Here is a 45,528-nt window from a genome sequence, read left to right on the forward strand (position 1 = left end):
GTTCAACGGAAAAACTTTGGGGTTCCCACTTTTCACAACTGATAAAAAAATTCCACCCACATCTGCGGAATGTGGGTAGTAACTGCTCACCGCAACGCAGTTGCGGTGAGCAGTTACGCTACATATTTTACCATTGACCCAACTAAATCTTCTGTTAATTTATTATTTTTAGCAACGTTACTAATATCACTATGGATTACTTGTTTAGTAATACTTTCCGCATATCTACGGGAAGAATGTTTCTTTGTTTCTACAAAATTCAAGGTTTCACTAAAAGGTTTTTGGCAGTTTTCACACTTAAATCTGCGCCGATTTACTCTGAGAATTACTTCTTGGTTACTGATAGGTAAATCTCTAACCATAATTCCTTGATTTTGATGAATACGATGGCTGGCTTGACCATATCGTGGGCAAAATGCGGTTTTATTCTCCGAGATCACGGCTAAAATTAATGTTTCGCCTGTCTGTTTTTTATTTTCTACTATGACCCCCGGTAAATTTAGTATATTTGTCATTAACCTCTTCATAGCTTATTCCTTTCCCACCTTTTTTTGAGCATTTGATTAACATTTGAGCAGCGGTAAGTACGGAAGAGTCACGATAATTTACGCATCCTTACCGAGATTTTGAAAAGAAACCGGGTTTCTGACTTCTCACAGACTCCAAGAAACCGGGTTTCTGCGATAATTTACGCATCCTTACCGAGATTTTGAAAAGAAACCCGGTTTCTAACTCCCACGCGCCCCACGCTATCCTCCAACTTCAACTAAACCCAGCTAACCACAGCGGAAGCATCAACAGCAACCCGACAGAAGTGATGGCGATGCTGCTAGCTAACAAATCGCGATCGAGCTCGTATACTTCTGCTAAAATCAGCACGGAAAGAGCTGTGGGCGTTCCCGACATCAACACCAACACGAACCTCGGCTCGCCACTCAATCCGAAATAACTAGCACCCAATCCGATTAGCACCGGCACAATTACCACTTTTAACAGTGACGGGATTAACGCCAGTTCAAAACTTTCCCATTTCTTAATAGACCTAAGCCGGATGCCAACCAGCAGCAAAGCACTGGCAATTACCACCCAAACAGCAGTCTGCAATCCCGATTCCACTGTTTCGGGCAGGGGGATGTTTCTAGTATAAAAACCAATTAAAAAAGCCCACAGGGCGGGAACTGTCAGCACGTCCCGGATCTGAGTCCACCAGTGATTTTTTTGCTCGGAGTTCCCAAAATAGCTAGCAATAAATACACCGAAACAATAAGTTCCAATAACGTTGTTAGTGACGCTGTACAAGACAGCCCAGTTGTTGTTATCGGTGCTGATGATAGACGGGGTGATTGCTAATCCAACAAAGCCCGTATTCCCTAACATCGCAGCTAGGAGAAAACTCCCTTGGCTCGATCGCTTCAGGGAATTAAAATTTACTAAAAATAAATTAACTAGAGAATTTTTGCCCTGAAAATAAGGCTTTTGGATGTGGGCTGCACTCAGCCTACGCAATAATACCCAAGTCAGCCAAGCACAACTCGTACTCAGAAATAACACGAATATGGCGATCGCCGGCGTGAATCCCACAGCACCAGAAAAATCGCTCTGACGGGCTAAAACTAGAATTTGCAGCGGTATCCCAATCCAGAAAAGAAAGTGGCTCAGCAGCTTGGGAAAATCAACTGGGATGTACCGAAACAGCAGCAGTCCTAAGCCCGTCCAGATAACTAGAGGCGTATAAGCGTGAAATAAGGTTTCAATCATAAAAATTTAACTAGACAATTGGAAATGCCTGTATCTATTAATAGTAATGCTAAAATCCGTTAAGAAATGCGAATTGTCGTTAGCGGAGCCGTCGAAGAGGATCGCACTTGCACGCTTTTTCGTCCTCGCGTGTTCGCAGCACTGCAGGCCCGAAAATTTCCGCCCAAATTCCCGCACCTTGCAGGACACAATCCTCAGAGTCGCAGCCCCAAATGCTTGCAGCTTTTTACCTTCACATTCACAAAACCTCTGTTAATTTGACCAATGTGCGATCGAGCTATCTTGCCTTTTCCGAACAGACGTGCAACGTTTTCCTGCCGTTTCACTCTAACGGAAATACGGCGACACTAAAGCTGCTGATGACTTGCACTCATTAATTCAATTTCAAAGCATTAACAGGCACCTCATCCCAAGAACTAACAGTCCGCAAGGTAGCAACCCAGCCCTGCTCTTTTTGCTCCGTCGTCAAATTCTTCTCAAAAGATTCGTGGCAATCCTTCGCTTGAGTCTCATCGCAACAAGCAATGCAAGAATAAAGAATACCTGACGGATCGATTTGCTCGTTTACCCAAATAATCACCATCTACTCTCCCAATTAACTTAATTCTTATCTAAATTTTCCTATATTTTTGTCAATTAATTAGGTCGGTATTAATTAACCACAGTGTGGCATTTTAGCTTAACAGGCAAGATGCCTGTGCCACACACAGGCAAGATGCCTGTGCCACACACAGGCAAGATGCCTGTTCCACACACCGGCAAGATGCCTGTTCCACAACAGATGAATTTTGGGTTTGGCACGCGAGCCCGCCTGAATTACTTCGATGCCAAAGTTGCCAAAGACTCGCCCGCAACCCGGCAAATCCGCCAGTCGGGCATCACATCAGCACCGATACCCTTGTAAAATCCGATCGCCAATTCATTCCAATCCAAAACGCTCCATTCCAAACGCCCGCAGCCCCTTTCAACCGTCAACTGCGCTAAATAAACTATCAAAGACTTGCCAATTCCCCGCCCTCGAAACTCAGGCACCACAAACAAATCTTCCAAATAAATTCCCGGCTGAGTCAAAAAAGTAGAATAATTGTAAAAAAACAGCGCCCAGCCGACAACTTGACCTTCGCACTCGGCTAAAATCGCTTCAGCAAAAGGTCGATCGCCAAACAAATGATTCTCCAAATCAACGGCATTGCCAGTAACGGCATGAGATAATTTTTCGTACTCAGCTAAAGCTTTAATCAAATCAAACAGCACCGGCACGTCGGCGCGGGTAGCTGGACGCAAAATTACCTCAGAAGACATAAATAAGTAAGTAGTACGCGACAATCAACAATTAAAAATACCACATCAAGACATTTTTAATTTGTAATTTTTAATTAATTTTTTCCACCTTGAACCAGCATATTTACGGTGGCCTCGGAGTGCCACCCCACAATAATTTTAAGATTTTTCAAAATGCCAACTCAATTTTTTTGGCTTATTTCAACCAGCCCTTCAATCGTTCCGTCACTTGAGGGCGGCGCAGCTTTCGCATTGCCTTATTTTGGATTTGACGGACTCGTTCGCGGGACAAATTGAACAAACTGCTGACCTCTTCTAAAGTGTAAGGTTCGCCGGTCAGCAAACCGTAACGCATAGCAACAATCTCTTTTTCCCGCTCAGTCAAAATACTGTCCAACACCTCCAAAATATCTTGGCGCATCATCATCTCATTCATCTGAGCTTCGGGAGATTGCGTCGCGTTATCTTCGAGAACATCCAAAAGTTCCGAACTTTCTTCTGAGCCGATGCGGTGGTTGAGAGACAAAGATTGCCGACGTACTTGCTGGAGGTAGCGAAGCTGTTCGCAAGTAACTTGCATTTCTCTCGCAAGTTCAGTTTCAGTTGGATTGCGTTGAAGAGAACGCTTCAAATCTCGATAAACTTTTTTGAGTTTATTTAACTGTTCGACAATGTGAACAGGCAAGCGAATCGTCCGCCCTTGATTGGCAATTGTCCGGGTAATTCCTTGGCGAATCCACCAATAGGCATAAGTAGAAAACTTGTAACCCTTCTCCGGATCGAACTTTTCGGCTGCTCGATTTAAACCCAAAGCTCCTTCCTGAATTAAATCGAGAAAAGGCACGCCCCGATTAAGATAGCGTTTGGCAATCGAAACCACCAAGCGCAAATTCGAGCTGATCATTTTCCGTTTCGCCGACTGACACTGGTGGCGAAGCTGTTGCAGTTGAGTTTCGCTTATCCCCAAAGCCGCTGCGAGTTCAGCTTTTGTCGGCACTCTGTCTAATTCCTGCTGCAAACGCTGTTCTAGTTCATCCAGGGCTACCAATTCTTGAACGCGGCGCGCCAACTCTACTTCTTCGGCTGCTGTCAGTAGAGGATACCGAGCCATTTCCTTGAACAAAGCTCCCACTGGATCGTCGGCAGACCAGTTGTTGTATGCTGACGATCGAGTTACCGTCGGACGATCGATCTCGGTGTCTTCATCTTGTGCGATCGCGAATGAGGCGTCGGGTGCCACCGCAAAACTGCCTAGGTCAGATTCTGCCATATCGTGCTTGGTGTCGGTGGAATGATTTGAAAAGTATCCCTTAACTTTAACCAATTTAACCCGAAATTTCCGAAATCCATCTAGAAGCCTGTGACAGACATTAGATGGCCCCAATTTTATACCTTTCTATTGAGTTCGAGCCAGTAAAGGAGCTGCCTGCAATAATTGCTGAGTATAAGGGTGCTGCGGATTAGTAAAAATATCCCTAGTCTTACCGATTTCAACAATTTTTCCAGCATTCATTACCGCAATCCGATCGCAAAAAAATCTCGCCACCCACAAATCGTGCGTAATAAACAGATAAGTCAAATTAAATTCCTGCTTCAACTCCAACATCAGCTCTAAAACTTGAGTCTGCACGCTGGCATCAAGCATACTCACAGGTTCGTCGCAAATTATCAGTTGCGGCCGAGTAATCAAAGCACGGGCGATCGAAACTCGCTGCTGTTGTCCTCCTGACAATTCCCCCGGATAGCGACGAAAGAAATCCTCCCCTGGACTTAAACCCACCCGCTCTAACATTTGGATTACTTGTTTTTTAGCTTCGCTGCCATTAGCTAATTTGTGAATAAACAAAGGGTCAGCAATACTTTGCCCGACAGTCATCATCGGATTCAAGCAAGCGTGGGGGTCTTGAAATATCATTTGCATTTCGCGGCGGTGCTTCCTCACAGCATCGCGGTTCAGGGCAGTTATATCTATTCCTTGAAATTCCACTTTGCCACCAGTCGCGGTAATTAGCTGCAAAATCGTGCGTGACAAGGTACTTTTCCCGCAGCCTGACTCCCCCACCAGCCCTAGGATTTCTCCCCGTTGTAGCTCTAAACTAACGCCGTCTACTGCTTTAATTACCTGGCGATTCCTGGAAAACAACTGATCTAATAAATTGCTTTCTAAACTGTAGTGTTGCTGCAAATTCGTTACGGTCAAAAGAGGCGAATTTGTTAAGTTTGCAGTAATGACTTCAGTCCTGATTTCCTCGAATGCTAACCCTTTGTCAGAATCGGCTTGAATGTGCAAAGCTGCTTTGAGGAGCGATCGAGTATATTCGTGCTGCGGCTTTTCAAAAACGTTTTGCACCGGCCCTGTTTCTACGACTTTACCGCCGTACATCACCGCAATGCGATCGCAATACTCAGCCACCATCGCTAAATCGTGAGAAATCAACAAAATAGCCGTTCCCCGTTCCTCACAAAGTCTGGTTAATTCCTGCAAAATCTGAGCAGCTACAGTTACGTCCAAACTTGTAGTCGGTTCGTCGGCCACAATTAATTTGGGATCGAGCAAAAGAGCCAAAGCAATTGCTACTCTTTGCCGCATTCCGCCGCTAAATTCGTGGGGAAATTGCGACCAGCGAGACGCGGGAATTTTCACAGCTTCCAGAGTTTCGATCGCCCGTTTCTTAGCTTGCTTGCGATCCAAATTCGGTCTGTGAGCTTGCAAAGTCTCGATGCAATGTTCTCCTACAGTCATCAAAGGATCGAGACGAGTCATCGGATCTTGAAAAATCAATGCTACAGCTTCGCCCCGAAACCGTCTCAGCCGCGAAGCATTCATATCAAACACCGACTCTCCAGCAAAACTAACTCGCCCCTCAATCAGCGTTGAATCGGGCAGCAATCGCATCGCCGCCCTTCCCAAAGTTGACTTACCGCACCCAGACTCCCCAACTAATCCGAGCTTTTCCCCCGGTTTCAGCGTCAGGGAAACCCCGTCAACGGCCCAACCGGATTGGCCTCGCCGCTGGGGATAAGCTACTCGCAGATTGTCAACGGAAAATAGAGAAGAGTCATTAGTCATTAGTCATTAGTCCTTAGTCTGTTGTCTGTTGTCTGTTGTCTGTTGTCTGTTGACTGTTAACTGTTGTCTGTTGACTGTTAACTGTTGTCTGTTGTTATTTATTATTTATCAATATACGGGCGGTTAGTTGTTAGTTATTAGTATTTTTCATGACTGATTAGTTATTGGCAAGAGACCGATATGCTGTTTGTAAATACCAATATAAGTTGCTGCTACAAACAAAGATTTTATTACTACATCATTAACCGACCAACCGCTTACTAACAACAGTCAACCGTCAACCGTTAACAGTCAACCGTCAACAGTTTGTAAATACCAATAGAAATTGCTACAAACAAAGATTTTATTACTACATCATTAACCGACCAACCGCTTACTAACAACAGTCAACAGTCAACCGTTAACAGTCAACCGTCAACAGTCAACAGTCAACAGTCAACTGACTAAATTTCCCTTCGCTTCAACTCAGCTCTCCGCAGTATATAAGTAGCGGCACAATCTGCGTGAGGATGGTCTGCTAAAACTTCCGCCAGTTCCAACACATATCCGGCGATATCCGGCCCCAGCTTCTCAGTCAGCACTTGACGTTCCCGAGAGGCGAGTTCTTGCACCCGGGCCTTAGCTTGCCAATTCGGAGAAAACATCTTGTCAATCTCGGTGTGGAATCCCAGACTTTCGAGAATGTCCCACTCGCCGTTATCGCACCAAATGCCCCCGCACAACATACAGCGCTCTATGTAAAAGGGCACTCTGCTGAAAGGAACTTTCGCCCGCGACAGATAGTGACCGTCTTCGGGACACAGCGCTGCTTTGCTGTCGTAGACAGACGGGGTGAATTCTATGCCGAGAGTCCCTGTCGGATCAGGCTTCTCGGATTTGTTGTACCACTGGGTCTGCTCTTTTTGCCAAGCTTCGTATTCTCTGCCTGGAATCCAGATACCGTAACAGTTGGGACACCACTGCACCGACATACGGCCAGCTAAGGTACCGCCTTCTAAATTGGGATGTTTACATTTTGGACATTCCACCGCTTTATTTCTCCTTGCCTTATTAATTCCCTGTTAATTCAATTATTAATTCTGTATCTGGGCGGGCCCTGAAGAACCAGAATTTTTTTGCAGCAGCGCGCCACAGTAGCCAATTAGCGTGTTAAGCCGCGCGATCGCCGCAGTTTGCCTCGCCTTTGCTGTCGCTGGCTGGCGCGACGCTTGCAAAAACGTGACATCTGTCCCCAATAACCGCAGTTGCTTGTGAATTTCCGTCAAATAGGACTGCTCTGGGGGTGTTTCTGAGGCGTCTAACTCATCGCTTTCGGCTCTCATAATTTGGTTTCCGAAAAATTGTTGCACTTTTCTGTATTCGATCGCCAGCGCGGCCCGATCCAGATTATCCAGTGCAGCAGTTATTTGTAGTTGTTCTAGTGCTTGCTGTAATTCTTGGTAGCACTGGCGGCGGTCTTCGGACAATATCATGATTTTGTAAACAAATTTGTATTTATAATCAAAGTAGATACTTACTTAAGTTTGCTCATATGGAGGGAAGCCGTGCGTTTTTGGAGCAATTCCCTATTTTGTGAGAACTTTTTTTGATTTGCTGCCCTGACTCTACCCTTCTGGCTGCCGCTTTTAGTTTAGCGTTGCCGGTAAATGCCGATCCCCCGCAACCTCAACTGCTACCGCCAAAATATGCTTATTTTACCCGATTTTCCCCGATCAACAGACTGCGGCGGCGGCAGTGGTGTCACTATATTTTCCTACCTCCGAGGGGGGACGACTCGGAATTACATAGGTATAGTTTGAGAAAAATCGACTATTTTTTTGAATTGCAAATTGTGGCATTCAATTAGTTTAGTATAGCTAAACACATAATTTCGGCAATTCAACCGGAAACCGGCTTTTAACCATTTGTATTTCTAAGTTTTAAAGGTGTACCCCATGAACGCGAACACTCTGACTCCCTCTCCTTCGATCGATCCTGCTGTAGTTCCCGACTGGCTGCAAGAATGCCTGAATAGTGGATCGCAGCCTGATGGGGGCCCTAACCCGAATTGCTCGACGGACGACAGCTTAATGTGTCGAGCCTTTGAATTTGCCCGCGACTTGCACCAAGGACAATACCGCAAATCTGGAGAACCTTACATTTGCCATCCGGTAGCTGTCGCTGGAATACTCCGGTATATGGGCGGCAACAACGTCATGATTGCCGCCGGCTTCCTCCACGACATTGTTGAAGATACAGATATTACTCTCGAAGAAATAGAACAGCGGTTCGGCGCCGAAGTGCGACAGTTGGTTGAAGGTGTCACCAAACTTTCTAAGTTTAATTTTTCCAGCAAAACAGAGCGCCTTGCGGAAAATTTCCGCCGAATGTTCCTAGCAATGGCTAAAGATATTCGCGTCATTGTCGTCAAACTCGCAGATCGGCTGCACAACATGAGGACTTTGGAGCATTTGTCCGAAGAAAAGCAGCGCAGTATTGCCCTAGAAACCCGAGATATTTTTGCTCCCCTAGCAAACCGTTTGGGTATCGGCCGCTTTAAGTGGGAATTGGAAGATTTAGCGTTTAAATACCTGGAACCTGAAGCTTACCGCGAAATTCAGGAATTGGTAGCCGAGAAGCGGGCCGATCGAGAAACTCAACTGGCAGAAGTCACCGATAGTTTGCGAGAAAGGCTTGACAATTTAGGCATTAAATGCTATGAAGTTAGCGGTCGTCCCAAACATTTGTACGGGATTTACGGGAAGATGCAGCGCCGCCAAAAAGGGTTTAAGCAAGTGTACGATATTGCGGCGGTGCGGATCATAGTAGAAACCAATGATGACTGTTATCGGGCTTTGGCGATCGTCCACGATTCTTTCCGCCCGATTCCCGGCCGCTTTAAAGATTATATCGGTTTACCAAAAGCCAACCGCTACCAATCTTTGCACACCGGAGTAATCGGAACCAGCGGCCGCCCCATCGAAGTGCAAATTCGCACCGTAGCAATGCACCACATTGCAGAATACGGCATTGCCGCGCACTGGAAATACAAAGAAACTGGGGGTTCTAACACAACAGTCACCGGCGACGACGAGAAATTTACTTGGCTGCGACAACTCCTAGAATGGCAAAGCGACCTCAAAGACGATCGCGAATATTTACAAAGCATTAAGGACAACTTATTCGACGAAGATATTTACGTTTTTACTCCTAACGGAGACGTGATTGCTCTCAATAGCGGCTCAACTCCCGTAGATTTTGCTTACCGCATTCACACAGAAATTGGCAATCACTGCACCGGTGCCAGAGTCAACGGGCGAATGGTAACACTAGACAAAGTTTTAAAGAACGGCGATATTGTAGAAATCTTGACCCAAAAAAATGGTCATCCGAGTTCCGACTGGCTAAATTTTGTCAAGACAAACGGAGCAAAAAACCGAATTCGCCAGTGGTTGAAGCGATCGCATCGAGATGAAAATCTCGCTCGCGGCCGGGAATTGCTGGAAAAAGAATTAGGTAAAAACGGCTTAGAATCTTTGCTGAAATCTGAACCCATGCAGTCTGTGGCTCAGCGCTGCAACTACCACAGCGTCGAAGATTTAATCGCCGGTTTAGGCTACGGCGAAGTTACCCTAAATCTCGTAGTAAATCGGCTGCGAGATTTAGTAAAAGTGCAGCAAAAAATTGAAGCTGCTCCTGCCGGAGGACATGAATTGCCCCAGCTAATACCTGCATCGACGACACCGAAACCAGTACCGAGTTCGTCTCCGAGCAAATCGCCGATCGCAGGTGTAGAGGGATTGCTCTACCATTTATCCGGATGTTGCTGTCCGATTCCTGGGGAATCAATTATTGGAGTTGTGACTCGCACTCGCGGAATTTCGATTCACCGGCAAGGATGTTCAAATGTTGAGAACGTACCGGGCGATCGGTTGGTTCCTGTGAGTTGGAATTCCAGCAACCGCAATGAATCTCGACCCAACACTTATCCGGTTAACATTCAAATTGAAGCCCTCGATCGAGTGGGAGTTCTCAATGATGTTTTATCACATTTGAAGGACAACCAAGTGAACGTCCGCAGCGCTCAAGTCAAAACATATCCCGGATTACCTGCATTAATTGACTTGTGCATGGATATCCAGGATAAACAACAGTTCGAGCGCACTTGTATGCAAATTAAAAAGATGAGCGATATTTTGAATTTGCGGAGGCTGAGCGAAGGGACTTAAGAAGATAGCCTAACTGTATTGTAGGGTGCGCCCCGCGCACCTTATCCTCTGTTCCTAATTCTTTAATCTAAAATCTAAAATGGTCTAAGTCGCAATGAGATTTCCACTGTTTTCACAGGTAGCATTGCGCGAAAACATCCCCAAATAAATTTAAAAAAAGGTGCTACAGGCACTATTGTTGAGAAGTACCCGATGCCGGAAAATCAATAAGACAGTTATAGCTTAGAGGGTTTCAATGTCGAAGCAATTAAAGTTGAAGTTGCCCAGTCCCAAATTGAGTCCATAAAAGCTTCTGTTTTGCAGCTTGGCAAATTAAGTTGACGTGGGAATATACTAAAATTCAAACCCTTTATTTCGCCGGAGCGACTGGCTTTGACACGCCCAACTTTTGCTGCAAAAACTCCCGCGCCACTTGTCCGGCTTCCTGCTGTTGTTTATCAACTTGGTAGTTTAGTTTCCGCATATCTTCTTCGGAGATTTTGCCACCCAATTCTGCGAGAACTTGACGCAATTCTGGGTATTTTTCCAAAATTTGCGATCGCACAACCGGAACTGCTTCGTAGGGCGGGAAATAGTTCTTGTCATCCTTGAGAACTACTAAACCTAAACTTTGAATCAAACCGTCCGTCGTATTACCAGCAATCACATCTACTTCTTTTTGTTGCAGCGCTTGATAAAGCAATCCTAACAGCAATTCCTTCGGTTGTTCTCGAAACTTGATCCCGTAAGTTTTAGCCAATCCGGGAAATCCATCTTCTCTCTCGTTAAATTCTGGGCCGAAACCAGCCCGGAGGTTAGGTGCAGCTTTCCCAAGTTGCGAGAGAGTTTGTAAATTGAGTTTTTTGGCATCGTCTCCCCGCACAATAATCGCAAAACTGTTATTAAAGCCCAGTGGTTCCGTCCATTCTGCTTTAAACTGTTTGGGATATTCTTGTTTGAGGTAATTGAGGACTTTTTTGGGATCAGAAATCGGTTTTTGTTTTAGCAGGTTGGTGTAAGCAGTACCCGTGTATTCGACGTACAAATCGATTTTACCTGCTGTTAGGGATTGATGGCAAAGCGAACCTCCCAGATTCAGTTCTCGTTCTACTTTGAGATCTGTTTTAGCTTCGATATGGCGTGCTAAAATTTCTGCAAGGATGACTTGTTCGGTAAAGTCTTTCGAGCAGATGACAACTTGCTTTTGGGGCTTAGAGGTACATCCTGCTACTACAAGCAAGCAAAGCAGCCAGCAGGAATAGAAAAAAAAATCGTTCTTAGAGATTTTCATGACTTAACTCAAATTAAAAATCTACAATTAATACCTTATAAGTTATAGCATAAAGCCCAGATCGCAGACTTGTTCAAGAAGTCTGCGCTTTAACACCGATCGCACTTTACCCAAGTTCCGTTTTCCTGTTGTAACATTTATTGATAGACATGGAGGAATAAATATGGTAATCAGAGTCAGCGATATTATCCACGAGCAGCGACAATTTTTTGCGACTGGGAAAACTAAGGATGTGGATTTTCGGATCGAACAACTCAAGAATCTCAAAAGTGCGATCGCCTCCAATCAATCACGGATTGTGGATGCTGTCAAGGCGGATTTGAACAGGCCGGAGTACGAGGCTTATTTTGAAATTGCTGCGATCGCAGAAGTTAATTATGCCATCAAAAATGTAAAATCGTGGGCAAAGCCAAAAAAAGTGCCTACTTCGATCGATCAATTCCCAGCATCGGCTCGCATTTACCCAGAACCTTTGGGCGTAGTTTTAATCATCGGGCCTTGGAATTACCCATTTCAACTAATGATATCACCCTTGGTGGGGGCGATCGCCGCCGGCAACTGCGCCATCCTCAAACCTTCAGAAATCGCCTCGCACACGTCGGCAGTTGTCGCCGACATGATTACCAAAACCTTCGATCCCGCCTACGTAGCCGCCGTCGAAGGAGGAGTCGAAACCAGTCAACAATTATTAGCGGAAAAATTCGACCACATCTTCTTTACAGGCGGCACAAAAATCGGTAGAATAGTGATGGAAGCCGCAGCCAAACACCTGACACCTGTGACATTAGAATTGGGCGGCAAAACTCCTTGCATTGTAGACTCAGATATTCAAGTGGAATACACAGCTAAACGCATTGCTTGGGGCAAATTCATCAATGCCGGTCAAACTTGTATCGCTCCAGATTACCTGTTAGTTGATAAAAAAGTTAAACCCGATTTGATGCAGGCAATTAAAACAGCAATTCACGGATTTTACGGCGACGATCCGCAGAAAAGTCCCGACTATTCCCGAATTATCAATCAGCATCATTTAGGACGTTTGGCAGAGTTTATCAAAGACGGAGAAATTGTCGTCGGCGGTCAAACAAACCCCGAAGATAAATATATTGCACCGACGGTTATCGACAAAGTTTCCTGGGATTCGCCTGTGATGAAGGATGAGATTTTTGGGCCGATTTTGCCAGTTCTGGAGTATGATGATTTCGGGGAGGCGATCGCCCAAATCAACGCCCGTCCCAAACCTTTAGCTTTGTATTTGTTCTCGAAGGATAAAGAGAAACAAGAGCGAGTTTTGCGGGAAACTTCTTCCGGCGGAGTTTGCATAAACGACACCGTTATGCAAGTCGGAGTAACAAGTTTACCTTTTGGCGGAGTTGGCGACAGCGGCATCGGAACCTATCACGGCAAAGCAAGTTTTGACACCTTTTCGCATCAAAAAAGCGTGCTGCAAAAGTCATTTTTACTTGACTTAAAATGGCGCTACGCTCCCTATCTAGGTAAGTTGGATTTGATTAAGAAAGTTATCGGTTGAGCGCTCGGACTTTTAGGGGTGGGTTCACCAAGGTTTATAAGATAAGCGAGATAGTCAAATAAACCCGCCCCCTTTCTGATCTTATCGGTTAAGCGATTCCACGGTTAACGATTATTTTCATAAATTTTAAATGATTGCTCATCTGTTTTTTGAATGATTTCGATCACACTCTCTACGTCACTCCTAAATGACAGTTGTCATCCAAAATAATCCACATTAGAAATGTGTATAATATCTTTTAGCATCTTCTCGCTAACAAGCAATTTATGGAACCTTTAGCAAAAGAACGCTGTGCCGCCTGCCGCCCAAACTCTCCCCGCGTCACAGCTTACGAAATTGTCCAGCTAAAACCTCAAATTCCCGACTGGAATTTCATCGAAAAAAATGGCGTTCCCCAAATAGAACGCACCTACGAATTCCCGGATTTCAAAAGTGCGATCGCCTTTACAAACAGCGTCGGCGAAGCAGCAGAAACCGAAGGCCATCACCCCGCACTGTTAACCGAGTGGGGAAAAGTTACCGTTACTTGGTGGACTCACGCGATTTCTGGACTGCACCGGAATGATTTTATTATGGCGGCGAAAACCGATGCGATCGCCAATCAATTCCCAAAATAAAATCCGACTATCGGCTGAGAAGTAGGTGGGTAAAAATAAACATTAAATAGATAGGTCGGGCGGGTTTTGCCTTCATCTTCTCGCTTGTATATGAGTGATTCTTAGCTAGACCCGCCCCTATAAGATACTATTTTTTTTTTGCAATGACCTACTTAATACTCTAAGAAAGCACCGCCCTGGGCACTGGTGAATGCGCCTGATTGGCATTATTCAACAACTCCAGATTCAGCCGGTAGCCGACATTCCGTACAGTTTGAATCAGGCTCGGCTGTCGCGGGTCGATTTCTATTTTTTTCCGCAGAGAGAGTACGTGAGTGTCGATCGTCCGGGGGTTATCAATAGCATCAGGCCAAGCCCTCCGCAGCAAATCCGATCGCGACAGCGGCACTCCTCCAGCTTGAGCCAGCACGTACAGCAGGCTAAATTCCTGGGGAGTCAGCTCAATATGTTCCTCGTACAACCTCACTCGGCGCTGCACCAAATCAATTTTCAGCAGCCCGCACTCCAGCGTCGCCGGCGGTATCATCGTGCGGTTACGGCGCATCAGAGCTTCCACCCTGGCCATAAATTCTTGCATCCCAAAGGGTTTAGTCAGGTAATCGTCTGCCCCCGCCTTCAAACCTTCAACAATATCCGATTCCGAATTCCGCGCCGACAGCATCAAAATCAGCGACTGCTGCTGCTGTTGCAGCCAGTTGCAAAATTCCAAACCGTCCCCATCCGGCAATTGGGCATCCAGAATGACTAGGGTTGGCTGGCGGCTAAAAAATATTTCCCTAGCGTGACTGATATCCGCTGACTGGTGCACCCAGTGACCGACTTGCTGTAGATGCCAGCCCAAGAGCGATCGCAGGTGCGGATTCCCTTCAACAATTGAAATACTTGCAGATTCCACAGAGGCGAGCTTCCCATATCACTAATTGCTACAAGGTTAACAGAGCTTTTGTCAAGCTTTTGTAACCATCGCTACTCAAGCATGAGCTGCATTTAAAGCAGCGGACATACCTAGGGTAGGAATTTTAAAGATTGGGTTAATTTGGGAGGGTCAGCCTGCAGAAAGGTTAAATCATTCTGGCGATGAGCTTACAATGAAAATAAGACAGTGTAAAGCCGATCGATCCCATGCCCCAACCGCCTGCCAAAAGCGATCCCCCCGACCCAGCCCCCACTACTCCCAGGAGGTTGACAAATCGCGCAAGTGAAACTAGAATTCCTCCAACCGTTCGCTCGGTAGCCGGAACACTCAGCCACTTTGACCGCCAAATTCAGCAACATCCCGACTTAATTAAACGCACAGCGAATTATCTAGGTGCGCGCAAGAAGTCGAGCAACTGCATTGCAACGAGTGAAATTTTTTATGGAGGGTAGCCTGTTGAGCAGGGTAAAAACTTTTATTTAGAAATAGCCTCAAGCTGAGCTACTCAGCATCAATCGAGGCCATTCCTAAATCCCGCCGTCATTATACAAACCACAAAGGATTTCAAGCTCACACCATGCTACAAGACACCCAAACAATCCGGCACTACCAAAAACTCACCGACGCCCTCGTCGAAATGTGGAATAGAGGTTATCGCTTCGATGACCTGCGGCTTTACTTAGATGGCTATTTAGCAGCCCTGCGGCATTCCAACAGTTTGGAACCCTATCTAATTCACAGACTAGAGGAAGAAGCAGCGCGTTACATTCATGACCCCTCCAATTTTGCAATGCCACAGACCCAAACTGAAGCAGACTACTATTAAATAGCAAATTCGGTTTGATAAACCCTTGATGATTTGGGATGTGGGAATTGGGAATTGGGAATTGGGAATTGGGAATTTTAACGGGTTCCCTACTTTGGCTGGGAACCAATGTCCAGAGGCTCGGCCTCGCTTTGGGAGCCTAAAAATTCGATGCCGAGCCGGCCGCAGTGCGTTCCCAGGCTCTGCCTGGTATAGCAATCCTAAAAGAGTCGTAAATTTTTTACCCCACCCCAACCCTCCCCGAATCTGCGGGGAGGAAGTAAGAAATTCACAAATAATTTAGTATTGCTATAACGAATAATTAAGTAAATCAACCTAATTCCACGGAAAACGCTATTGCTGTTATATCCCCGACATCTTAAAGATGTCGGGGATATGTTTTTTCTGTCTAATTTAAGAAGCCAAAGCCACTTCTACAACTTCTTGCAATTCGCCCTTTTGATACATCTCGATCATAATATCCGAGCCACCAATAAACTCGCCGTTGATATAAACTTGGGGAATTGTCGGCCAGTTGGAATACTCTTTAACGCCTTGACGAATTTCCTGGTCTGCCAAAACATCAACAGTTTCGTAAGGCACTCCCAAAGTATTGAGAATTTGCACCACAGTATTAGAAAAACCACACTGGGGCATTAACTTATTGCCCTTCATAAACACCATGATTTTGTTTTGCTTAACCAACTCGTCAATTCTTTCATGTGCTGCTGTAGTCATGGTAGCTCCTAATATTGTTTGAAAATTTTTAAACGTTGACTGACGCAGAAACCGGGTTTTTTAGGAAAATCTTTCGTTACAGCCATAGATTCCGGTTAAAAAACCCGGTTTCTTTGGTTGTTGTGCGTAAGTGCAGCAGTTGTATTTCAAGCAACTATTGACAGAAGCACAAACTTGTGATGCCAAATTGCCGCTCAACAATTAAGCAACTTGACTTTTCGCTTCCCATTCTGCGGGAGTTAAGGTTTCCAAGCCCAAAGCGTGGATAGCTTCACTAGCCATTGCCTGTTTGAGAGCGCCGTAGACCAGTTGGTGCTGCTGTACTCGGCTTTTTCCTTCAAAGGCTGCAGAGACTACTCTCGCCTGGTAGTGGTCGCCGCCACCGGTCAAATCGTCAACTTGTATTTTAGCGTCGGGCAACCCGGCCTTAATCATTTCTGCTACTTGAGACGGTGTAACCATTGGTTTCTGTGATAAACGGCTGTAATTTAGATTTTAGTGGAACTATTTTTTGGATGAACTCGGTTGACTGCTGGCAGGCCGGGGAAAGGGCGAATCCACAAAACCCAATTCCAGTAACTGCTGGTAAGCTTTCTTGCCCAAGTCGCGAGTTGGCTGCTGCGATCGAATAATCTGAATCAGCAGGGGTACAGCCAGTTCGGGTTTATTTTGTGCCCGGTGTACCAACGCCAGCCGGTAGGTAGCTTCGTCGCGCATTTGGGCTGTTTCTACAGCTTTGGTGCGGTGGCTTTCGGCCAAGCGGATGTCAATTCCGGCAAAACTGCTCCCCAGTTGTTGGTAGAAGTTCGACAGTTGATTGAAAATTTGGCGAGATTCTTGCAGCTTTTGAGTAGCGAGTGCGTAATTCTGATTGGAAATAGCACTGCTGGCTTCTGTCATCAAACGCTGGCCTCCTTGGACGCTCAGCAGGCTGCTGTCTTGCGTCATAGGGCGGAGATTGTTGGGGTCTGTGGGGTCGTCCGTCTGTTCGACTTGCCGTTGGTTCTCTGGCCCAGAGGGTTGTTGTGCTTGGACTTGGATCGGTTGCAACAGGGTAAAAGCTGCGATCGCCCCGATCGTAATCCGGGCAGTGGAGCGAAGCCAGCAAACAGTTCCAGAGTATACCATGAAATTACTTTGCGCCTGTGCGCTTTAATAAAATATTTAGCTTGAGCCGATCTTACCATTGGCGATCGCAACCGGCTAAGTGTAAACCAAATTTGTTGAAATGTCAAAGGGTGCGATCGGGCAAAAGGCTCTTGAGGAAAAATTCAAGTACAGACTTGACAAAATGTTCTCAGTATGAGAACATAAAAGTGTCGTTTAAAAAACGGTACTGGAATGAGGCTAATTTCCAAGAAAAATCTGGAGAGTGCGATCGAATCCTACTCCGACGATGCCAAGGCTGCGATCGCAGTCTGGCGCAAGGCCATCAAAGACAACGATTGGGAATCACTAGAAGAGATTCGACAGGGATATTCCAAATCGGTCGATCAAGTCTGTGGATATACCATATTTAATATTAAAGGCAATCAGTATAGATTAATCGTAAAAATCAACTATACCGCCAAAATTATATATTTTAAAAAATTTTTAAGCCATACTGAATATGACAAAATTAACTGGAATGATGAAAATGAAGTTAAACCTAAAATAGGTTAAATCCCACTAAAATTATCGGGGAAACATTACAGCTTCCCTGATGTGTTCAATTAATCAAAAACATTTACTCCAAACGTCAAAATTATGATACCGAGAAACAAACACCCACCTTGTACTTGAGAACCATGTCTAAGTAAGCAAGCAAAGGAATGAGAAATGAACATCACAATTGAAAAAACAGCTTACGGTCAACTGCTGGCTAAATCTCAGCCTAAGCCAATCCTGAACGAAGAAGATAATGATCTAGCCCTCGCCGAAGTCGATTTTCTGATGTCTAAGGAAGAATTAACAGTAGAAGAAGAAACTTTACTGAGTCTCTGGGGGCTGTTGATCGAAGAATACGAATCAAAATATTACCCAGATCCAGAAGTGACTCCCCGGGATGTTCTATTGCATTTCATCGAAGTTCGCGAACTCAAACAAGCCGATTTAGTGGGCGTGATTGGTTCCAAAGGAGTAGTCTCTGAGGTGGTTAATGGGAAACGGGCGATTAGCAAGGCGCAAGCTAAGGCGCTGGGAGAATTTTTTAATGTTAATCCTAGCGTGTTTATTTGAGGGGACTTGCTGAATCATGGTTAATAAGCCTTTTACGGGCGGGCAAGATGCCCACCCCACAAGAAAATTCAGTTTTTGTGGAACAGGCATCCTGCCTGTTCTTGAGAATATAGTAAGACTGAATTAAAATTAAACAAAGGCATTTCTGATGACACAACCGATCGAACTTTCCGCAAATACCTTACAAAATTATCAAGGTATCGGAGTTCCCGATGAAAGTCTGGCAGTGATTTTGCAGCGCGGCGGCGATGAATTGCTGCTGTCAAAAGCGAACGATCGCTTTACAGTCCGCCCCTCATCAACAGCATCAGCCTCAAACGATTGGGCTGCAACAACTGGGGCAAAACTCAACCGTCGCGTCGGCCCAACCAATCTCGAAGAATATCTCGTTGCGCCCTCTAGCCTAGAAGCAGCAATGCAAGCAGCCCGCGCCAGCGATGCCGTAGCTTTTGCCAGCCACGTCTATTGCCCCGCGAACAATCCGAGTACATTCTTTTATTTAACCGACCAAATTACGATCCAATTTGGCGAACAAGTAGACGAACAATCGCGAAAGGCGATCGCCAATGCAGCAGCTTTAAAAATAGTCCGGCCAGTAGAAGGAATTCCCAACACCTTCGTCTGCGAAGTCACAAAACAAGCAACAGAAAACCCGGTCAAAATTGCCAACCGCCTGACAAGATATCCAGAAGTTCTGGTAGCCGAACCCAACATTTTAGTAGAGACGCAGCAGCATTACACGCCCCGCGATCCGCTTTATCCCAAACAGTGGTATCTCAACAACAAAGGTGGCAACGAACTTGTCGGCGGTGCTCAAATTTATGCAGAACCAGCTTGGAACATGACTCGCGGAGTTCGATCGATCGTAATTGCGATCGCCGACGATTCAGTTGACATCACCCACCCAGATTTTCAAGGCCAAGGCAAAATCGTCTCACCCATCGATTTCAAAGACGGCGACACTTCCCCGATGCCAGTCGCCGACTCAGACAACCACGGCACAAGTTGTGCAGGCGTCGCCGTTGCTGAAGAAAACGGCAAAGGCATTGTCGGCGTCGCCCCCGGATGCGCCCTGATGCCCATTCGTACCACGGGTTTTCTCGATGACAATTCTGTCGAAAAAATATTTAATTGGGCGATCGAAAAAGGGGCCGCCGTCATTTCTTGCAGTTGGGGGCCTGCGGCAGTTTACTATCCCCTTTCCCTGCGCCAGAGTGCCGTTATCACCAAAGCAGCAACCCAAGGGCGGGGCGGCAGAGGCTGCGTTATTCTGTTCGCGGCGGGCAATGCCAACCGCCCAGTTAACGGCACAATTAACGAGAAAGGCTGGCCCAACAACGTTGTGGGCGGTCAAACTAGATGGCTGGCAGGATTTGCCGTTCACCCAGACGTAATTGCCGTCAGCGCTTCCACTTCCCTCAACAAAAAAGCAGCTTACAGCAATTGGGGCACCAGCATCTCGGTTTGCGCCCCCAGCAACAACGCGCCGCCGGGAACTTGGTTGCCAGAAACAGGATATATCGGCACGCCGCCGGAGGTGACGCAGTATTTGCCCGGTTTGGGGGTGTTTACTGCCGATCGAGTCGGGACTCGGGGCTACGACATGGGGGACTATACTGATACTTTTGGCGGTACTTCCAGCGCCACTCCAGTAGTCGCTGGGGTTGCAGGGTTGATACTTTCGGCTAACCCCCGTTTAACGGCGCGGGAAGTGCGGGGAATTCTCGAACAAACTGCTGAGAAAATTGTCGATCCCGATCCCGATCCCCAGTTGGGCAATCGCATGGGGAATTACGATCCCAACAACGGCCGCAGCGATTGGTTTGGTTACGGGAAAGTGAATGCTTTTAAAGCTGTGCAAGCTGCGGTGAGAAAGGGTGGCGGCAATCCGAATATCGGGGGTGCGGTGTTCAGTGATATTTCTGGACATTGGGCACAGAAGTTTATTGAAGCTTTGGCTGCGGCGAATATAATTAGCGGTTTTCCTGACGGTTCTTTTCGGCCTGATGACAGTTTAAACCGTGCTCAATATGCGGCGCTGTTGGTGAGTGCGTTTAGTCCGATTCCGAGGGTGCCGGCTACAAATTTTATTGATGTTTCTGCTACTTTTTGGGCGAGAAGTGCGATCGAACGGGCAAATCGGGGGGGGTTTTTGGCGGGGTTTCCTGGGTTGAAGTTCGGCCCGAATCAAAATTTGACTAAGGCTGAGGCGATCGTATCTTTGGTTAACGGTTTGGAACTCAAGGGCGGCAATCCTGATTCTTTGAAAGTTTACATCGATCGTTCTCAAATTCCTAATTATGCTTTAAGTGCGATCGCCACAGCAACTGCTTTGAAGATTGTGGTTAATTATCCTTCCCGCGATTGGCTGTCGCCGCAGCGGGATATTACCCGCGCTGAGATTTCGGCTTTGATTTACCAGACTTTGGTGGCAACTAATCGGGCAAAGGCGATCGATTCTCCCTACATTGTCTAGCTAAGAACAGAAAACTGGTTCGATCGTTCGGACTTCAGTCCTCATAAAATCCGAGGACTGAAGCCGCTATAATTCGCGGCGAGTCAAACCACTTTTTGCGTAAGTTCTGACGAAAAGATCGCTTTTTTGATGATAGCTTTACATATCGAGTTACTTTCCGGGAAATCCAGGGTTTGAGACTGCGAATCAAAAACAGTCGGGACTATTGCAATAACATGAGTTACATCTGCGGAATATGACCCAAAACTGCGCGTAGTGAATCAGAGATATTCGGTAAGCCGATTGTCAAGGTGAATTAATTTTTGTAAAGGTTTGCGCTAATCGCGAACATTACTGTGGAACAGACCTATATAATAACCAAATTACCCGTCAAGCTAAGACTTTTGATCGAAATCATTAATTAATAGAGTCTTTTCACTCATTTTCAAAATAGCCAAAAGTTTTGCGTTCGGATCTTCAAGGTGCCTCTTTTGACTGAACCTACCTTGTAAAAAGGAAAAACTCAAATGCCAAAAAGATCGTTGGAACTCTTCGGCGATGGTCGCGTATACGAAATCAAAGACGACCTAGCTATTAAAGTCACGGAGACTAATGGGCAAGTAAAAGCATTAATTGATGCTTTAAGCTTCAGTGTGGCTAAAACATATCATATTCATCCTCCAGACGAACAACCTCCTGATGTGGTAGAAGGCAGAGGTTCAAAGCATATCAATCAAGAAGGTTTCAAGCTTCTCACTACCTTTGAAGGATGTGAACTCACTGCTTATGATGATGGCGGTGGAGTTTGGACAATTGGTTACGGACACACGGGCGATGATGTTTATCCAGAACTGACTATTAGCCAAACGCAAGCAGAAGAATTGCTGAGGGAAGATTTAGAAAAGTTTGAATCCTATGTTGAGGATGCCGTTGAAGTTGAGATCGATGACAACCAGTTTTCTGCACTGGTTTGCTTCTGTTTCAACGTGGGCCCAGGAACAGAAGGTTTTGGAGGTTCAACTCTTCTGAAGCTATTGAACAACGGGGATTATCAAGGAGCAGCCAATCAGTTTCCTGTGTGGAATAAAGTCAATGGTGAACCCTGGCCAGGGCTGACACGCAGGCGCTTGGCCGAGCAAGCTCTGTTTTTAGGAATGCCTGAAGTTCGGGTTTTCACACTTACGGAGCCAATAATGCAAGGTGAGGATGTGCGTCAAGTGCAAGAAGCGCTGATCGTAGCAGGAATAAATGTTTCAGCAGATGGCGTTTTTGGTAAAGACACCGATCGTGCTGTGCGAGAGTTTCAACAGCAAAAAGGGGTAACGGCGGATGGTGTTGTCGGTGTCCAAACACGCAAAGAATTGGGACTATAAAATCGATTGTGTAACCAATTAGACTGACAGAATCAAGTAATTTTCACAAGCTCTGTGGAGGTAAGGTGCGGTGTGCATCGCCTACGGATAGAGTTTATGAATCCAGGACTGACCAAATTCAAATTGATTGGATAAAACCATGACTAACTCAAGCGACATCCTATTTAATCAACCTGTAATTATCGAAGCCTGTGAAGAATTTGTCCAACGGGATATGTTGGAAGTTAGAGGCAGTTTCCCGGGATTGCTCCAAGATGCCCCCATGTCTTCGACTGCGGTGGTCAATGGCTTATCTCAACAGTTGATTTATCAACTACAACTGATGATGCCAGATGCCTTTGTCAGTTTTGATCACCTTAATGTAGACTTGCTGGATGCAGCTTTTCCCTACGTACAAACCCCGGCAAAAGAGGCACTTCAGAGAGCCATTCAAGATCGAGGTCAAACGATGCAGGTGAACTCTGCTTACCGCACGATCGCCCAGCAAATGTTATTGTATAACGATCGCTTCAACAACTCTAATCCTGTAGCGCCACCAGGCACCAGCAATCACCAAACAGGGCTAGCGATCGACATTGAAGATGCCAGAGGCTGGGAATCTTATTTGATGCAATATGGCTGGCAGCCATTAGCGGGCGATCCGCCTCACTTCGACTACATAGGCGACGGGACGATCGATCTTCGCAGTAACTCAATACTCGCATTTCAGCAGCTTTGGAATCAGAACAACCCGGATGCAAAGATTAGCGAGGATGGCGGCTTTGGCCCCCAAACCGAGGATGCACTTAATCGATCGCCTGCTCAAGGGTTTGCTAAAGCCCCGTGGGATGACAAGCCCAGAACGTTGCGCTTGGCGATGCCCAGAATGGAAGGCTCAGATGTAATCAAGCTTCAGGAAGGCTTGAAAAAGGCTGGCGTTGTAGTTGGGGTTGATGGTGAATTTGGGCCGGCAACAGATACAGCCGTTAAGGAATTTCAGCAGAAAAAAGGTTTGAAGCCCGACGGAATAGTGGCTCTCAAAACCCGCGAACAAATGGCTTGAGGTGTTAGCGCGAGCGAGTTCACCAAACCTGGAACAGAACTTCCTCCGCCTTCGGTGGAAGTTCCGTTTATAGCTCAGCTTGTGGGTTTGGGCAGGTTTTGCTTCCAATTGTCACAAATTGCAGTAGCGCTATAATTGGCAATCTTTTTGATAATCAACGTAGCGAGGAGAGTAGCAATAGCAGGAGCAAGTCCCAGTCCTGAGATTAGAACAGGAGCTAACATCCCAGCAGCTTTAGTGTAATTCTGGCCGATCGCTTCATCCAGGATTTTCTGAGTCTGTGGATCGTTTCCGAGGGGTTGGCACATCAGCTCGTAAACTAAGGGGTTTACGCGATCGAACAACCGCTGGCCAGCTTCTAGGAGCTTGAGATCGATCGATGCTCTAGCGGCAACATTCACATCAATAGAATCCAGGGAAGTTGGGTCTATCCCTGTTGTTCCACGTCCAGCCGCATCATCCTCTATGGCTTGAGCGCGATCGCCAATTTGTGCTGCTAGCTGATCCTCATCAAGTTCCCACAAACTTTCTACAATAACTTCAATTTCTGCCATGATTACTTATCTCCCGACAATTGTTAACTAGAATATTACTGATTATCCTTTGCCTGCGAAGCTGATGAGTGAAAACCCGTCAATATAGCTTAACCAAGGCAGAGCTACACATCGGAAATCTTAACCATTCTTTAGACAAGTGCGATCGTCCCATCAAACTGCTGCTAAGTATGTAACATTTTAATCGCCAGAAAGTTACTATCGAACCGGCAATAAAGCAAACACAGTTAAATTTGTTGAAGAACTCAAGCAAATCAATCCCACCGGTTCTGATAGCTTTACATTCTGTGACAGTGTAAACTTACTTAACGCACATCAAAGATTTTATTGCCAGTTTGGTATACTAAGACTGAACCGTATAGAAATACAAAGACCTTTATCAGTTTAAGTAAAAGAAATCTCGTTAAGCAAACATAAGGTAAAAGCTCCAGAAAACCAGAGCACTTTCCGAACCAATGACTAACAACAACACAGTCAAAACAATTCTGATTCTGGCAGCCAATCCTACCAATACCGCTCCCCTGCGATTGGATCAAGAGATCCGGGAAATTGATGAAGGATTGCGACGAGCAAATAAGCGAGATCAGTATAAATTAGAACAAAAATGGGCCGTGCGTTCCCGTGACTTTTACCGAGCTATTTTAGATTATCAACCCAACATAGTCCACTTTTGCGGACATGGTGCTGGAGCAGATGGAATTGTCCTAGAAGACGATACCGGAAAAATGGCGCTGGTCCAGACAAACGCCCTAGCTAGTATGTTTAAATTGTTTGCCCAGAAAGGTGTAAATTGTGTAATTCTCAATGCTTGTTATTCCGAAGTACAAGCCGAGGCGATTAGCCAATACGTTAATTATGTCATTGGCATGAATAAAGCCGTGGGGGATAAAGCATCCATTGCCTTTGCCGTGGGGTTTTATGATGCGATTGCTGCTGGATATACGCTCGAAGAATCCTACGAGTTAGGTTGCTCGCAGATGATGAGTTTCCGAGAGCATGAAACTCCTGTTTTATTGAAAAAGAATTTAATTGATGCTACGATTGCTCAGGGTGTAATTGCTGTTGAAGATGAGATTCCTCCGAATCCTTACCAAGGATTGTCTGCCTTTGGGGAAGAAGATGCCGACTTCTTTTTCGGACAGGAGAAATTTGTCAGTAATTTAGTAGAAGTAACGCACAAACAACCTTTGGTAGCAGTGGTTGGGCCAAGTGGCAGCGGTAAATCTTCTGTGGTGTATGCGGGATTAATTCCCCAATTGCGAAAAGAGGGAAACTGGTTAATTGAATCTTTCCGTCCGGGCAAAGAACCGTTTGTGCAGTTAGCTTTTGCCTTGGTGCGGCAATTAGAACCCGAAGCAGGTGAAACTAAACAACTGCGGGAAACAATGGGGCTAGCCGGTGATTTGCGAAACGGTAGAATCACTTTGCAGCAACTCGTCTCTCGCATTTTAGAGCGCAACCCAGGTAAACGGTTGTTGTTAGTTGCAGACCAATTTGAGGAACTGTACACTTTTTCTCAGCTCAAAAAAGAACAGGAACATTTTGCTGATGGTTTACTAACGGCTATTGCACAAAAAAATATTACATTAGTTTTGGCTTTACGGGCTGATTTTTACGGTTATGCCCTTTCTTATCGTCCGTTGCGGGATGCGTTCCAAGAGTATACACCACAGTTACTCAGTTCTATGAAATGGGAGGAATTACAGGCAGCAATTGAATTACCAGCCAAAAAGCTGGAAGTAGAATTTGAGGCACAATTAACCCAACGCATTCTTGATGATGTGGAGGAAGAACCGGGAAATTTGCCATTATTAGAATTTGCCGTAACTCGGTTATGGGAAAAGCAAATAAACCGAGAGTTAACTCACCAAGCTTATGAGGAAATTGGCGGGGTAAAAAAAGCAATTGCCAATCATGCCGAACAGGTTTATCAAAAACTGAGTGAAACCGAGAAAAAACAGGCACAGCGAATATTTGTGCAATTAGTGCGTCCGGGGGAAGGAACGGAGGATACCAGGCGCGTTGCTAGCCGTGCGGAAGTGGGGGAAGACAACTGGAATTTGGTCAGTTATTTAGCTGGATATCAAGCGCGTTTGGTAGTGACGGGACGGCAAGAAAAGGAAGATACCGTAGAATTGGTGCATGAAACCCTAATTCGGCAATGGAGAACTCTCCGCGAGTGGATAAATGCTAACCGTCAGTTTCGGACTTGGCAAGAACGGCTGAAGGTGGCGTTACGCGAGTGGAAAAATAACAACCATGACTCTGGGGCAATGTTGCGGGGTGTGCCGTTGAGTGTGGCGGAAGATTGGTTGCGTCAACGTGCCGATGAAATGACGCAGGAGGAGCGAGATTATATTCAGGTTAGTGTTAAAGAACGGGATAGAGAAAGACAAAAGGAGCAACGCAGGCGGCGACTGACAATTATCGGGCTAAGTGGCTTTTCGGCGATCGCTTTGGGTTTAGCAGGACTAGCTGGTGTTGGTTGGTGGCGTGCTACTATCAATCAAATTAATTCTCTGGCCCAATATTCCGACGGGCTTTTAAATTTAGATGGGACGAAAGCTCTCAAAACCAGTTTAAAAGCGGTTGTGCAAATGCGACGTACACCTTGGGTAGATGCTAATACCCAGACCTACGTAGAATTGTCATTATTAAATACAGTTTCTAATGTGGCAGCACCAAACACTCTAGGCGGACACGCGAACTCGGTTAATCGTGTCAGTTTCAGCCCCAATGGCAAGCTGCTGGCCACTGCCAGTAGTGACCACACCGTGAAACTGTGGGATACCACCACTGGTAAGCAAATTAACACCCTCAGCGGGCATACAGACCGAGTGAATGCTGTCAGTTTCAGCCCCAATGGCAAGCTGCTGGCAACTGCCAGTGATGACAAGACAGTGAAACTGTGGGATACCTCCACCGGCAAGCAAATTAACACCCTCAGCGGGCATACAGCCTCGGTTTATCTTGTCAGTTTCAGCCCCAATGGCAAGCTGCTGGTCATTGGCAATAGTGAGAACACCGTGAAACTGTGGGATACCTCCACCGGCAAGCAAATTAACACCCTCAGCGGGCATAAAGACGGGGTTTCGGCTGTCAGTTTCAGCCCCAATGGCAAGCTGCTGGCCGCTGCCAGTGGTGACAACACCGTGAAACTGTGGGATACCTCCACCGGCAAAAAAATTAAAACTCTCAGCGGGCATACAGACTCGGTTTGGGCTGTCAGTTTCAGCCCCAATGGCAAGCTGCTGGCTACTGGCAGTTGGGATAATAGTGTGAGACTGTGGGATACCTCCACCGGCAAAGAAATTAAAACTCTCAGCGGTCATACAGACTCGGTTTGGGCTGTCAGTTTCAGCCCCGATGGCAAGCTGCTGGCTACTGGCAGTATTGACAAGACAGTGAAACTGTGGGATACCTCCACCGGCAAAGAAATTAAAACCCTCAGCGGGCATACAGACTCGGTTAGGGGCGTCAGTTTCAGCCCCGATGGCAAGCTGCTGGCGACTGGCAGTGATGACAAGACAGTGAAACTGTGGGATACCACCACCGGCAAGGAAATTAAAACCCTCAGCGGGCATACAGACTCGGTTAATGATTTCAGTTTCAGCCCCAATGGCAAGCTGCTGGCTACTGGCAGTAGTGACAAGACAGTGAAACTGTGGGATACCTCCACCGGTCAACAAATTAACACCCTCACCGGCCATATAGACTCGCTTAGGGCTGTCAGTTTCAGCCCCAATGGCAAGCTGCTGGCGACTGCCAGTGGTGGCAAGACAGTGAAACTGTGGGATACCTCCACCGGTCAACAAATTAAAACCCTCAGCGGGCATACAGAGTTGGTTTCGGCTCTCAGTTTCAGCCCCAATGGCAAGCTGCTGGCTACTGGCAGTAGTGACCACACCGTGAAACTGTGGGATACCTCCACTGGCAAGCAAATTAAAACCCTCAGCGGGCATACAGACTCGGTTTGGGCTGTCAGTTGCAGCCCCGATGGTAAGCTGCTGGCGACTGCCAGTCGTGACAAGACAGTGAAACTGTGGGATACCTCCACCGGCAAGCAAATTAAAACCCTCAGCGGTCATACAGAAAGCGTTAGGGCTGTCAGTTTCAGCCCCGATGGCAAGCTGCTGGCCGCTGCCAGTGATGACAAGACAGTGAAACTGTGGGATACCTCCACCGGCAAGCAAATTAAAACCCTCAGCGGGCATACAGAGTTGGTTTGGGCTGTCAGTTTCAGCCCCGATGGCAAGCTGCTGGCGACTGGCAGTTGGGATAACACAGTGAAACTGTGGGATACCTCCACCGGCAAGGAAATCAAAACCCTCAGCGGGCATACAGCCTGGGTTTGGGCGGTCAGTTTCAGCCCCGATGGCAAGCTGCTGGCTACTGGCAGTCATGACAAGACAGTGAAACTGTGGGATACCTCCACTGGTAAAGAAATTAAAACCCTCAGCGGGCATACAGCCTGGGTTAATGCTGTCAGTTTCAGCCCCGATGGCAAGCTGCTGGCGACTGGCAGTAGTGACAAGACTGTGAGACTGTGGCGGTGGGATTTTGGTTATTTACTCAAGGAAGGATGCAATTTCATAGACAATTACCTTATACCTAATCCTAATGATGCAGATGCCCTGGAAATTGACAAAGATTTATGCAAAAAGCTTTGATAATTTTAGATTGAAAACTGCATAAAAAACTCAACCTCACTCCCATATAAAAATAAAACTTTTCCCAAACCCCTTACCCACCAACAACCATGACAAACCAAACCCCCAACTTCTACGCCCTCCTCATCGGCATCAATTTCTACTTCCCCCATCGCTTACCAGAAGGTAACTACTACAAAAACTTGCGAGGATGCGTTCAAGATATCAACCACGTCGAAACCTATTTAAAAGACACCTTCAACCTCACACCCGACCAAATTATTAAACTCACCGCGACTGCTTCCGACAATCCCAACCAACCCCAAGAACCCCCGGAACTCTTACCAACTTATGAAAATATCGTCGCCAAATTCAAAGAACTAACCGCCAAAGCTCAACCTCAAGACCGAGTATATATTCACTACTCCGGTCACGGCGGACGGGCGAAAACAATTTTTGAAGATGTCAAGGGTTCTATAGGTTTAGATGAAGCTTTGGTTCCCTGCGATATCGGTCAACCAAACTCACGCTATTTGCGAGATTTGGAATTTGCCAAACTCCTGGAAGAAATGGTGGCAAAAGAGTTAGTTGTAACCCTGGTACTCGATAGCTGTCATTCCGGTGGCGCAACCAGAGATATAGAAACAGATGACTGGAGTATACGCAGTGGCGGTTTTATTGACACCACTTCCCGACATACAGATAGTTTAGTTGCACCACTTCAGGAACTAGCACAAAATTGGCAAGCTTCAACAGAAAATAGTCGCAATATTACCGTCGTCAATGGTTTGTTACCAGAACCGAAAGGTTATACCTTAATAGCAGCTTGCCGAGATAATGAATTGGCTATTGAAAAGATTTTTGAAGGGACGGAACGCAACGGCGCTTTAACTTATTTTTTATTAAAAGCTTTGCGAGAATACCGGGGGACAGAACTTGCTGTAGAAGATTTGTTCAATCAAATATCTAATCAAGTTAACAATGACTTTAACCGACAAACACCGATGTTGATTGGCGATACAAATCGCACTTTTTGGGGCGGTCAATCGGTCGTTGCTAATCGTAATCCTCCGGTGAAGAAAGTAGATATTACCAAAAACCGAGTCCAATTGCAAATGGGTGAAGCTAGCGGCATTAAAAAAGGGGCAGAATTCGATATTTTTCGATTCAGAACGAGGGATTTTAATGTGAGCGAACAGCGAATTGCTACGGTTAAAGTTGTAGAGTTGGGAGCATCCGACTGTTGGGCAGAAGTAACGGCGCTACACAACGAATTTACAACCAGAGAACTCAAACCTAAATTAAGAGAAGGAATAATTGAAATAGGTTCACCTGCTGTCTATGTAGGGCCACCGTTGGAACAAATTCGCAAAGTTCGGATTCTTCTGCCTTCACCAATACCGCAAATTCCTGGTGTAGATGTGTCATCACTTCCTGGTGTACTCGAAACTACAAAAGAGGAAGTTGAAAATCATAGCTGGATAGAATTCTGTCCAGAAACCGAAAAAGATGAGAATGTGAATTATTTTGTTTCCGTGAATCCTCAAGGAGAATATTTAATTTTAGACGCGAATAAAGAACCTATCAAAAATGTTCTTGTTCCGATCAAAGTTGATGCACCTGAAGCAGCTAAAAAGCTAATTAATCGCTTAATCCATATTACCCTATATCAAAATCGTTTGGAGTGGGATAATGAAGATGCTTTTTCTCGCTTAAATGGCAAACTTAAGGTTGAATTGGTTAAATCAGTCAAACGGCAAATTGTGGTTTTGAATGCTGATGGTAACGTTCCTGTATTAGAAAATGGTGCAGAAGATATCACTTTAGTAATTCACAATGAATCTACTCGAAGTTTAAATATCACTGCCTTGATATTTGATATGGATTTTCGGATTTTACAAATCTATCCCAAAGGTGCGAATTATGAAGTTGTAGAACCCAAAGAAGAGACAACAGAAGCACTCAAACTATCATTGCCAGAAAATTATGAGGAAGGGGTAAATGTAATAAAAGTATTTGCAACTTTGGATGCAACGAATTATCACTTGTGGGAATTGCCAGCGTTAGACCAAGATTTACAGGGGCGCATGGCGGAGGTTGTAACTAAAGCGAGTAATGAATGGACGACGGAAAAGGTGGAATATGTGCTGAGGTGAAAAAAATGTAGTGCGCGCATCTTGCTGGCTGTTTTTGCCTAGTCCTTTTTGATTGACTTTTGGTTGATGTAATCAGAACACATCTGTTTATCCTCTGCTGTCACTTTCGGGTTGTTTTTGAGATAATCACTTATTGACTCGCAGCCTAATGCCATCAGTTTATCAAAATCCCCAGACCTTGAAGTCCACAGTTTGATGGTGTTGTCATAGCTAGCAGAAGCCAAAGTCTTGCCATCTGGACTAAAGGCGACGCTATAGACCCAATTGCGATGCCCAGTGAGGATGGCGATGAGTTTTCGGGTTTGTACGTCCCACAGTTTGATGGTACCGTCAGCGCTAGCAGAAGCCAAACTCTTGCCATCTGGACTAAAGGCGACGCTATAAACCCAATCGCTATGCCCGGTGAGGATCGCGATGAGTTTTTGGGTTGGCGGGTTCCACAGTTTGATGGTGTTGTCATCGCTAGCAGAAGCCAAAATCTTGCCATCTGGACTAAAGGCGACGCTATTGACATCTTTGCTATGCCCGGTGAGGGTAGCGATGAGTTTTTGGGTTTGCAGGTTCCACAGTTTGATGCTCTTGTCGGCGCTAGCAGAAGCCAGACTCTTGCCATCTGGACTAAAGGCGACGCTATAGACCGAATTGCTATGCCCGGTGAGGAGGGCGATGGCTTTTTGGGTTTGCAGGTTCCACAGTTTGATGCTCTTGTCGGCGCTAGCAGAAGCCAAAGTCTTGCCATCTGGACTAAAGGCGACGCTATTGACCGAATTGCTATGCCCGGTGAGGGTAGCGATGAGTTTTTGGGTTTGCACGTCCCACAGTTTGATGGCACCGTCAGCGCTAGCAGAAGCCAAAGTCTTGCCATCTGGACTAAAGGCGACGCTATTGACCTTTTTGCTATGCCCGATGAGGAGGGTGATCGCTGTTTGGGTTTGCAGGTTCCACAGTTGGATCGTCTTGTCATCGCTAGCAGAAGCCAAAGTCTTGCCATCTGGACTAAAGGCGACGCTATTGACCTTTTTGCTATGCCCGGTGAGGGTGGATCTGGTTTGCAGGTTCCACAGTTTGATGGTGTTGTCATAGCTTGCAGAAGCCAAAGTCTTGCCATCTGGACTAAAGGCGACGCTACTGACCGAATTGCTATGCCCGGTGAGGGTAGCGATCGCTGTTTGGGTTTGCACGTCCCACAGTTTAATGGTTTTGTCGGCGCTAGCAGAAGCCAAAGTCTTGCCATCTGGACTAAAGGCGACGCTATTGACCCAATTCCGATGCCCGGTGAGGGTGGCGATCGCTGTTTGGGTTTGCAGGTTCCACAGTTTGATGGTGTTGTCATCGCTAGCAGAAGCCAACGTCTTGCCATCTGGACTAAAGGCGACGCTATAGACCGAACTGCTATGCCCTCTGAGGGTAGCGATCGCTTTTTGGGTTTGCGGGTTCCACAATTCGATGGTGTTGTCATCGCCAGCAGAAGCCAAAGTCTTGCCATCTGGACTAAAGGCGACGCTTCTGAGCGACTCGCTATGCCCGGAGAGGGTAGCGATCAGTTTTTGGGTTTGCAGGTTCCACAGTTTGATGCTCTTGTCATGGCTAGCAGAAGCCAAAGTCTTGCCATCTGGACTAAAGGCGACGCTTCTGACCGAATAGCTATGCCCTTTGAGGGTAGCGATTGCTTTTTGGGTTTGCAGGTTCCACAGTTTGATGCTCTTGTCGGCGCTAGCAGAAGCCAAAGTCTTGCCATCTGGACTAAAGGCGACGCTTCTGACCCAATCGCTATGCCCGGAGAGGGTAGCGATCAGTTTTTGGGTTTGCAGGTTCCACAATTTGATGGTGTTGTCATGGCTAGCAGAAGCCAATGTCTTGCCATCGGGACTAAAGGCTACGCGATAGACCGAACTGCTATGCCCTTCCAAACTATTGCGCTCTTTTACTTCGGAAACTGCTTGTTGCAGCGCACCCATCACTTGTCCTTTGATGTCTTTTGTCGTGTTGGCTGAAGCATCTAGTTTTTTTAATGTTGTTCCGGCTTTCAATGCTTCCAGCAGTGCTTGAAATGTCTGTCCAGAAATAAATGATTGATTGGAAAAAGCACTTTCCTGAATGGTATTTGATAAATTATTAGCTTGAGTGACTTGCTTCCCGGCAAAAAAAGTTGCCCCAGTTGCAATTAACATAGCCACCCCGGCAAAAACAGAGGTTCCAATTGTAATCCATCGTGCCTTTTGCTGTGCCTTGGTTAGCGTCTGATTCGCTTTAGTCAAAATTTGATTAGCCTGTTTTTCAGCTTCAAATTCCCGTTCAAATTCCCGTTGTTGTACTTCCCGACTGGCATTTAAAAACTGATAATCTAAATCGCTCAAACTTTTGCCTGCCGCCCAAGTTTGAGCATCTTGCAATGCCTGACCCCGCAAGAATCGCGATTCATCTTGGCAATCAGAATCTTCCCAAGCTTTAAAACTTTCTCTGTAAGGGCGGAGATTCGCTAATTGTTTTTCTACCCAATCCAGGTTAAAAACAAATTGATAAATAGGGTTATGAACTTTAAGTTCAGCAGATTTTTTAACTACCAAACCTGTTAAGCGTAGTTCCATTTGTTCGGGAGTATCATCAGCGGCTATCTGATTTTGTTGTAAAATTTGCTGATATATCCCCAGCAACCGACTGGTACGTTGCTTGCTGCGTAAAATGCGGTCTCGAATCGTCTTTAAATGCTCTGGCTCATCCTGTCCTTCCCAATTCTCAATCACCTTCTTTTCGACTAACTTTGCTACCAAATCAGGGGGAGTTTCGATTGATTGGGAATTTAGATAATTCTTGAGAAATTTACAAACTTTTTGCGTTAAAAATGGCTGTCCGCCAGTCCAAGATAATATCGCTTCTAACAAGGCTTGAGAATTTTCTGCTTGAGTTTCTAGCCCTACTGCTAAAGGTTGTGCTTCTGCTAATTGAAAACCCGTTAACTCAATGGCACGACCAATATTAAACGGAGTGCGAAGCTGATTGCTTATTAAATCGGAAGGCGTTGCTACCCCAATCAAAGCAAAGGTTAAACGGTTATATTCGGGCTTGTCTGCACGCTGGTTAAAACAATCACGAATCACTGCAAAAAAATCATCAATATTAAAGGGCAAAGCCAATAGGCTGTCAATTTCATCAACAAAAATAACGATATATTTATCAATAAATTTAAGTAATACCTCTCCGATAAACTTGCTGAAACGTTGGACAGGAGACATCAGTTCGTGACTCGTCCACCATTCATAGGAATCGAAATTATTGTAGAGTTCAAAACTATTTACCAGCGAGTCAATGATTCCAAAATACCACTCTTTAGGAGTAATATTTGCAGTACCAATTGCTGTAATATCAACGGCAGCACAGGCAAATCCCTCCTGCTGCAATCTAGCCATTGTTTGCACGCGCAAGCTAGATTTACCCATCTGTCGCGAGTTGAGAACATAACAAAATTCTCCGGCTTTTAATCCGTCATAAAAATCTTGGTCAGCTTGTCTCCTAACATAGGTGGGTGCATCTACAGGTAGGCTACCACCTACTTGATATTCGTAATCTAAATCAGGTTTGTCATTCATTAATGAACTCCCAATCGATCTTTAAAATAAAGGCGGCAGAGATTGCACAGAGGAATCACATCATTACCTCGCAACTTCACTAAACCCCTACTGCGAAGTTTAAACGCTAGATTGGCTTCTAATCGTACCGGAACAGAACTAGCAATTACTTGTTTCATTGCTGCTTCCAAATTTGGATCGGCAGTGAGATTAATTAAATGATGGCGTAAATGATCGCCGTAAATTCCTTCTTCAGTAGGCGCAGTCTGTAAAAATTCCTCTAAGGTCAAATAACCGCGAGCAATTTCATAAAGGGCTTTTCTTAACAGGTAAGGATGCCCATCTACCATTCCAATCAATTGTTCTATTTTGCGAGCCGGCCAATTCAGTTGATGTTTTTGTACTAACTCAACAATTTCTTGATGGTTAAATTCTGGTAGATCAATTGGTAAACCTACATTAAAAGGCGATTGGTTGATATTCAAGGGAATATAAACTTCTTGGGAATGGGAAATTACTAAACGCAGTTTTTTCCAAGCTGGTTCGTTTTTTCCTTTTTCGTGCCACGCCCGCAGTAAACCAAAGAATTCCTGCGCTACTTGGGGATATTGAAAAACTCGATCGACTTCATCTAATCCTAACGTTAATGGTGTATTAATTGTTGCTAACAGGTAGCGCTGAAAATAGTTGCCGCATTTTTGTTTGCTACCCATGCCTTGTTTCCAGTAGTCCGCTACTCGGTCTTCTAAATTTAACTCATTGGTAATCTCACCACAAAACCATTGCAACAACTGATCGAGATTACTAAGAAAATTACCATCAGCAGATTGAAAGTTTAAATAGGCAGTTTGATGTCCCTGTTCTCTTGAATGGTGTAAAATGCGCTGTAATAAAGAAGTTTTACCCATTTTACGGGGTGATTTAATTCGGATCAAAGCTCCAGGTTTGGCAATAGTTTGGTAGCAGTCCGATTCAATGGGAGGACGATCGATATATAGCTGACAATCTAAGCTAACAGAACCTTCTGGGTTATCTAAATTGAGAAGAGAAACAGGTGGGGAGGGGAGCGAACCCGCATTTGCCACCGCAGGCGACGACTCCTCAAGTATATCGCTAACGGGAGCATCAGAAAAATCTGACTTCTTTTTCAGTACCGGAGTCAATTCTTCGCGAATACCTGCCATGCTGATACTGACACAGCCAAGCTTATAGGCAAATTCTATAGATTTCCCCGCGCCTAATGCGTCGTAAAAACCCACGGCGAATTCCCGTGCAGCATTATCTCCAACGGCTTTGTTCATACCAATAACATATGGTATATGACGTGCGATCGCATTTGCTTGCACTTCTGAATAACAGGCATTCAGCACGACGCATTCAACCTGATCCATAAATACTTCAAATAAGGCTGCTAAGGCTTGTACGCTTACCAACTTGATCAGCCCGGTTTCATCTTCTAAAGCTAAACCATCCTCTCCTGCACCATGCCCCGAAAAGTGAACGATCTGCGGATTATAATCTAATACTGCCCGCCGCATATCCGTGTGCGTTACTGCCCATTCTTGCTCCAGTTGGAACTTGTCACGCTTTTTAGAGCGTTGCAACGCATCTGAAATTTCGTGAACCTCTTTATCTAAGCGCAGGGGCGTGGAGTTTTTGGGGTTCGCTGCTAAAAACAAGAGCGTTTTTTTCTTTCTTGGGGAACTACTCATAAATCCGAATTTGACTAAAGGTGATTCGCTATTACTCCGTTTCCGCCCCAAGAATATCTAGTGAAGAGGACAAGGCTTTGATGCCGGCTTTTATATATCTTCGCTCGCGATCGCCCATAGAAGATATTATTGTTTTTTCATGCCGATCTACTTACTAGATTAAGTTTACCAGCTCTACGGGGATATACTGTATCATGTCACGTAAATTAACCACAATTATTGTAGCGGCGGGTTTACGCGCGATCGGCAATATCAGCCATAACTCCCGTAAACCCGATTCTAGAGGGAACTTTTAAGCTCTAAAATCTCCCAAAGCTTTCAAGGCAAATTGTGGCAAAGCTAACATCCTGCGCCACCGCCAAGGTTCTTGATAAAGTCGGTACAGCCATTCTAAATGATTGTCGCAAAACCAAGCCGGCGCGCGGTCTTTTGTTCCCGCCCAAATATCAAAACTGCCACCAACTCCCACCCAAATTGACTGAGGACAAAGGTGTCGGTGTTCGGCAATCCAAAATTCTTGGCGCGGCACTCCCAAGCCGACAAAAATCAGTTTGGGCTGCATTTGTTTGAGGCTTTCACGGAAGTCTTTCTCTTCCTCTGCGGAAAGATAACCGTGTTGAGAAGTAATCGACAATCCGTTAACTTTTTGCTGCCAAGTTTTGGCCGCCGCAGCCGCCACTCCTGGGGAACCTCCAAAGAAAAATAGTGGTTCCGAATCAGGTAATTTTCCGGCTTGCTGCAGCAGCGATTCTGCTAATTCAATCCCCGGATAGCGCTGTGCCGGTTTGCCACGCAGCCGCAAGTACAACACTACTCCCGAACCGTCGGGAATCACCAGTTCCGCTTGGCGGATTACATCTGCTAAGGCCTGATTTTGCTCGGCTTGCATCGCCATTTCAGCATTCAGCGTCACCACATGACTTCCTAACCCTTGATGCAGGCGCTGCATCAGCCAACCTGCATAATCATCTAATATGTGAACTGGTAGTCCCAGAACTGAAAATTGCGGGCGCGATCCATCCATATTTTTTCTTTGAGATTCCTACACACCTAGTTATTTAAATTAGCTTAGATTGGCGATCGACGCTAGACCAGTCTTGGACACAAAAAACCCGGTTTGTGCCACCAAGAGTCTGTTAAGTCATCGTTGGGTTGCCCAGAAACCGGTTTTTTTGTAAGCGAGGGGTCGCGCAAGTTCATTAGAGTTTGCCCGCCAAGTGCGATCGAGCATTAGTGTTCGATTTTTTTGACAGAGCCGTCTGCGTACCATTCCATCGGTACTAGCTCAATTTTACCATTAATTTTCACTGTAGAGTAGACAACTTTTACGAAAGGAACGCTGTTGTTATTGTGGTTTTGGGTAGACATGGCAATTACCTTCTTGTGTTTGGATAACTTGAGAAATGATCTAATCTCTGATATATTTAAAAGTCTATTCACCGCAAATCTACTCGCATCAGGAAAAAGAAGGAAAACGAAATGGCGATCGCAAAAACCCAGCGGCAAACCAGGTTAGATTATTACTACCAGCAAATCAAAAACATCATTCTCAAGCGCCAAAATCCAATTACTGGTTTGCTGCCGGCGAGTACCGCCGTTAACGCCCACGGCGACTACACCGATGCCTGGGTGCGTGACAACGTGTATAGCATTCTCGCAGTTTGGGGTTTGGGTTTAGCTTATCGCAAAATTGATGGAGATCAGGGCAGGACATTTGAACTCGAACACAGCACAGTCAAACTGATGCGCGGCTTGCTGTTTGCGATGATGCAGCAATCGAGCAAAGTAGAACGTTTTAAAAATACTCAGTCGCCGCTAGATGCGCTGCACGCTAAATACAATACTCAAACTGGGGGTATTGTTGTCGGTGATGACAAGTGGGGACATTTACAGTTAGACGCTACATCTATATTCTTATTAATTCTTGCTCAAATGACGGCTTCCGGCCTGCACGTAATTTTTACAATTGATGAAGTCAATTTCGTGCAAAATTTAGTTTACTACATCGGTAGAGCCTACCGCACGCCCGATTACGGGATTTGGGAAAGAGGCCATAAAATCAATCGCGGCAATGCAGAATTGAACGCCAGTTCAGTTGGCATGGCAAAAGCCGCCCTGGAAGCAATAAATGGGTTAGATTTGTTCGGAATTAAAGGTTCTCAAGCGTCAGTTATTCACGTTTTGCCAGACGAAATTGCCAGAAGTCGCATAACTCTGGAATCGCTTTTGCCTCGCGAATCTAGTTCAAAAGAAGTAGATGCTGCTTTATTGAGCGTCATTAGTTTTCCGGCTTTTGCTGTGGAAGATCGAGAATTAGTAGAACGGACTCGAAATAAGATTATTGACAAATTGCAAGGAAAATACGGCTGCAAGCGGTTTCTGCGGGACGGACACCAAACAGTTTTGGAAGATGCCGATCGCCTGCACTACGAACCCACAGAATTAAGGCAGTTCGAGCACATTGAATGCGAGTGGCCGCTATTTTTCACTTATTTATTCTTGGACGGCATATTTCAGGGAAATCAAGCCCAAGTGCAGGAGTACCAGCAGCGTTTGGAATCTCTAGCAGTCGATCGCTCTGGTTTGCCACTACTACCCGAATTGTACTACGTCCCCGCCGAAAATATAGAAGCAGAAAAGCTAAATCCCCGCAGCCAGCAGCGCTTACCCAATGAAAATATTCCCCTAGTTTGGGCGCAAAGTTTATATTTTCTCGGTCAATTGCTAAATGAAGGATTAATCGCAGTTGGCGACATCGACCCGCTGGGAAGGCACCTGTCAGTGGGCCAACAGAGAGAACCTTTAGTGCAAATTGCACTGTTAGCTGAAGACGAAGATTTGCAAGCAGAATTAGCCGCTAACGGCATTGCGGCACAAACCCCAAAACAGGTAGAACCAATTCAAGTCCGCCAGACGAAAGAATTATCAGCTATTTACACGCAAATTGGGCGCAACGACCAATTAGGCTTAACCGGCCGCCCCGTGCGCCGTCTGCGGAGTTTAACAACTTCTCGGGTGTTTAAAATTCGCGAAGAGGCGATCGTATTTCTCCCCTCATTTTTGAACAGACAAGAGTTTTACTTAACTTTAGATTACCATTTTCTAGTAGCTCAAATCAAGAGCGAAATAGCTCACATTCACCGCCACTGGTATCAGTTGGGACGCCCTACGGTAACGCTGATGCTGACTCACACGATGCTGGAAACCGGCCGGGAAGCGTTGTTAGAATTAATGAAGGAATTCCGGGATGGACACTGTAACAACACGCCAGTTAAACTCGGAAATCTTAAGCAGTTAATGCTGACTGCTGGCACCGAAAGAATTGATTTCATGCACGATTTTGAATTTACCGAATCTCCGGTAACAGGTGCAGTAGAAACCCGCAGCTATCTAACTTACCATCCTGAAAAGACTTGGCCTTTAGGTCACACGCAAGAATTTAAATTAGAGTGCGAAACTAATACTAATTTCTTGCTAACTAGCCTGCGCGAATCAGAAAATTTGTACGAACAAATTGAGTTGTTACACACGTTGGTCCGCCTCAAAGGATTAAATTTTGATACAGGATTTGGAGGTGCAGAACAAACAGTTAAAGTTGTGGATTTGCTCAACGAAGTTTATACAAAAGCTGGAGAAAGTTCACAATCAAAAATCCAATGGGCAGTCATCCGCCATGCCGCAGGTTTGCTCGACAAAGTTGATATCAGCTTGTCCGATGCGGTGACAGACATTTTGGTGCGGCAAAAACAGATTGCTGTGGGGAAAGCTTACAGCGAAGATTCGATAATTTCGCGACCCGGATCTTACACGGAAGTGATGGACAAAATTCGCCAATTCTGCGGAGAAGACATTCGCGATCGAGTTCTAACTCAAGAAGTTCTCATCTACCTCGGCCTGCTAATTAAAGCCGAACCTCAGTTATTTAAAGGCCTGCTGACGCTAAGAGTTAGCTACTTTATTTTGCTGCTGACTAGCGAGTTTGCCCGCGAATTGGGAGTGACGCAAAATGAAGCTTACGAACATTTAATGCAGCTAAGTCCCTTTGAAATCAAAAATCGCCTGCGCCAAGTGTTGACAGAATACGAGGAAATGAATCAAATCCTCAAACAGCAAGAATCCCTGCGCGTCAAACAGCCGGAAAAAGATATTAAATGGGTAGTAGCGCCAGTTTCTGAAGAACCAACAATGCCTGCGGGAGGATGGCGGCGGAAGCGGCAAATGGAAGGTGCAGTCAATCGCGTACCGAAAGATTTTTATCCGAGTGTTTGGGGATTGCTGCGGCACTGCAAAGGCTTAATAATTGGCGACAAATTAGAGCGGCGCAATCGGTTAGATAGCCATATTATATTATCGGAAATGACCCCGGGCGAAAAGAATTTCGCGCTACAAATCGAGCATTTGCTGAATAAAATTGTGGCACCTGAATACCGACAAGTCAATATTGAGGCGCTGATGGAGTTGGCTGCTATTGCCCAGCGCAACCCAGAATTGCAAGTAGAAGAATATATCGTTTTAGATGTATTAGTCGGTCACGCTGTCCGGTTGAATTGGCAAGGAAAATACCCGGAAAGAGCCGATAAATACGACGAAGATAAAGCGGCGGCTTGGCAAGCATTTTACAATACTTCGCCTTACGTTTGCGCGAGTCATGTACTGGATGCTTTCCGGTTCTTGACGAAATTTGGATAGATTGAGATAGTTCGGCGGTTGAAACCGCAACTACATAAACTAAGTCCGCCTCTGCGGACTAAGAAATAAGGGAGATATTTAAGCTTGATCGGGATTATGCTCAGATCCTCATGAGCGCGAGCGATGGCTATTAGAAAGCAGCTCACGCTCGCTCTGCACGTCCTTACCCTGCTACACATCACCCGACCGCATTTTTGGTACGGTTGGCAACACCGGCGACGCTCGCGCCATGCAGAGTTCGCTCGGCAAACTCATCATGGCGTTGACACAGCATTTTCGGTTTCTAGGAATAGCTTTGTACGGTTTTCTTCAATGCCCATTACCCTGATTCTTTCACGTTCTTTCTGGAAAATACGACCAAATCAGTGGGGTTTTCCTGACTGTTACTCCCACTTAGAAAGCGGCATCATAATAACTGTAAGCAATGAGCTTCAACCCAAGCTTTTCTTATAAAGCTTTACCAATCTTTGAGGTGACAGATTATGTTGATGCGCTATTGGCAACCTTTCACGGAAATTGAAACCATCCGTCAGCAACTCGATAAAGTTTTTGACCAACTGGCAACAACGAGAGATAACTCAGAAGCCACTTGGATGCCCGCTGTGGAATTGGCTGATGCTGGGGACAACTTCGTATTAAAAGCGCAACTGCCCGGAATTGACCCCAAAGACATTGACGTTCAAGTGACTCGTGAAGCAATTTCTATCTCTGGCGAACGCCGCTACCAAAACACAGACGAAAAATCTGGCTACGTCCGCTCTGAATTCCGATATGGCAAATTCCACCGGGTTCTTCCCTTGCCCGCACCAATTCAAAACGACTCTGTGCAAGCTGAATGCAAAGATGGCATTCTAACACTAACTCTGCCCAAAGTGACGGAAGCTCGCAATAAAGTCGTCAAGATTAACTTAGCCGAAATTGCTGGATCTTCAACGAATCCTGCTTTGGAACAGGCTAACCAATAAAGATCTGCTGTGCTTAATCGAGTGAGGCAAATTTTCCCAAATAGAGCCTAATTGGATTTACTTAACAACAACGGAACTGGAAAAGCTGATACCGGGAGCTACACTTGCTCTCGGTATTCTTTATTTGGGAAAGCCGAACGAAAAGCTACCTACAAATGCCGTGAACTGGTGTTAATTTAAGTTAGTGGAGCAAAATATTTCACGCTTGTGGGTACCCATTTTATTGAGTTTGCTCTCGCTACAGAGGATTGGCGATCGCCTCTAATCATCGGCTTATCTGTGGTAAAGTAGCACAGCTAGAGATACCATGCCAGCTCAAGCGCAATAGTTAAAGCATCTCAACCAGGTGATACATCAATTCCGAAAGTAGCCGCCCGATTTGATGTGAGTAAAGCATCTGTCCAACAACTGATGATTTTCTACTTTCCCAATTCCTCAATAGATAATTAGCCGATGAATATCCATAGCCTCTTGAGCCAAACCTCACGCCAACGGGTGAGTGATGGAGCCGTTTTACCCATCTTGAGCGGTTGCGAATCCTCTATGAGGCAATTGGTTCTGTTCTTGCCACAATTGGGAGATTTCGACAGCCTTGAATATGCTTGGTGGTTACAGCGGGACGCTCAACGGCTGGAAACACAAGGGATAGCAGTCCGAGCTGTGGGAATTGGCTCACTCTCCTCGGGTGAGCGATTCTGTGGTTATACAGGATTTCCTAGCGACTGTTTGTTTGTAGATCCTAGTGCCCAACTGCACCAAAAACTTGACCTGTATCCAGGTTTATCGTTAAAACTACCCGGTTTATCGGCTGCTATGAATGCTTACCTCAATCTATTGTTGATGTGTTCCGGGATTGGTAGCCCAGGCACTCTGGCAGAAGTATGGAGAGGATATCGAGGCGACGCAAAAGCACCTCAATTAATTGGTGATGATGAAATTATTCAGGCTTTCCCTCTTCCACCCCTCCGAGGCTCTACTTTCCGGTGGGCAGGTGGCAAGGGTTTCCAGCGTCCATTTGAATTGGCAACTTTACGGCTGCGGAATATGGGAGAAGTGCTGAGTAATTGGAAAACCTATGTTCCAAATGCTGCTTATCTCACTCAACGAGGTGCAACTTTTTTGTTTAATGCTCAGGGAGATTTAGTTTACGAGCATCGAGATCGCGCCATCCTTGGTTTCGCTGCTGATATGAGCAATCCCCTGACATTTCTCTCAGAAATGGTGGCTGATGGAGACTCGTTGGGGCAGGACGGTATGCACTAACTACCGCCCTTATGGTGTGGGACTTGCAGGGGGTAAGAGCGGTCGATAGCGAATGGGCATGGGCTTACGGATAGGGGGATTCATGCGATCGTACTCAATCCCATCATTGCTGCTGGCAATTTCTTGCTTACCATATTCATCCTGTTCCAGCAGATCCCACCTTTGCACATCTCCTTTCCAATTGAACTCTACCCAACCATGTAGCCCCGGTTCTTCCCGCCCTTGTCCGTCAAATAGCAAATGCACAATGTAAAGTTGATTGGTGGGCTCACTACCACCAAGAAACCAGTTATCGTCAATCTCCGCCTTGACGTTAGCTTCATCAAATTGAATGCCAACTTCTGAAAACGTAGCCATCGCCATTTGCCTTAAAGTTGCCTGATCCATCCCCTTTTGCCTCCTGATTGAGAGATGCCGATCGCAGCCACTCAGGCTGTGAACTTCCTCACTCCCTCTATGAAAACTTACAACTTCATTCTTGCACTGCTACCCACCATAGCCCGCACCAGCACGAGTCCCCAGCATGGGTGAACGGTGGATAGCTCACAGCCTCAAGGATGGGCATCTAGAAAAGCTGTTGCCCATCTGGGACTTTCAGCAACAAGTTACGCCCAATTACGCAAGCTATCGCTACACAACCCCATTTGCGATCGCCACCAACACCCCTATTTTGGGAAACTAAAACCGAACCCAAAACCCAACACGCCATGCCCTTGCCTCTCCGAATGCGTAGGCTCCATCCGGGGCGGAGCCATCGCTGCATCTTGTACTCAAACAACCCTTCCATCATTCCATCGGCCTGCCTAACTGAGTATGGAGCATAGACCACGGTTCTATGATTTGCTTGAGGCAAAGTCCGAGCGAGCGCTAACGAAACAATGAGGGGTTGAGTCGTGTTACTAATATGCTACAAAATGCTGTTTTAGGTGCGTCCTAGCGAGAGTGAGATCGCTCTCACTAACACGGACGGCTCCACAGGTTTTGTGATATGAGTTTGAAATCCGACCTGAAGTGCCTGCTGTCGATCAATTTCTGTGGCATACGCAGTCAGTGCAATGGCTGGGATCGTTCCACCTTGATTGGGGGGTCGCGATCGAATTTGTTGGAGCAGCATATAACCGTCCATCTCGGCCATCCCGATGTCACTTACGAGCACATCGGGAATAGATTGTTCCAGTGCTTGCAATGCTTCTTTGCCAGAAGCAACGGCCCTCACATGAGCCCCGTTTTGTTCTAACAGAAACGCTTGAAACTCACGGGTATCTGGCTCATCATCTACCAGCAAAATTTGAATGCCCGAGAGCAGTCCTGCATCTGTTTGGGTTGGGATGGATTCAGATACGAGCGATGGTGTCTGTTTCATCGTCGGCAATTGCACAATGAAAGTTGCGCCTTGCTCTTCACCCAGGCTCTGTGCCCACACTCTCCCTCCGTGCATTTCGACAATTTGTCGCGCGATCGCTAGTCCCAATCCCAATCCACCAAATTTGCGAGTGGTTGAGCCATCCTCTTGTCGAAAATACTCAAAAACATGAGGTAAAAACTGCGGATTGATACCTTTACCCGTGTCAATGACCCGAATTTGAGCTAGTTGATCGAGTTGCCGGAGTTCAACGGTCACTTGTCCGTTATTTGGTGTGAATTTGACAGCATTTGTAAGCAGGTTCCAGACGACTTGCTGCAAACGGGCTGCATCCCCAGAAACGAGGGCAACCTCTGGAGCAAAATCCAGCACGAGCTGAATATTTTTTGCTTCTGCTGCTAACCGCACGGTTTCCACGGCAGCAGATATGACAAACGTTAAACTGACGAAAGTAATTGTCAGGGACATTTTGCCCTGCATGATGCGGGAGATGTCGAGCAAGTCTTCGATTAATTGCGTTTGGAGTTTGGCATTACGTTCAATGGTTGCCAGGGCTTCTCGTTGACGGACAGCATCGAGTTTGCCGCTCTGCAGTAATTGAGTCCAACCCAAGATGGGATTTAGGGGCGATCGCAATTCATGGGAAAGCACTGCCAAAAACTCGTCTTTGATGCGGTTGGCGCGTTCTGCTTCTTCTCGTGCCACTTGTTCTCGTTTTAGTAGCTGCTCTCGTTCCGATTCAGCTTGCTTTTGCTTTGTGATGTCGCGTGAGATTGATAACAGTTGTACAACCATTCCTGATACATCTCGGATGGGAGTGACGATGACATCCCAGCACTTCAAGTTGCCCTTTGCCGTGGGGCAGCAGCCTTGAAGTTGACCAACATTGCCTGCAGAAGCTGCTGCAAGCGCTGCTTCTGCCCTTTGGCGATCTTCGTCTTGCCAGAAATCAAGCCATTCGGTGTTCAGGACAGATGCAGGAGCGTCGATTTCTAGGAGATTCAAGCCGCCTGTATTCAGATAGAGAAGTCGTCCCTCTAACGTTAAAACTTTGATGCAGTCTTGACTGCTTTCTAAAATGCGTCGCTTTAGTTCTTCACTCTTTTGCAGGGCTGCTTCTGCCTGTTTGCGATCGCTGATGTCGCGAGATAAACCGACGACCGATTCGACGGTGCGATCGGCGGCAAACACCGGGCTAAAAATATATTCAAAGTAGCCCTCAACTCCGGCTGGATTAATGTAGGGAGTTTCATTAGACCTCTTGCGAAAGTCTCAGGCGAGCTCTAATTTAGTCTTTAAAGAAAGTTCATAATTATAAATACCAGCGATC

The 45,528-nt window shown here is 46.0% G+C and carries 37 protein-coding genes; 17 read left to right on the forward strand and 20 right to left on the reverse strand.

Going from position 1 to position 45,528, the window contains the following annotated elements; genetic code table 11:
- Positions 1-113 precede the first annotated feature (113 nt).
- Complete coding sequence (locus QUA04_RS14625) at positions 114-515, reverse strand: transposase family protein (RefSeq protein WP_333258072.1); 402 nt, start codon at positions 513-515, stop codon at positions 114-116.
- Positions 516-762: 247 nt separating this feature from the next.
- Positions 763-1,758 carry an AEC family transporter gene (locus QUA04_RS14630; RefSeq protein ID WP_333258073.1) on the reverse strand — a complete coding sequence of 332 codons (996 nt, stop codon included), beginning with the start codon at positions 1,756-1,758 and terminating at the stop codon, positions 763-765.
- A gap of 212 nt (positions 1,759-1,970) precedes the next feature.
- Here QUA04_RS14630 and QUA04_RS14635 point away from each other — a divergent pair, with 212 nt between their 5' ends.
- Positions 1,971-2,135 (forward strand): hypothetical protein, encoded by a 165-nt coding sequence (locus QUA04_RS14635; RefSeq protein ID WP_333258074.1) that lies wholly within the window; start codon positions 1,971-1,973, stop codon positions 2,133-2,135.
- On the opposite strand, the gene QUA04_RS14640 is transcribed toward QUA04_RS14635, so the two are convergent.
- From QUA04_RS14640 to patD, 6 genes are all read right to left on the reverse strand, one after another.
- Positions 2,132-2,338: a glycogen debranching protein gene (locus tag QUA04_RS14640; RefSeq protein WP_333258103.1), complete on the reverse strand. Its 207-nt coding sequence runs from the start codon at positions 2,336-2,338 to the stop codon at positions 2,132-2,134. The genes QUA04_RS14635 and QUA04_RS14640 overlap by 4 nt on opposite strands.
- A 236-nt stretch (positions 2,339-2,574) precedes the next feature.
- A complete protein-coding gene (locus tag QUA04_RS14645) occupies positions 2,575-3,060 on the reverse strand; it encodes a GNAT family N-acetyltransferase (RefSeq protein WP_333258075.1) in 486 nt (161 codons plus the stop codon).
- Between the two features lie 175 nt (positions 3,061-3,235).
- Complete coding sequence (locus tag QUA04_RS14650) at positions 3,236-4,309, reverse strand: RNA polymerase sigma factor, RpoD/SigA family (RefSeq protein ID WP_333258076.1); 1,074 nt, start codon at positions 4,307-4,309, stop codon at positions 3,236-3,238.
- A gap of 126 nt (positions 4,310-4,435) precedes the next feature.
- Positions 4,436-6,109, reverse strand: a complete 1,674-nt coding sequence (locus tag QUA04_RS14655; protein ID WP_333258077.1) for an ABC transporter ATP-binding protein — start codon at positions 6,107-6,109, stop codon at positions 4,436-4,438.
- A 443-nt stretch (positions 6,110-6,552) separates the two neighbouring features.
- Positions 6,553-7,137, reverse strand: coding sequence for a zf-TFIIB domain-containing protein (locus QUA04_RS14660; protein WP_333258078.1), 585 nt, complete (start codon positions 7,135-7,137; stop codon positions 6,553-6,555).
- 45 nt (positions 7,138-7,182) lie between these two features.
- Positions 7,183-7,581: a heterocyst frequency control protein PatD gene (patD, locus tag QUA04_RS14665; protein WP_333258079.1), complete on the reverse strand. Its 399-nt coding sequence runs from the start codon at positions 7,579-7,581 to the stop codon at positions 7,183-7,185.
- A gap of 462 nt (positions 7,582-8,043) precedes the next feature.
- Here patD and QUA04_RS14670 point away from each other — a divergent pair, with 462 nt between their 5' ends.
- Positions 8,044-10,317 (forward strand): bifunctional (p)ppGpp synthetase/guanosine-3',5'-bis(diphosphate) 3'-pyrophosphohydrolase, encoded by a 2,274-nt coding sequence (locus QUA04_RS14670; RefSeq protein WP_333258080.1) that lies wholly within the window; start codon positions 8,044-8,046, stop codon positions 10,315-10,317.
- A gap of 349 nt (positions 10,318-10,666) precedes the next feature.
- On the opposite strand, the gene QUA04_RS14675 is transcribed toward QUA04_RS14670, so the two are convergent.
- Positions 10,667-11,587 (reverse strand): glycine betaine ABC transporter substrate-binding protein, encoded by a 921-nt coding sequence (locus QUA04_RS14675; RefSeq protein ID WP_333258081.1) that lies wholly within the window; start codon positions 11,585-11,587, stop codon positions 10,667-10,669.
- A 163-nt stretch (positions 11,588-11,750) separates the two neighbouring features.
- Between QUA04_RS14675 and QUA04_RS14680 the strand changes: the two genes are divergently transcribed.
- Complete coding sequence (locus QUA04_RS14680) at positions 11,751-13,118, forward strand: aldehyde dehydrogenase (protein WP_333258082.1); 1,368 nt, start codon at positions 11,751-11,753, stop codon at positions 13,116-13,118.
- 266 nt (positions 13,119-13,384) lie between these two features.
- Positions 13,385-13,735, forward strand: coding sequence for a 4a-hydroxytetrahydrobiopterin dehydratase (locus QUA04_RS14685; RefSeq protein WP_333258083.1), 351 nt, complete (start codon positions 13,385-13,387; stop codon positions 13,733-13,735).
- 160 nt (positions 13,736-13,895) lie between these two features.
- Here QUA04_RS14685 and QUA04_RS14690 read toward each other — a convergent pair whose 3' ends face one another.
- Positions 13,896-14,630 carry a response regulator transcription factor gene (locus QUA04_RS14690; protein WP_333258084.1) on the reverse strand — a complete coding sequence of 245 codons (735 nt, stop codon included), beginning with the start codon at positions 14,628-14,630 and terminating at the stop codon, positions 13,896-13,898.
- Between the two features lie 227 nt (positions 14,631-14,857).
- Between QUA04_RS14690 and QUA04_RS14695 the strand changes: the two genes are divergently transcribed.
- Both QUA04_RS14695 and QUA04_RS14700 read left to right on the forward strand, forming a co-directional pair.
- Positions 14,858-15,103, forward strand: a complete 246-nt coding sequence (locus QUA04_RS14695; RefSeq protein ID WP_333258085.1) for a hypothetical protein — start codon at positions 14,858-14,860, stop codon at positions 15,101-15,103.
- Positions 15,104-15,228: 125 nt separating this feature from the next.
- Entirely contained in the window at positions 15,229-15,477 is a 249-nt protein-coding gene (locus tag QUA04_RS14700; RefSeq protein WP_332985209.1) for a DUF6761 family protein, read from the forward strand.
- Between the two features lie 393 nt (positions 15,478-15,870).
- Here QUA04_RS14700 and grxD read toward each other — a convergent pair whose 3' ends face one another.
- The 3 genes from grxD to QUA04_RS14715 all read right to left on the reverse strand — a co-directional run bounded on the left by grxD (position 15,871) and on the right by QUA04_RS14715 (position 17,322).
- Positions 15,871-16,194, reverse strand: coding sequence for a Grx4 family monothiol glutaredoxin (gene grxD, locus QUA04_RS14705; RefSeq protein WP_333042762.1), 324 nt, complete (start codon positions 16,192-16,194; stop codon positions 15,871-15,873).
- A gap of 201 nt (positions 16,195-16,395) precedes the next feature.
- Complete coding sequence (locus QUA04_RS14710; protein ID WP_172192604.1) at positions 16,396-16,656, reverse strand: BolA family protein; 261 nt, start codon at positions 16,654-16,656, stop codon at positions 16,396-16,398.
- A gap of 42 nt (positions 16,657-16,698) precedes the next feature.
- Positions 16,699-17,322 (reverse strand): hypothetical protein, encoded by a 624-nt coding sequence (locus QUA04_RS14715; protein WP_333258086.1) that lies wholly within the window; start codon positions 17,320-17,322, stop codon positions 16,699-16,701.
- 213 nt (positions 17,323-17,535) lie between these two features.
- On the opposite strand from QUA04_RS14715, the gene QUA04_RS14720 reads away from it, so the two are divergent.
- From QUA04_RS14720 to QUA04_RS14740, 5 genes are all read left to right on the forward strand, one after another.
- Entirely contained in the window at positions 17,536-17,856 is a 321-nt protein-coding gene (locus QUA04_RS14720; RefSeq protein WP_333258087.1) for a type II toxin-antitoxin system HigB family toxin, read from the forward strand.
- 156 nt (positions 17,857-18,012) lie between these two features.
- Positions 18,013-18,411, forward strand: a complete 399-nt coding sequence (locus tag QUA04_RS14725) for a transcriptional regulator (RefSeq protein WP_333049158.1) — start codon at positions 18,013-18,015, stop codon at positions 18,409-18,411.
- A 148-nt stretch (positions 18,412-18,559) separates the two neighbouring features.
- Positions 18,560-20,887: a S8 family serine peptidase gene (locus tag QUA04_RS14730; protein WP_333258088.1), complete on the forward strand. Its 2,328-nt coding sequence runs from the start codon at positions 18,560-18,562 to the stop codon at positions 20,885-20,887.
- 506 nt (positions 20,888-21,393) lie between these two features.
- Entirely contained in the window at positions 21,394-22,239 is an 846-nt protein-coding gene (locus QUA04_RS14735) for a glycoside hydrolase family protein (protein WP_333258089.1), read from the forward strand.
- Between the two features lie 139 nt (positions 22,240-22,378).
- Positions 22,379-23,281, forward strand: a complete 903-nt coding sequence (locus QUA04_RS14740) for a peptidoglycan-binding protein (protein ID WP_333258090.1) — start codon at positions 22,379-22,381, stop codon at positions 23,279-23,281.
- 74 nt (positions 23,282-23,355) lie between these two features.
- On the opposite strand, the gene QUA04_RS14745 is transcribed toward QUA04_RS14740, so the two are convergent.
- Positions 23,356-23,835: a hypothetical protein gene (locus tag QUA04_RS14745; protein WP_333258091.1), complete on the reverse strand. Its 480-nt coding sequence runs from the start codon at positions 23,833-23,835 to the stop codon at positions 23,356-23,358.
- Positions 23,836-24,290: 455 nt separating this feature from the next.
- Here QUA04_RS14745 and QUA04_RS14750 point away from each other — a divergent pair, with 455 nt between their 5' ends.
- Positions 24,291-28,505: an nSTAND1 domain-containing NTPase gene (locus QUA04_RS14750; protein ID WP_333258092.1), complete on the forward strand. Its 4,215-nt coding sequence runs from the start codon at positions 24,291-24,293 to the stop codon at positions 28,503-28,505.
- A gap of 89 nt (positions 28,506-28,594) precedes the next feature.
- Positions 28,595-30,640 (forward strand): caspase family protein, encoded by a 2,046-nt coding sequence (locus QUA04_RS14755; RefSeq protein WP_333258093.1) that lies wholly within the window; start codon positions 28,595-28,597, stop codon positions 30,638-30,640.
- Between the two features lie 38 nt (positions 30,641-30,678).
- Here the strand turns inward: QUA04_RS14755 and QUA04_RS14760 are convergent, their stop codons facing one another.
- From QUA04_RS14760 to QUA04_RS14775, 4 genes are all read right to left on the reverse strand, one after another.
- Positions 30,679-34,227 carry a WD40 domain-containing protein gene (locus tag QUA04_RS14760; RefSeq protein WP_333258094.1) on the reverse strand — a complete coding sequence of 1,183 codons (3,549 nt, stop codon included), beginning with the start codon at positions 34,225-34,227 and terminating at the stop codon, positions 30,679-30,681.
- The gene (locus tag QUA04_RS14765; protein ID WP_333258095.1) at positions 34,227-35,918 is read right to left on the reverse strand and encodes an AAA-like domain-containing protein; all 1,692 of its coding nucleotides are present in this window, start codon (positions 35,916-35,918) and stop codon (positions 34,227-34,229) included. The genes QUA04_RS14760 and QUA04_RS14765 overlap by 1 nt, the downstream gene beginning before the upstream one ends.
- A gap of 292 nt (positions 35,919-36,210) precedes the next feature.
- On the reverse strand, positions 36,211-36,942 hold the full coding sequence (locus QUA04_RS14770; protein ID WP_333258096.1) for a WecB/TagA/CpsF family glycosyltransferase: 732 nt from the start codon (positions 36,940-36,942) through the stop codon (positions 36,211-36,213).
- Between the two features lie 206 nt (positions 36,943-37,148).
- Positions 37,149-37,286 carry a hypothetical protein gene (locus QUA04_RS14775; protein ID WP_333183364.1) on the reverse strand — a complete coding sequence of 46 codons (138 nt, stop codon included), beginning with the start codon at positions 37,284-37,286 and terminating at the stop codon, positions 37,149-37,151.
- 111 nt (positions 37,287-37,397) lie between these two features.
- Here QUA04_RS14775 and QUA04_RS14780 point away from each other — a divergent pair, with 111 nt between their 5' ends.
- The 3 genes from QUA04_RS14780 (at position 37,398) to QUA04_RS14790 (ending at position 42,835) form a co-directional block, all read left to right on the forward strand.
- Positions 37,398-40,607 carry a glycoside hydrolase family 15 protein gene (locus QUA04_RS14780; RefSeq protein WP_333258097.1) on the forward strand — a complete coding sequence of 1,070 codons (3,210 nt, stop codon included), beginning with the start codon at positions 37,398-37,400 and terminating at the stop codon, positions 40,605-40,607.
- A gap of 482 nt (positions 40,608-41,089) precedes the next feature.
- Complete coding sequence (locus tag QUA04_RS14785; protein WP_333258098.1) at positions 41,090-41,572, forward strand: Hsp20/alpha crystallin family protein; 483 nt, start codon at positions 41,090-41,092, stop codon at positions 41,570-41,572.
- Between the two features lie 453 nt (positions 41,573-42,025).
- The gene (locus QUA04_RS14790; RefSeq protein WP_333258099.1) at positions 42,026-42,835 is read left to right on the forward strand and encodes a peroxiredoxin-like family protein; all 810 of its coding nucleotides are present in this window, start codon (positions 42,026-42,028) and stop codon (positions 42,833-42,835) included.
- A 9-nt stretch (positions 42,836-42,844) separates the two neighbouring features.
- On the opposite strand, the gene QUA04_RS14795 is transcribed toward QUA04_RS14790, so the two are convergent.
- Positions 42,845-43,222: a hypothetical protein gene (locus QUA04_RS14795; RefSeq protein ID WP_333258100.1), complete on the reverse strand. Its 378-nt coding sequence runs from the start codon at positions 43,220-43,222 to the stop codon at positions 42,845-42,847.
- 136 nt (positions 43,223-43,358) lie between these two features.
- Between QUA04_RS14795 and QUA04_RS14800 the strand changes: the two genes are divergently transcribed.
- Positions 43,359-43,517 carry a hypothetical protein gene (locus tag QUA04_RS14800; RefSeq protein WP_333258101.1) on the forward strand — a complete coding sequence of 53 codons (159 nt, stop codon included), beginning with the start codon at positions 43,359-43,361 and terminating at the stop codon, positions 43,515-43,517.
- Between the two features lie 240 nt (positions 43,518-43,757).
- Here QUA04_RS14800 and QUA04_RS14805 read toward each other — a convergent pair whose 3' ends face one another.
- Positions 43,758-45,389, reverse strand: a complete 1,632-nt coding sequence (locus tag QUA04_RS14805) for an ATP-binding protein (protein ID WP_333258102.1) — start codon at positions 45,387-45,389, stop codon at positions 43,758-43,760.
- Positions 45,390-45,528 lie beyond the last annotated feature (139 nt).

The organism is Microcoleus sp. S13_C5 (genome assembly GCF_036700845.1).
In the GTDB taxonomy this organism is placed as follows: Bacteria; Cyanobacteriota; Cyanobacteriia; order Cyanobacteriales; family Microcoleaceae; genus Microcoleus.

Bases quoted from the DNA above. Each gene is read 5' to 3' on its own strand.
- QUA04_RS14625 (WP_333258072.1), bottom strand. From the start codon at position 515: ATGACAAATATACTAAATTTACCGGGGGTCATAGTAGAAAATAAAAAA.
- QUA04_RS14630 (WP_333258073.1), bottom strand. From the start codon at position 1,758: ATGATTGAAACCTTATTTCACGCTTATACGCCTCTAGTTATCTGGACG.
- QUA04_RS14635 (WP_333258074.1), top strand. From the start codon at position 1,971: ATGCTTGCAGCTTTTTACCTTCACATTCACAAAACCTCTGTTAATTTG.
- QUA04_RS14645 (WP_333258075.1), bottom strand. From the start codon at position 3,060: ATGTCTTCTGAGGTAATTTTGCGTCCAGCTACCCGCGCCGACGTGCCG.
- QUA04_RS14650 (WP_333258076.1), bottom strand. From the start codon at position 4,309: ATGGCAGAATCTGACCTAGGCAGTTTTGCGGTGGCACCCGACGCCTCA.
- QUA04_RS14655 (WP_333258077.1), bottom strand. From the start codon at position 6,109: ATGACTAATGACTCTTCTCTATTTTCCGTTGACAATCTGCGAGTAGCT.
- patD (WP_333258079.1), bottom strand. From the start codon at position 7,581: ATGATATTGTCCGAAGACCGCCGCCAGTGCTACCAAGAATTACAGCAA.
- QUA04_RS14670 (WP_333258080.1), top strand. From the start codon at position 8,044: ATGAACGCGAACACTCTGACTCCCTCTCCTTCGATCGATCCTGCTGTA.
- QUA04_RS14675 (WP_333258081.1), bottom strand. From the start codon at position 11,587: ATGAAAATCTCTAAGAACGATTTTTTTTTCTATTCCTGCTGGCTGCTT.
- QUA04_RS14680 (WP_333258082.1), top strand. From the start codon at position 11,751: ATGGTAATCAGAGTCAGCGATATTATCCACGAGCAGCGACAATTTTTT.
- QUA04_RS14685 (WP_333258083.1), top strand. From the start codon at position 13,385: ATGGAACCTTTAGCAAAAGAACGCTGTGCCGCCTGCCGCCCAAACTCT.
- QUA04_RS14695 (WP_333258085.1), top strand. From the start codon at position 14,858: ATGCCCCAACCGCCTGCCAAAAGCGATCCCCCCGACCCAGCCCCCACT.
- QUA04_RS14700 (WP_332985209.1), top strand. From the start codon at position 15,229: ATGCTACAAGACACCCAAACAATCCGGCACTACCAAAAACTCACCGAC.
- grxD (WP_333042762.1), bottom strand. From the start codon at position 16,194: ATGACTACAGCAGCACATGAAAGAATTGACGAGTTGGTTAAGCAAAAC.
- QUA04_RS14710 (WP_172192604.1), bottom strand. From the start codon at position 16,656: ATGGTTACACCGTCTCAAGTAGCAGAAATGATTAAGGCCGGGTTGCCC.
- QUA04_RS14715 (WP_333258086.1), bottom strand. From the start codon at position 17,322: ATGGTATACTCTGGAACTGTTTGCTGGCTTCGCTCCACTGCCCGGATT.
- QUA04_RS14720 (WP_333258087.1), top strand. From the start codon at position 17,536: ATGAGGCTAATTTCCAAGAAAAATCTGGAGAGTGCGATCGAATCCTAC.
- QUA04_RS14725 (WP_333049158.1), top strand. From the start codon at position 18,013: ATGAACATCACAATTGAAAAAACAGCTTACGGTCAACTGCTGGCTAAA.
- QUA04_RS14730 (WP_333258088.1), top strand. From the start codon at position 18,560: ATGACACAACCGATCGAACTTTCCGCAAATACCTTACAAAATTATCAA.
- QUA04_RS14735 (WP_333258089.1), top strand. From the start codon at position 21,394: ATGCCAAAAAGATCGTTGGAACTCTTCGGCGATGGTCGCGTATACGAA.
- QUA04_RS14740 (WP_333258090.1), top strand. From the start codon at position 22,379: ATGACTAACTCAAGCGACATCCTATTTAATCAACCTGTAATTATCGAA.
- QUA04_RS14745 (WP_333258091.1), bottom strand. From the start codon at position 23,835: ATGGCAGAAATTGAAGTTATTGTAGAAAGTTTGTGGGAACTTGATGAG.
- QUA04_RS14750 (WP_333258092.1), top strand. From the start codon at position 24,291: ATGACTAACAACAACACAGTCAAAACAATTCTGATTCTGGCAGCCAAT.
- QUA04_RS14755 (WP_333258093.1), top strand. From the start codon at position 28,595: ATGACAAACCAAACCCCCAACTTCTACGCCCTCCTCATCGGCATCAAT.
- QUA04_RS14760 (WP_333258094.1), bottom strand. From the start codon at position 34,227: ATGAATGACAAACCTGATTTAGATTACGAATATCAAGTAGGTGGTAGC.
- QUA04_RS14765 (WP_333258095.1), bottom strand. From the start codon at position 35,918: ATGAGTAGTTCCCCAAGAAAGAAAAAAACGCTCTTGTTTTTAGCAGCG.
- QUA04_RS14770 (WP_333258096.1), bottom strand. From the start codon at position 36,942: ATGGATGGATCGCGCCCGCAATTTTCAGTTCTGGGACTACCAGTTCAC.
- QUA04_RS14775 (WP_333183364.1), bottom strand. From the start codon at position 37,286: ATGTCTACCCAAAACCACAATAACAACAGCGTTCCTTTCGTAAAAGTT.
- QUA04_RS14780 (WP_333258097.1), top strand. From the start codon at position 37,398: ATGGCGATCGCAAAAACCCAGCGGCAAACCAGGTTAGATTATTACTAC.
- QUA04_RS14785 (WP_333258098.1), top strand. From the start codon at position 41,090: ATGTTGATGCGCTATTGGCAACCTTTCACGGAAATTGAAACCATCCGT.
- QUA04_RS14790 (WP_333258099.1), top strand. From the start codon at position 42,026: ATGAATATCCATAGCCTCTTGAGCCAAACCTCACGCCAACGGGTGAGT.
- QUA04_RS14795 (WP_333258100.1), bottom strand. From the start codon at position 43,222: ATGGATCAGGCAACTTTAAGGCAAATGGCGATGGCTACGTTTTCAGAA.
- QUA04_RS14800 (WP_333258101.1), top strand. From the start codon at position 43,359: ATGGGTGAACGGTGGATAGCTCACAGCCTCAAGGATGGGCATCTAGAA.